We start from the raw sequence: 55,583 nt of genomic DNA, 5'->3' as shown, positions 1-55,583 counted from the left end.
CGTCACTGGAGGCTGATTTTTATAAGCAGCAACTGGGGGATGAATTTCAGCTGACAGCTTCATCGTTTGAGGAGCATGATGAGCAGGGTATCGAGAAGGTCTATTTCGATGCTGTGGTGGATGGCGAATGTGCGGCGGAGGATCTCTGGTGCAAGGCATCCTGGTTATCCTTTATCGAAGATGATGCATCACTGCGCTTTCGTTTCTCTTTTGGCATGGAGTGTCTGGAAGATGTGGCTGCCGATCCGAATCGCCAGCTATGGGGCGGAAAACTCTGTGATGTGATGTTCCCTGAATCTGCAGCCATCACAGAAAATGAGCCGATTGTATCACTGATGTCCGACATTGTTGGCGGCAAACCTGAGTTCGTTGAACGTATTGTATATTTCAATGCACCGAATGGCGGGGCCCAGATGCATCACGATGTGGAACGTGGTCATAATGGTGTGGTCTTTGCCCAGATTACAGGCTCCACCTTCTGGCTGGCGCTGGCCAAGCCGAAGTTGATGGATGAGCTGATCGATTTTGTTACTGATCCGGTCAATGGCGATGAGATTATCCGACTGCTGCCGGAAGCCAGCGACCGCATTGCTTTGGCGGAACTGTTATCTGACAAGGCAGTACTCTCAGCTTATATGGACGAATTCGATCACGAATTGGTGGAAGCGGTGATGGATCGCTCAGCTCTGTTTACGCATCACCTGATCAAGAAGGGATATGGCTATATCCTGCAGGCCGGTGATGTACTGCTCATGGGCCAGCGTGATCTGGACACCTGCGTATGGCATTCAGTGATCTGCCTCGGTGATGAACCGGGTGAAGCGCTCTCGTTTGCTGTGCGTGCTGAATCTTCGTAAATCAAATCCTCTGCGGTGATTTCTGGTCCGACTTTTCCTTATATATGATACTCATCATGGCTGGCTGAATCGGCATTCGGGTTATTCAGAGGCAGGCAGATGGTCAAGGTGGTTCCGTGATTGAGTTTACTTTCAGCATGGATGGAGCCGCCGTGTGATTTGATTGCACCTTCAACCATAGAGAGCCCGAGTCCGGTTCCTTCATCTTTGGTAGTAAAAAACGGATCAAAAATATGCTCCATTTCTGATTCATGAATACCACAGCCGCTATCTTCAACACAGAGATGGACAACGTGGCCATTGCAGCTATCACAGGCTTCAGATTGAGGACAGACCGAGCAACGGCGCTCTTCCAGAGTGACCTTGATGAGTTTATCCTCAGAGTTTCTGAGCGTATCAGTGGCATTGTTGATGAGATTTACGAAGCTCTGCTGCAGCTGTCCTGCATCACCAAACACAAACAGTTCCTCTTCGGGGAAGTTCGTTTGCACCTGAATCTCTTCCTCCATGCTAGATTGCAGACTTTTCAGCGTAGCTTTCAATAGCGTGGTGAATGGAATTTTTTGAATGTCATGCGTGCTATCCTGAGAGAAAGATAGTAGTTGCCTGATCAGGGTTGAGCCATCCATGCCCAACTGATGAATGTCATCCAGATGGCGTTGAACTGCATCTGAAGTGCTTTTCTTCTTTGCCAGATAGGCTTTTCCAATGATGCCTGAGAGAATGTTGTTGAAGTTGTGTGCCACTCCGCCAACAAGGGTTCCCAGCGCCTCCATTTTCTGGCTTTGACGAGCTGCTTTTTCCAGTTCAAGGCGTTCGGAAATATCCGAGAAAGTACCGATATAATATTGCAACTCATGTTGAGCATCCAGAATGGCACGAATGTGTAAGACTTCCGGATATATGCTGCCATCAGCCCGCCTGTTCCACAGCTCACCCTTCCATTCTCCATTGTGATTAAGCGCGTTCCACATCCGTTCATAGAAGGCTGAGTTTTGTATGCCGGACTGGAGCATGTTGGGGTTGCGGCCGACTGCCTGCTGAAAGGTATAACCTGTTGTAGCTTCAAAAGCCTTGTTTACATGCACCATGATGCAGTCAGCATCTGTGATAATCACACTTTCGCCTGCATTTTCGAGTGCAGCAGCAAGCATTTCAGTATGTGCGGCAGATACTTGCGCAGCCCGAATTATCGGCCTGATGACCCACCTCAGTGCAGGGTATGCTGCGATCAGCAGCAATAACAGACTGTCAGCGATAGCCAGCTGTATTTCTGAAAGTCGGGTCTCGATATGAAAATGGTTAAATATCAGCATGACGAGGATTTCTGCCGATAATACGATAAGTACCATTCTCACGATGAGGCTGATAATTCGTCGGGTGGTCAGAGTTTTACGGTGCATCTTATTTATATCGCATGATTCTCGCCGGGCATAAGTAAGTTTGTGAAATAATTGCTTTATATAGGAAAAGAACAAGGTGCCTCGTATTGAGGCGCCTTGTTAATTATTCAGGTTTGTTTAGGTGCACATCCATCTGCGGATAGGGGATGGATATGCCGTTGTCATCAAATGCAAGTTTGATTTTTTCGTTGAGGTCGAAGTAAACGCCCCAGTAATCGCCTGAATTGACCCACGGCCGCACATTGAAATTAACACTGGAGTCGGCCAGCTCGCCTACGGCAATCAGCGGCTTGGGCTCTTTCAGGATTCGCTCATCGGCATCAATGATGGCCTGCATGAGCTCCTTGGCTTTACGAATATCATCGTCATAGCCGATGCCGAATACCATATCGACGCGGCGGGTATCGCGGGCTGAGTTGTTGGTGATGGTGCCGCCGTAAATAGCCCCGTTGGGTACAATAATTTCACGATTATCACCTGTTTTCATGCGAGTGCTGAAAATACCAATCTCTTCTACGACGCCAGTTGCACCGCCTGCTTCAATAAAATGACCGACTTTGAAAGGGCGGAAGACAATCAGCAGTACACCTGATGCGAAGTTTTGCAATGAGCCCTGTAGAGCCAGACCCACTGCCAGACCTGCAGCACCGATCAGGGCGATGAATGAAGTGGTGTCCACACCGAGTTGATCAAGTGATGCGATGATGATGAATAACAGCAGCAAAGCATTGAGGATGGAGTGTACGAAGCTGACCAGCATGGTATCCATGCCCGCCTTGTTCAGCATCTTGTCAACGACGTTCAGCAGCATGCGTGCAATCCAGCGGCCGACAATAAAGATGGCCAGAGCCATGACAATATTGATACCCCAGGGTATAATATATACGTCGGTTAATTCCTGTATGTTCAATGATTCCATCGTGCCCTCCCAATGACTATTCAGCTTAGTTTAGTATGGAACAACCTTGCCATCAAATGCTATAAACTGTCCCGGGGAAAAATTACGCGCAGTGGCAATGACTGCGCACATTCCGCGTACGGATGTTTCGATATTGATCAGTCCGTTATTACCGGTCATATCTGTGGCGACCCAGCCAGGGTGAAGGGTGATGACATGCACACCATGCGGAGCCAGGTCCATGGCCATGGATTTGGATATAATCACCAGTCCTGCCTTGGCGGCGCGGTAGGCATAGGTGCCGCCGCTTGAATTGTCATCGGAAGAACCCATTTTTGAACTGAGGTTGGCGATAGTTCCTTTGGCAGTGATGACCCGGTCAGCCAGTTTCTGTACCACACGTAAAGGCCCCACACAGTCCACATTAAACACATCCAGCATGGCATCAGCAGTGATATTGCTGAGTGACTGGCCATCTTTGCCCGGGCCGTAGATGCCGGCGTTGTTAATCAGAAGATCAATAACTTCGGGCAGATCTCCAAGCGGATCCTGATCAAGGCCGACATCCCATTGCAGTAGATGCAGGTGCTCAGGTGCCAGATCAGCCAGGGCTCCCGGATTTGATCGATAGCAGGCCCATGCGTGGCAACCCTGCTCCAGATAGTGGTGCACAAAACCCAGGCCGATGCCTCGATTTGCTCCTGTGATCAATACGTTCATAAAACCTCCCATAGCTTGCAGGGCATTGCTGCTGTTACCATCGGCGCATATGGCACTGCTTACACGTGAATCTGACCACAGTATGTTGATGCTGCTCAAGGGCAGCAAGGTCGACCGTCTGTTATTGTGCGTATCACTGCTTGCTATCGTTATTTCATGGTTTGTGATTCAGTCCCGGATTGCTGCGGGTCCTGCTGTTGCCGAGATTTATCATGGGCAGGTATTGCTCGCCACTTATCCATTACCTCAACCCGGAGAGGCAGCACAGCGCCTCCATATTGAAGGAGAACTGGGAACGTCAGAGGTATTGTTGGATCAGGAGGGAGTTCGTATCGTGTCGTCGCCATGTACAACCCAGCATTGCGTACAGTCAGGTGTTCATCGACATGCAGGTGATATGATTGCCTGCGTACCGAATCGGATTCTGATCACTGTGCGCGGCAAATCGGCATCAACTTATGATGCCATTGTTGAATAAGATGCCTGAATCAATGATTCCCCGACCTTCATTGTCCGAACTTGAACGCAAAGGTCAGTGGCTGGCACTGTTGCTCCTGGCGATTGGACTGCATGTTTTTGAGGCGGCACTGCCAAGTCTCGGCCCATGGTTCAAACCCGGGCTGGCTAACCTGGTGACATTGCTGGTGCTGGTGCTGATGGGGCCGCGTGCTGCCATTGCGCTGGCCATCGGGCGAGTAGTAGTTGGCAGTTTTTTTATAGGCACTCTGTTTACGCCGACCTTTGTTGTTTCGATGGCCGGAGGCCTTGCTGCTGCAATGGTCATGATTATGGCCTGGCGTTGTATTCCGGGCATCAGTTTGATCGGTATAAGTCTACTCGCAGCTCTTGCTCATATGCTGGCTCAGTTTATAACTGTGGAGTCTTTATTTATTCAACAGAGCGCACTTTATTATGCACTACCACCATTATTGCTACTCTCCTGCATTACCGGCTGGATTAATGGGGCGCTGGCAAGGTATATTTCAGCCCGGCTGACAGATGAATTATAATATCAATACCGATCAGCGCCGTGTGGGCGCATCACTTTTCGCATCTATTGTTGCGCATCTGTTGCTCGTGCTGTTTGTCGGTCTGGTTGATGATGATAAACCCCTGCCGAAAAAGGACACACCACAGATTATGGATGTGGTACTTCTCGATGATGAGAAAACAAAACCTGAAAAAGCACCCGAAGATGCTAAAACCATGTCCAATCGCAGCGCTACAGGTGGCAGTAGTAAAGCACGGGACCGCATGACACGGCAGGCAAGAGCGCCGATGCCAAGCATGCAGCAGCGCAAGCCCAGACCAGTTGCCCCGCAGCAGCCGAAAACGCCTCCCGTACCCAATCAGCAGCAGCGCGCACGCTTGTTGGCCAAGCGCGGTACAACTGCAGATAATAGCCTGAGTAATAAGCGAGAGAAGAAAACCAGGCAGAAAGAGCCTGCAAAGAAGGCCAAACAGGTTCCGTTGGCTAACCTGATGCCATCAACTATGGCAATGTCCCGTTTGTCCCGCGATTTCCAGCGTGAGAAACGCTTGCAACAGAAGCTGTCCCGTGAAGCTGATATCCCGATTAATACACGCCAGGCCAAATATGCACCCTATGCACAGGCATTGGTACGGGCGCTGGAAGAGCAATGGCGACCCGGACAGGCTAATTATGAAGAGTTTGCCGAAGAGGCTCGTCGATCCCTGATTAAAATCTCGATTGATCGCAGTGGTGATCTGGCCGGTGTTGAAATTCTGCGACCAAGCCCGATACCGCAAATCAATAATAGTGCGCTTGAGGCTATTCACGCTGCAGCACCATTCAAGGTGCTGCCATCATCCTGGGGACTGGATAAAGTCAGTTTTTATCTGACCTTTGAGGTGGTAGAGGATCGATTTGTCTTCCGACCGATGTAAGGCTCTACTCAGTTGGTACGCTCTGCATGCCCGAAAACTGCCGTGGCGTGAAACAACTGACCCGTATCACATCTGGATCTCCGAGATCATGCTGCAGCAGACTCAGGTGAAAACCGTGCTGCCACGTTATCTGGGATGGTTTGAGGCTTTCCCGACAATTGAGGCGCTGGCTTCAGCATCTGCCGATGATGTGCTTAAAGCCTGGGAAGGGCTGGGTTATTATCGCCGTGCCCGCTTTATCCATCGCTCTGCACAGATGATTCAATCTGATTATGACGGCCGTTTTCCGAATGAGTTTGACGATATCATGAAGCTGTCCGGTATTGGTCGTTCTACCGCAGGAGCTATTTCATCTTTCTGTTTCAGCACGTTCACAGCGGTGCTGGATGGAAACGTGAAACGCGTGTTGAAACGCTGGTATGCGAAACCGGAAACCGGCGATAAAGAATTGTGGCTACTGGCCCAACAGGCTATTGAAACTGCAGACGATCCGGCGATCTGGAATCAGGCCATGATGGAGTTGGGTGCAACTGTATGTTCGGCGAAGTCTCCATCCTGTGAGCAGTGTCCGGTGCAGCATCACTGTGCTTCGGCCTTTCACGTAGATATTTCAAAGGAGATTCGTAAGCCGGTAGCTGTGCTTGATGTTCACTGGCGCATCCATCTTTTCATCTGTCCGGAGAAAGGGATATGGCTCAGTCAGCGGCCGGATTCAGGAATCTGGGCTGGATTGTGGACGCCGCCCATTACCGAACTTGAAGAGTGCCCTGAACAAGAACCGGCACATATCCACCAGTTAACACATCGACGCTTACATCTTTATCCCGATCAGTCTGAAACTGAACCGCGCGGAGATGGCCGATGGGTGCCGTCTATTGAAGGTTATGCCCTGCCTACGGGTATTCACCATTTATTGGAGAAAGTGATATGATCAGGTCTCTATTCTTAGCTGTAACCCTGTTGCTGCCGTTGGCAGCTCATGCGGCGAATCCCGGATCGGGCATGGTTGTGGCTGCACAGAAGAGTGCAGCAGAAGCCGGTGCTCAGATGTTAAAGCAGGGCGGTAATGCTTTTGATGCTGCTGCTGCGACGGCTCTGGCTCTGGGTGTGGCAGAGCCGGGTTCATCCGGTATCGGCGGTGGAGGTTTTTTCCTGCTCTATATCGCCAAAGAGGATCGCTATGTGATGCTCGATGCGCGTGAAATTTCACCGAGGCTGGCAGGCAACGGGGAAGTGTATGAAACAGCATCCAGCATTGACGGTCCACAGTCTGCTGGTGTTCCCGGCTTGGCAGCAGGCGTAGATCATCTGGTCACGCGGTACGGCAAACTGAACCGTTCAGTCATTACACAGCCTGCGATCGATCTGGCGAAGAATGGTTTTGTAGTGTCGCCACGACTGAAGGGCATGATCAAATGGCGAGGTAAGGCGTTCAATGATGTTGCACGCAATCAGTTCATGTCAGGCGAGACAATAAAACAGGGCGCACTTGCTGATACCCTGATCCGTTTCGCCAAAGGCGGGGCAGAAGATTTCTATCGCGGTGAGACAGCCGGACGACTTGTTGCTGATATGATACGGGATGGTGGTCTGATCCGTGCAGCCGACTTGGCCGATTATCGTGTTATTGAGCGCAAACCGGTTACCTTTGAGTACAATGCGTACAAGCTGATCTCTGCACCTCTGCCATCATCCGGTGGCATGACATTGGCGCATGTATTCGGTCAGTTGAAGAATGATGATCTCAAAGTTCTGAATCGGACTGATCGGGTTCATCTGCTGGTCGAAACGATGAAGCGCGCATACCGGGACCGCAATGAGCACATGGGCGATAGCGATTTCGTCGAGATTCCTGATCTGCTCAACGAGCATCGTTTAGCACGTTTGCGGGCTGGTATTCGTATGGATCGTGCTACGCCAAGCCGAGAGCTTGGCAACAGTTCCGATGCCATCGGGTCTGGCACCGATACGACCCATTTCTCAGTGATTGATTCCGAAGGCAATATGGTTTCGGCCACGCTATCAATCAACTACGCTTTTGGCTCCGCTTATGTCTCCCCATCCACAGGCATTCTGCTCAATGATGAGATGGATGATTTCGCCACTCGCCCCGGCAAAGCGAATGCCTATGGTCTGGTGCAGGGAGCGGCGAATGCCGTAGCGCCTGGCAAACGCATGCTCTCATCGATGACGCCAACATTCGTCATAGGCCCCGATCGCACTTTCATCGTAGGTACCCCCGGCGGTTCGCGCATTATCTCGATGGTGCTGCTCGCAAGCCTCGGTTTCATGCTTGATGAGTCAGCACCTGCCAATTGGGTGAATGACCCGCGCTTTCATCACCAGTTCCTGCCCGATGTGATCCAGCACGAACAGGAGGCTTTTAGCCCCGCAGTCAGCAAAGAACTGCAGGCGCGTGGGCATATTCTCAAACCGATGAATCGAAAGTACGGTAATATGCATGTCATTATATGGGATAGGATAGATAAACAGTTAACCGGCATTGCTGACCAGCGTGGTGAAGGAGCTGTCCTGGATGTTAAGTAAGGCAGAGTTGCGCTAACACCACATTCCAGGCTTTTGCCAAATTTACCCTGTTATAACCGCCACCACCGAGGGCAATGATACGTCCCTGAGCGAATTCATCTGCAAGGCGGCATAGCGATGCTGCAGCATGGGCGTGTGCCTTCGGAGTGAAGCACATGTCGGTAATCGGGTCGCCGGCAATCGAGTCGGCACCACATTGGAAGATAATGAATTCAGGTTTGAATGCGCGGATGAAGGCCTCGGCTTCGGGCCAGACTTTCATGAATTCCTCATCGTTTGCACCCGGACGCATTGGCAGGTTCAATTTGCTTCCCAGCGCTTCTCCAGTGCCGGTTTCATCGGCAAAACCGCTGCCGGGATAGAGATGGGCTCCATCTTCATGTATATCAACAGTGCACAGATCCGGATCGGACTCGAAAGCGTAAAAGACGCCATCTCCAAAATGTGCGTCGATATCCGCATAAGCGATGCGCCGGATACCGTATTCGCTGCGCAGTGTTTCAATAAGCACTCCAGCATCGTTGAACACGCAGAAACCGGCAGCCATATTGCGGCGTGCATGATGCAGGCCGGCGATCGGGATGAAACAACGAGGATGGGCGCCATTGATGGCCACTTCGGCAGCCGCCAGTACGCTGCCGACAACCGTGGCGGCAGCTTCATACACACCTTTGAACGCAGGGGTATCACCAAAATCCAGATAACCCTGACCTGATTCGGATTGGCTTATAACGCGTTCGACATATTCGGGTGTATGGAAGCGTTCAATGGCTCCACGTTCTGCCATAACCGGCGTGCTTATTTCTACTTGTTTATCCAGATTCCGGCTGATGGTCTCCTGCCAGAAAGCGTCCATTCTATCCGGGCCGAAGGGGTGTGCTTCAGCAAAACCGTAGCGGGCGAGTTCTGCACCAACATAGAGCTGAACAGGAGATTGTGAGTCAGACATATTGGCAGTATAGCGCAGTAGCCAACAGTTTCTTAAGGGGAAATATCAGGAAGCAGCAGTGGCGATGAATGCCCAGCCACCTATGAGAAGGGCAGAGCTGAAACAGAGAAATGCGACCCAGGCCATGGCGAAGACAATATTTTTCCTGCCTGCCTGATATGCTTTCCAGCCAAACCAGCTGGCAAAGCAGCCAATGGGAATTGAAAAGAGCAGAAAGATAGCCAGCATGATTTGCGCAAGCCTATAGGGCTGCCCGGCGTTGCCAAGAGCAATGGCAACCTTATGCTTGTCGTGTCCGGCAACGAGGTGTGATGCATGATCAGGAAGCTTCAGAAAATGTGGAAGACGGCTGCAGTCAGTACGAAAGAGCAGCGGGGACATGATGTGTCTCTGGCCGTTGCAGCTTTGATGGTTGAAGTGATGCGTATGGATGGACATCTGCATGAAGCTGAACGCAGCAGTATGATGGTTGCACTGGAAAAACGCTTTGACCTTTCCGAGACAGAAATTCATGCATTGATTGAACAGGCTTCTGCTGAGGTGGATAAAGCTCTGGACCTGCACCAGTTCACCTCGATTGTGGTCAAAGGTTTTTCCACTCAGGAACGAATCGTCATTCTGACTGAGCTATGGGCTGTCGCGATGGCTGATGGCATAGTGGATCCCTATGAAGAACAGATTATCCGTCGCATGGCTGATCTGTTGGGTATTCATCATACTCAGTTTATTGAAGCGAAACTCTCTGCCGAACTGCAGTTTTAGGGTTCAGGGTGTTTTGAGGCGTCAGAGTTTGTGCCTTGGCGGGGTCAGGGTAACCTGTATCGAACCGATTTCATTGGCATGGTCCTTAGGCGTAGGCCAGGTCGGATAAATCATGTCTGCAGGTAGACTCTGATATCTGGCAAAGCGTTCGATCATCTTCTGGGTATAACGGATGCGTTTGATTGTTTCAGCATCAATTGATTTGCCCGTCCACTTGGGTACCAGATCAAGTGTCCAGCCGGACCTGTTTTTCAGGTCGCGAAGTGCAGAACGCAGTCTGATCCTTTCGTTTAATGACAGGCGACCTTCTTCGCGCAAACGAATACGTGTGCCGATGATGGGGGCTTCTGTATTCACGGGCTTTGCTTTTGTGTCAGGGGCATCTGTTGTGTTGCCGGTAGCAGCCTGCTGTAAAGTCCGCTGCATTGACAGGCCCAGTCGATGCAAATCCAGCGGTTGCGTGTTCCAGTCGCCATGATTTTCGAAGTTGAGTGAGATGATATCGTTGCTCTGGCTTAATCGTTCCAGCAGTCCCTGAGTACTGAAACCTGTCCGCTCAATCATGGGGTCATCAGGAGAAACCCGGGTCTCTGTAACGGCACGCGCCAGTTTCAGTTTCACCAGGCTTGCATAACTATTACCCGCTTCGCCATCTTTGATATTCAGTTGTGCAGAAATCCGCCCCCGGACCAGTCGTGGCATGCCTGATGCAAACATCCAGTCGTGCAGAAAAAATGGCAGGCTGTTGTCAATGGATACTCTGCCCTTGAATCGCTGATTGTCAGATAAAACATACCAGTGTCCATTCAGGGAGGCCTTGCCCTGACCTACTCGCCCATCAGCGGTGATGCTTGCCCAGTGATCCGGTTTAATGCTGTTGATCTGGATATTCAGTTGTTCCATCCATGTTGCATCATTGTTACCAATGCTTACCCTGCCGTTTTCCCAGTTTAGCTGGCCAATTTCCCAGTTCGATGTACTTAGCTTCTTTTTCCACCAGCTGATGTGAGAGTGAGGAGTGTCTGCTTTGCGATCTGTTGCAGGCAGGTAGCCGGGCAGCGGTTTAAGTGCGGTGGTGTAGTGCCAGTCATTGGCATTGAACAAGTCTATCTGCTGGCTATCAAGCTCCATACCCACCGGTCCGAATCTTGTTTCAACCCGTTTTGCCGTCCACGTATCACCTGCATGGGAGATTTGTACATCAGCCGCAGAGGCTTTTCCGTGTGCCCGCCATAGCCCATCTGTGATTGAGACACTCAGATTTAAATCGCTTTCACCGGAGAGACCCATGGATCTGTTGCTATCACCCTGCAGGGGTATGAACGGACGCAGCAGGGCAAGATCGATATGATTTCCACGTAGTCTGAATTCTGACTTTTTGACAGCTCCATGTTTGTAGTGCGCCTGACCGTTCAAGCGCCACTCTGCAGGCTGTGTAGTATCCTGGTTGTTGACTGTCTCATCATGCTGTTGCATGGAGCGCAAGTTAAAGTTGATTTTATCCGACAGACTCCAGCTGCAATAGCCCTTAAGCTCGGGTAGCAGCAACTTGCCCTGACTCGTCGCCAGGCCAAGTGTCATATGACTAACGTCTATCTTGTCGGCGCTGATGTCCCAGTAGCCGGTATGTCGATTGCCGTGGCTTGAGTTGGCTGGCCGGACTGCATGCTGATGTGGTTGAAAGATCATCAGGGAATGATCTGTTGTGATACTTGCGGCATGCATTTTGCGGCTGCTGAAATTCAGCCATACATCTTTTAGATTGATCTCATCCCATGTCCAATCGTGGCGATTATTTTCCGTCTGATGCGAATCCGCATAACGCACCTTGCTTAGCTTGGCCTGCGCAGTGGAGAGGTTCCAGTTGTTATTTTTTTGTATCCATCGTAGGTCTGCATCAAGCAGGGCATGACTTAGTGTTTTTTCCGCGAACGAGGGCAGGCTTTTCGCCCATAATTGGACAGGCCAGTCTCTGGCTGCCACATCCAGTTTCCACTCGTTTTCAATCTGATTGCCGGACCAGTTGATCTCATGAGAAGGCGCTGTATTGGGTTCGTCCGACAGCTCTGCTTTACCCTGGATGCTTGTGCTGCCGTTATTGTTGATCGTCCAGTTCGTTCGCCCTGATAATAACCCATCAGTCTGCACCAGCCCCAGCGCATTGGTGAGAAGGATACTGTCAACATTGCGCCATTCAGCTTCTCCTTTAGCGCTCCATTTATTTTGCTTTTCCGGTTTGTCATGGTAAGACCACTGCCACTGTACGGGGGCACCAGCCAGTCGGGCACGGGCCGAAATGTTACGTACCGCTTTCTGAATTTTCAGGTCCATGGATAGACTATCCAGCTTGATTGGCGGTGTCAGTTTGTCTTTGAGATACAGTGTCAACGAAGCGTTGGATACAGTGAGTGATTGCGTGGCTTGCCAGATTCGCAGCAGTTTTTGATCATCTTTCCAGGCAGCTCTTTGCTCAGGGTTCCAGACTACGGCATCAAAACCGATGATTTCAACCTGGCCTATTTTCGGGTTTTCGCCCGTAAGAAGTTTCGGGTTAGCGTGGATAAACAGGTGTGCAATGGCAAGTGAATCACGTTGTCGCTCCAGTTGTACATTTTTCAGAATCAAACCATTCCTCAATAGATGATAGCGGACGCTGCCGATATTAATGCCAGCCTCTTCTCCCCATTGATGAATCAGGTTTTCGGCTTGCTCCTGAGCTCTGATCTGAATGGACAGATGCATGGCAACAGACAGCAGTGAAACAACTGCAATGGCAGCCAGATACCAGCGTGCACCCGGTGGAAATATCCCCACCGGATGGCGAAACAGGTGTGGACCTTTCAGATGAACCTCATCGAACAGAACACATTATACGCTAGGTCGCTGCAGCTGCTTGATCACGCTCTGATCTTCCAGTGTGGAGATATCCGAGGTGATTTCGCGGCCGGCAGCAATATCGCGCAGTAAGCGGCGCATAATTTTACCTGATCTGGTTTTAGGCAGGCTATCGGAAAAGCGGATTTCATCCGGTTTGGCTATTGCACCGATCTCTTTGCCGACGTGCGCACGCAATTCTGCAACCAACCCATCAGTCGCCTCGCATTTGAGTGTGACAAAGGCGCAGATTGCTTCACCCTTGATGTCATCCGGGCGACCAACGATGGCGGCTTCAGCAACCGATTCATGGGAAACCAGCGCTGATTCGATCTCCATCGTGCCGAGCCTGTGCCCCGAAACATTGAGTACGTCATCCACGCGGCCCATGATCCAGACATAGCCGTCTTCATCCTTGCGGGCACCGTCACCGGCAAAATAATACTGGCCATCAAACTTTCTCCAGTAGGTATCCACGAAACGCTGATCATCACCCCAAACTCCGCGCAGCATGGATGGCCACGGCTGACGAATAACCAGCAGGCCTCCGCCCTCGGTAATCTGTTTGCCTGCTTCATCGACAACAGCCACATCAATGCCGGGCAAGGGCATGGTAGCTGAGCCCGGCTTGGTCGGTGTGGCAAACGGCATGGGGGCAATCATATGGCCGCCGGTTTCAGTCTGCCACCAGGTATCAACAATCGGGCATCGTCCTTTTCCAATGACATTGTAATACCACATCCATGCTTCCGGATTGATAGGTTCACCAACGGTCCCGAGCACACGCAGGCGGGAGAGGTCATGTTTCTGCGGCCATTCATCCCCAGCCTTGATCAGGGCGCGGATAGCGGTGGGCGCGGTATAAAAGACTGTAACACCATGATCGGCACAGATTTTCCATAGTCTGCCCGGATCAGGAAAAGTGGGAACGCCTTCATACATCACTGTCGTGCCACCGCAGGCCAGAGGCCCGTAAATCGAATAGGTGTGGCCGGTGATCCATCCGACATCGGCGGTGCACCAGAACACATCGGAATCAGCCCTGAAGTCGAAGGACCAGCGCATGGTCAGGCGTGCCCATAACAGATAACCGGCTGTTGAGTGAAGGATGCCTTTGGGTTTTCCGGTGGAGCCGGATGTATAAAGAATAAACAGCGGATGTTCTGAATCCACCGCCAGTGGCGGGCATACATCTGATTGTACCTTGAGCGCTTCATGCCAGTCGATATCACGACCATTCGTCCAGCTGACTTCATTGCCTGCGTGACGAACTATGAGCACATGTTTAAGGCTGCGGCACTCTTCCTGCAGCGCTTCATCAACACTGGGTTTCAAGGCATGTGTACCACCACGGCGACCACCACCATCGGCAGTGATGATCAGTTTAGCCTCAGCATCCTGAATGCGATCACGCAGTGCCTGGGGAGAAAATGCACCGAAAACCACAGAGTGCACAGCGCCAATACGTGTGCAGGCCAGCATGGCAATGGCAGCTTCAGGAATCATCGGCATATAAATAACAACGCGGTCGCCGGCCTGTATGCCGAGCTCTTTCAGGGCATTGGCTGCCCGACAGACATCAGCAAGCAGGTTACGATAAGAGATACGGCGTACTTCACCGCCTTCCGCTTCCCAGATAATGGCCGTGCGCTCCCCCAGCCCGGCTTCGACATGGCGATCAATGCAGTTTTCAGAAAGGTTGAGCTTCCCACCCTCAAACCAGCTGAAAAAAGGGGCCTTGCTACGATCAAGTACACGGCCGAAAGGTTCATTCCAGTGTAAATGCTCACGCGCCAGTACCTTCCATGTTTCATCGAAATCTGTATCAAACTGTTCGCGTAAGGAATAATAATCATCCATAGATGCAATATGACCTTTGTGTCCCTGCGGGGGATCAAAGCTGCGATTTTCTTCCAATATACTGGTAATAGATTCAGACATGGCGGTTGCTCCTTTCAACTCATTTCTAGCAGGCCTGCGCGAGCGCGACAACAGGCTTCCGATTGTGTTGGAACAGGCTATCATAGCGCATGATGAAAATCAGCGTCGTCAAGACTAGCCTGTCGAGCGAGTTGCAGGCCAAAAAGCTTGCTGAAGCTTTGCTTGAGGCGCGGCTTGCAGCTTGTGTGCAGATTAGCGGCTCCGGCCTGTCTCTTTATCGCTGGCAGGATAAAGTAGAGCATGAGCAAGAGTGTTACATGAGTATCAAAACCAGCACAGAACTTTGTGATGAGGTCGTCAGCTGGTTGCATGAACATCATCCCTATGAAACACCTGAGATTGTCTGGAGTGTTTGTGAGGCTAGTCCCGATTATGCAAACTGGCTTGCGGATATGGTGAAGTAAGTAATGTGCTGGAGCTGCGACTTACAGCCGTTACGAAATAGAGCGTTACTAGTGGAGAGTTGAATGATTGAAGTTACATATGCAGGCGCGTTGCTGGCCGGGCTGCTGTCTTTTTTGTCGCCCTGTGTGTTGCCGCTGGTTCCGGCTTACCTGTCCTATATCTCCGGCGTATCGGTTAATGAACTTCGCCAGCATGATGCACAGGCAGGTTCCGCGCGCAGACATGCGCTGATTCAGTCGCTCTGGTTTATTGCCGGATTCAGTCTTGTATTTATTGCTCTTGGCGCATCCGCATCACTGCTTGGTCAGTGGATGCTCTCCAATATGGCAATACTGGCCAAGTTTGCAGGTATTGTGATTGTAATTTTCGGCTTACACTATGCTGGCATAATACGTATTCCGTTGCTGATGATGGAAGCGCGCTTTGATGCCGGTGGCGTTAATGCCAAACACGGCATTGGCGCTCTCGTGCTGGGCTCGGCATTTGCCTTTGGCTGGACTCCATGTATTGGACCCATCCTTGGTGCTATTCTCGCTGTTGCGGGTGCCCAGGCGGAAATGATGCGCGGCGTTGCGCTGCTCGGAGTTTACTCTCTTGGTCTTGCCATCCCGTTTTTGCTCGCGGCCCTTGCAACCGACTCATTCCTGCGTTGGTCTCAGCGTTTCAAACACCATTTTGACCTGGTGGAAAAGCTCTCCGGTATCCTGCTGATTATTGTCGGAGCAATGATTTTCCTCGGCAGTTTCAGCATTGTTTCAGGCTGGTTGATTGAATGGTTCCCGGCTCTGGCTGATATCGAAGGCTCATTCTCCCAGTGATACGACTTACAGATCGGGTTTGAGTGCGCTGGCTGAGAAAATGATTCTGATCATCAACACCGGCAGCTCCTCGATCAAGATGGCCCTCATTGACATGCCGTCGGAAAAGCTGTTGGCCGAAGGTATGGCCGAGCGTCTGGGTGAGGCGGGTGCATCAGTAAGCTGGACGGTTGCGGATACCACGCAGAGCTTTGATATCTCCGGCGCGGAACATCTTGCTGCCATGCAGCAGATGCTGGATAGCCTGTTCCTGAAAGTGAACAAACAGCAGATTACGGCTGTCGGGCACCGGGTCGTACATGGCGGTGAACGTTTTGTTGCTCCTGTCCGGCTCGATCACGCAGCCATGGCTGAGATTGAATCACTATCGCATCTCGCACCGCTGCATAATCCGTCGAATTTACTGGGTATTCGCGTTTTGATGGAGCATTTGCCAGCCATTCCCCATGTTGCTGTTTTTGATACAGCCTTCCATCATGCTATGCCGCCACATGCCAGTCTCTATGCCGTCCCTTACCATTGGTATAGTGAATATGGCGTGCGTCGTTACGGCTTTCACGGTACCAGCCACCACTATGTCGGACAACAGGCTGCCGGGTTGCTGGGGCGAGAGTTTGATGATTGCCGGTTGTTAACAGCTCATCTGGGTAATGGCTGTAGTGCCGCGGCGATAGCTGGCGGAGTCAGTGTGGATACCACAATGGGTATGACCCCGTTGGAGGGGCTGGTCATGGGTACCCGCAGCGGTGATGTTGATCCGGGGCTGCATGATTTTATAGCCAGACAGCGTGATGATTCACTGGCGACGATTACCGATGCTCTGAACCGGCAGTCGGGGCTGTTGGGAATATCCGGGTTGAGTAATGATATGCGTACCTTGCTGGAAGCGGCGGATGCCGGTCATGAGCGTGCCCGGCTTGCTGTAGACCTGTTCTGCTACCGGCTGGCAAAATCTTTGGCATCTCTGGCGGTAGCCCTTGGCCATATTGATGCGATTGTGTTTACCGGCGGCATCGGTGAACATGCAGAAGCTGTGCGTGCTAAAACGGTGCAGCAGTTGGCTTTTCTGGGAGCAGAACTGGATGGATTGAAAAATAGCCTGCATGGCAGCCAGTCGCACGGTTTTATCAGCGCTGACGATGCGAATGTCTCTGTTCTGGTTGTTGCCACCGATGAGGAAAAAATGATCGCCCGTTATGTCTGTGATGTTCTGGACTGAGGAATAGCTATCTATATGAGTCATACTTTTTTACTTGTTTCCACTGGTTCTGGGGCGGGCTTGACAACGGTCAGTCTGGGGCTGGTGCGGGCACTGGATCGTCTAGGTATTCGTGCGGCATTTTACAAGCCGGTGGCCCAGTTGCATGAAAGTGATCATGGTGCTGACCGCTCTACCCGGTTGATCGAGCACTGCACCGATATCGCCACACCTCAACCGATCAGTCTTGCGCGTGCGAAAGCACTTCTGGGATCAGGGCGGGAAGGTTTGCTGATGGAGGAGGTGATTGCGCTGTACAGGCAAAGTTCCCGTCATGCTGATGTGGTGATTGTCGAGGGGCTGGTCGCAGATAGTCATGCCGGTTATGCCACGCGTCTGAATACTGCGATTGCCAGAGCACTGGATGCCGAGGTGATTCTGGTTGGCAAACCTGAGGCCGGGCTGGAAGATGCCATTGATATTACAGCGAATGCATTCAGTAGTGAGAATGGCAGCGCATTGATAGGTCTGATTATTAATAAAATCGGTGCTCCGGATGATGAGTCCAATGTCAATCTGAAAGCTGACACTTTACAGACCCGGTTTAATCAACAAGAGGCAGAAGAGAAGGGGGGCGATCTGGCGCGCCAGATGGCTGGCAAGTCGTTTCATTATATTGGGGGTATTCCCTGGGATGCTTCTCTGAATGCGCCGCGCATGTGTGATATTGCTGATTATCTTGGTGCTACAATCCTGCATGAAGGCGGAATGAAGTTGCGCCGGGTTCAGCGTATGGAACTGTGTGCCAGGTCTCTGAAAAATACGCTTGCTGTATATCAGCCGCATACGCTGTTGATTTTTCCGGGTGATCGCGAAGATGTGTTTGTAGCAGCGTGCATGGCCGCCATGAACGGTGTGCGCATTGCCGGTATTCTGTTAACCGGCGGTTTGAGACCGAGTTTCGGGATGCTGAATTTGTGCGAGCAGGCGATTCAGACAGGCATCCCTTTATTGCTGGTGGAGAGCAGCTCTTTTCAGACCGCAGCCAAACTGGTGAATATGCCTGCGGAAGTCGCCGCAGATGATATTACCCTGATTGATCAGGCCATGGATCATGTTGCGAGCCATCTCGATACAGAGTGGTTAAAAGCACGTTGTGAAATTGATCGCAAACCGCGCCTCTCTCCGGCGGCGTTCCGGTACCAGCTTATTCAGCAGGCCAGCCAGGCAAGACGTTGTATTGTGCTTCCTGAAGGTGAGGAGCCCAGAACAATCATGGCCGCCTACCAGTGCCAGCAGCGCCAAATCGCTCAGTGCATGCTTCTGGGTAATCCGGACAGGATTAATCAGGTCGCTGCATCACTGGGTATTAAACTGGATGCCGGGGTGCGAATCATTGATCCGGTGAGCGTGCGCAGTCGTTACATCGAGCCGATGACAAACTTACGGCAGCATAAGGGACTGAACAGCCAGATGGCCGAGGATCAGCTACAGGACCGTGTTGTGCTGGGAACCATGATGCTGGCTATGAATGAAGTGGATGGCCTGGTTTCAGGTGCTTTGCATACGACTGCGAATACGGTGCGGCCTGCCTTCCAGTTGATAGGAACCAGTGAATCAGCCGAATTGGTTTCATCAATATTTTTCATGTGTCTGCCCGATCAGGTGGTGGTATATGGTGATTGCGCCATCAACCCGGACCCGAATGCCGAAGAACTCGCTGATATCGCAATTCAGAGTGCGGATTCAGCCGCCCGTTTCGGACTTGAACCGAGAGTGGCCATGCTCAGTTACAGTACCGGTGAATCGGGTGCAGGTCACGATGTCGACAAGGTGCGCCAGGCTACGCGTATCGTACGTCAGCGCAGACCTGACCTGCTCGTGGATGGGCCATTGCAATATGATGCTGCTGCGATTGTCTCCGTCGGCAAGAGCAAGGCACCGGAAAGTCTGGTCGCAGGTAACGCCAATGTTTTCGTCTTTCCCGATCTGAATACGGGCAACACCACTTACAAAGCGGTGCAGCGCAGTGCCCGGGTCGTAAGTGTCGGGCCAATGCTGCAGGGGCTGAAAAAGCCGGTGAATGATCTCTCTCGCGGTGCTTCTGTAGAAGATATTGTCTATACCATCGCATTAACTGCGATTCAGGCAGGCTGAAATGGCCCCTGTTTTTCTGCTAATAGTTGACCCTGATTCTATCTGGTGATTCAATAGCAGCATTATGCACGAATCCCCCCAACAGGCACTTGAATCGCGAATTGAACAACTGACAGAGCATCTGTCTGAAATTCGTCGTAATATGGAAAAGACGATCGCTGATAATCATCGTATGCGAGAGGTAGTGCGCATTGCGGAAAGCGAATTACGCAAGCGTCGAGACCAGGTGCAGAAGCTGGAAGGTGAGCTTGAAGGGCTGCAAAACAATAAACTTGAAGCCAGGGCGCGTGTCGAACATGCCATGGAAAAGCTGGATGATCTTATTTCTCAACAAGGCGAACCATCATGAGTAATCCGGTTGAAGTGACCCTGCTGGGTCGTTCTTTCACTATCCTTACAGATGAGAACCCTGATGATGTTCTGGCTGCAGCCGAGCTGGTACAGGAACATGTGGAAGAGTTGCGTCAAATGGGGACAACGGTTGCATCCGATCGATTGCTGATGCTGGTTTCCCTGAACCTTGCAGGCGAGTTGTTGAAGAGTAATCAGTCCAAAGTTGACGGCGTTGAAGGCTTGATCGCGGCTTTGGACGGTGTAGTATCACAAGCAGAAGGTTTAGCAAAAGCGCCCCTGCGTTGATCGAACGGCATCATGTTGCCTGAGCCGATACTTGTCGAATGGGAGCTTACCTACTTTGGCTGTGAGCGTCCCTTAAGCGGGATACCTGAAGCCGAGGTGCGGCACCCACCTCTTGTTAGAGGGTTCGACGACTTTTTGCCTTTACGCCAACGCGGGGGCGCCCTTTTTTCTGTGTCTATCAATTCAAACAAAAGGTTATCTCATGGATAAGGCGAATATTCGCGCCGCTGCAATCGAGCAGCGTAAATCTTTAAGTCCTGATCAGCGTGAATTGTTTTCGAACACTATTATTTCATCATTGTCGGATTATCTTTTACTACAGAATGACAGACCACAAAATCTGTTGATCTATCGATCCATGCGCTCGGAAGTGGCAACCGATACGCTGCTGAAAATGAACGATTATCGTCTTTTTGCGCCTGTTACCCATCATCATGAGCATATGCAGTGGCATGAGCTAACTGATGCAACCGGCTGGCAAACAGGCCTGTTCGGTATACTGGAGCCGAATGGTGGCCCATTATGGGATGGGGAGCAGGGCAGGACGACTCTGTTATGTCCTTTAACAGCATTTGACCGTCAGGGTAACCGCCTTGGCATGGGAAAGGGTTGCTTTGATTTCTGGCTGGCGGACCAGCGTAAACATATCCACCAGATCATCGGCCTGGCTTTTTCATGTCAGGAAGTTTCACACGTGCCTGCTGAAAGCCATGATATTCCAATGAATTGTATTATTACTGAAAAAGAGGTGATTCAATGTCCGAGAGGGTAAAGATACTGGTGATCGGAGATATAATCGGCAAAGCGGGGCGAAGGGCGTTGACCGAACACCTGCCTGCTTTGATTGATTTGCATCAGATCGATTTTGTAGTCGCCAACGGAGAGAATCTGGCGCACGGTTTTGGCCTGAATGAGCGTGTGGCAGAAGAGATGTTTGCACTCGGCGTACATGTTTTGACCAACGGCAATCATTGCTGGGATCAGCGAGAGTTTCTTGAATTGGTCGATGAAGATGATCGTTATGTGCGACCAATGAATTTCACCGAATATGCACCGGGTCGCGGCTGGACGGTTCAGGAAACGGGCATGGGTCACAAAATTGCCGTGATTAATCTGATTGGTCAGACATTTATGGGGCCGTGGGATTGCCCGTTTGCCGCTGTGGATCGGGCGATGGATGAGATCCCGGATGATGTGAGTGCAATTCTTGTCGATATGCATGCCGAGGCAACGAGTGAAAAGATGGGCATGGGCTGGCATATGGATGGTCGCGCATCTTTTGTTTACGGGACTCACACGCATATCCCCACCTGTGACGAAATTATCCATGCATCCGGAACAGCCTATCAATCTGATATCGGTATGACCGGCTCTTACCAGTCTATTATCGGCATGAAGGTAGAGGGTGCACTGTATCGCATGGTGCGGCGTCTGCCTCAGAGGTTTGAAGCAGTTGAGCGGGGTGGTTCTATTTTTGCGACCATGGTCAGCATCAATCCTGATACACGCATGGCGACTTCTATTGAGCGGATTCATATTCCACCTGCTCAGTGACTCAAATAACTGATTAAAGTGGTCGGCTTTTCAACCGATATGATACTGTCAGGTTTCATGGAGGGTTGTATGGCGCATTCAAGCATCTGGGAAACAGATGGTTTGTACAGGAAGTTTAGTGGTGACATCAGCGGATACGAGATTCTTCAATCCAATATTGAACTGCAGGGCGATGCCCGGTTTAAAAACATAGAATATGTTATTAATGATTTTACGGATGTTACATCCCATTCCGTTGAAGTTGTGCATACGGAAGCCTACGCATCAACAGATCAGATTGTCTCTCATACCAAGCACAGGCTTAAGATCGCCCTTGTTGTGCCTCAGGTTGAGATGCTTGCTTTAGCTGAAAATTATTGTGAACTGATGAAAGGGCAATTGTTTGAATGTGATATTTTCCGGAGCCTTGAGCAGGCCCGGTCCTGGCTTGAGCGTTAATAGTCGCAAATCACAATCCATATTTTTGACATAAAAAAGGGCTCAAAAGAGCCCCTTTATCGTTGGGTTGAAAAACCTTAGCGGATGGAGTCGACCTGGGTGGCTGAATCCGGTGTGTCGGCAAAAGTTTTCAGTTTTTGTGCGCGAGAAGGGTGACGCAGCTTGCGCAGCGCCTTGGCTTCAATCTGACGAATACGTTCACGTGTGACACCGAACTGTTTGCCAACCTCTTCCAGCGTATGGTCGGTGTTCATGCCAATGCCGAAACGCATGCGCAGTACTTTCTGCTCACGATCTGTCAGGTTTTCCAGTACATCAAGTGTTGCTTCTGCCAATGCTGCACTGACAGCAGAATCGAGTGGATTTTCGGCATTATCATCTTCAACAAAGTCACCGAGTTGTGAATCCTCATCATCACCGATTGGTGTTTCCAGCGATACAGGTTCTTTGGCGACTTCAAGAATTTGTAATACCTTCTCTACAGGCAGTTCCAGATGTTCTGCCAATTCCTCGGGTGTCGGTTCACGACCGATTTCCTGAGCAATCTGACGGGAAACGCGCATCATCTTGTTGATGGTTTCAATCATGTGAACAGGGATGCGAATCGTGCGTGCCTGATCTGCAATCGAGCGGGTAATGGCCTGGCGAATCCACCATGTAGCATAGGTGGAGAATTTATAACCACGGCGCCATTCGAATTTTTCAACGGCTTTCATCAGGCCGATATTTCCTTCCTGAATCAGATCAAGGAAACCAAGGCCGCGGTTGGTGTATTTCTTGGCAATGGAGATAACCAGACGCAGATTGGCTTCAATCATTTCGCGTTTGGCCTGACGCATTTTGGCTTCACCCATGGTCAGTTTACGCGCTACTTCCTTGAGCTCATCAACCTCCATCTCGGTTTCCTGCTCAACACGTTTCAGGCGGCGCTGGTTTTCCTTGATTTTGCCTGTTACAGGTTCAATCGCCTCAATCCAGACAGCATCCTTGTTCGCTTTCATGGTATCATCTACCCAGCGTTCGTCAGTTTCACGTGGCGGGAATGTTTCCAGGAACAGTTTACGTGGCATTTTTGCTTTTAGCGCATGGTCACGGATGGTGCGCTCAAAGCGGCGAACACGTTCTACTGCATTTTTAAAGCGTTGAACCAGTTGATCCAACTGGCGTGGCGCAAATGGAATGCTTACCAGTTCCATTAACATGGCATCGAGAACTTCGCGGCTTTTGAGTAGCAGCTTTGCATCGTCAGGCTTCTTGGCCAGTTTCTTTTTGATTTCAATAAAATCATCATGCAAGGTCTTGGCAGTAGCGAAATGGGTCAGCGCTTCTTCCAGCTGTTCTTCCTTGGTAATGATGGTTTCCATCATTGGTGTGCCATCAGGGGTGGCCGTACGGGCCTTGATAGCCTGGGAGAGTTGTTCGCCGTCCAGTTTTGGTGCAGCGTCTACAGGTTCATCATCTTCATCTTCACTGCGACTCATGCGATTTTCATATTCTTTAATCGCGGCGGCATTTACAACTTTTTCATCAACATCAATGATGTCGCGGAAGTTTGGTTCTTCGCCGGTTTCCAGCGCTTCATCACGGATTGAGATAATGCGCTCGCCGAGCAGCATGATTTCTCGGAATGTTGACGGGCAGAGACAGATCGCCTCGTGAACCTGCATACGACCTTCTTCAATCCGGCGGGCAATTTCGATTTCGCCTTCACGGGTCAGCAGTTCAACGGTACCCATTTCACGCAGATACATACGCACAGGGTCATCAATACGGACCACGGTGCCCAGTTGAGAGGTGTCGGCGCGCAGTGCGGAGTCTTCTTTGCGCAGACGATCCTTGCGCATGGCATAAGCACCGGTAGGGGCACGTTCAGGATCAACAACCTCAACACCCATTTCGGTGAATACGTTGATAATCTGCTCAACACGGTCAGCAGAAACCAGTTCACCAGGCAGATGTTTGTTGAGCTCATCATAGGTGATGTAGCCGGCCTGTTTGCCTTTGGCCATCAGCGTGCCAAGTTCGCGGATAGTAACTTTCTCAGGTGTTTTAGACATGCGGTTAAGCTCCCGTATCGTTCAACTGTTCAGTAAGTTTGCGTTGCTGGCCCTGCAGCTCTTTTAAACGCTGTTGCAGGCGCACCGATTCATTGAGATTCGGCCCGCGCTTCAAACGCAAACGAATATCATTGGATTCCATATCCAATAACAGACTTTCGTATTCAATATCCTGAACGGTTGCCTGATTCACCCAGCGAGAAATCAATGTTTGACTATCAGGGAACTCCTGAGTCAATTGTCTCGCGATGTCAGTATTATAATCTTTGGCATCCGCTATTATCGAAAAAGCGCGCAAGTATAACGAGACAATGCCCTCATTGCCAGTGAAAAAATTATGGGCGATCTCGGGAAGGTTTTTGAAGCGTTCAGGCTTTTGCATAAGTGCAGATATAAAGCGCTCCTCAACCGTGTTCAGCTCAAGCACAGGTCGAGGGGCTTCAGCTGTGGGTGTGGGCTGGCGGCGCTGTTGTTGAAGTGAAATACCTGTTGCCCTTTCCACTTCCTGTTGCCATGCCTGACGCAGGTATGTATCGGTCATTGTGGCCAGCATGGCGTCCGCTTTTTTGGCCATACGGGCACGCCCGTCAGCACCCTGACCTGCCAGATTCTTCAATCCCAGCAGCCAGGTTTCCAGTACCGGTTTGCCCTCATCACTTAAACGTTTCCGGAACGCGTCAGCGCCCTCAAGTTTGAGCAGGGAGTCCGGATCCTCGCCTTCTGGCAGATAGAGAAAACGCGGTGTCAGTTCGGCTTTCAGTAATGGCATCATTCTTTCCAGGGCTCGCCAGGCCGCCTGTCTGCCGGCACGGTCACCATCGAAGGAGAACACCGGCGAATCGCAGAGTCTGAAAATTTCACGAATCTGACGCTCGCCAATGGCCGTACCCAGAGGAGCAAGGCCAATCTTCAGATCGTGGGCAGCCAGTGCCAGTACATCCATATAACCTTCAACCACGACCAGTTGCCTGGCCTTGCGTATGCTGTCCCGGTGTTCGGAAAAGCCGTAGAGCAGTTCCGATTTATGAAACCATTTGGTTTCAGGTGAGTTTAAATACTTTGGCTCACCAACTCCGATTACGCGGCCACCAAAACCAACTACGCGACCACGCCGGTCACGAATGGTAAACATCAGGCGATTACGAAAACGGTCTCCATATCCCCGTTCACCCTTGAATAGCAGGCCAACGGCTTCAAGCTGGGCATTGGTACGTGCATCATCACCAAATACCTTGTTCATAAAGCCATAGCCATCAGGCGTATAACCAATGCCGTAATCACGGATGATAGCTGCGGGCAGTTCGCGCTGTTGCAGGTATTCAGCAGCTTTGCTGCCGCCGGGGCTGGCAAGTGCACGGCTCATGGCTTCAGATGCTCGTGCCAGCATGTCATAAGCCTTTTTCTGGCGCGCTTCATCACCGGGCTGAGTCTGAGTGTCTTTGGGTACTTCCATGCCGACTTTTTCAGCCAGATATTCCACCGCTTCCGGGAATGAATAGCCATCATGCTCCATAAGAAACTGGAAGGTTCCGCCACCTTTGCCGCAGCCAAAGCAGTAGTAGAGCTGTTTATCGGGTGATACTGAGAAAGAGGGAGATTTTTCGTGGTGAAACGGGCACAGGCCCATCATGTTGGAGCCGGATTTTTTCAGCTCGACATGGCGGGAGATTACCTCCACCAGATCGGCGCGCGAAAGCACCTCATCAAGGAATGCTGGAGGAAAATTAGCCATACACTAACTTGTAGTATTTAACCGGTTCAGATGCAAGTGGGCAGGATAATTTAACTCAGGCGTGATTTAACGATGCCGGAGAGTTTACCTATATCGGCACGCCCTTCGGCCTTGCCTTTAACGATGCCCATAACTTTACCCATGTCGCGCATGCTGGAGGCTCCGGTATCGGTAATGGCCTGATCAATAATGGCGATCAGTTCATCTTCAGAAAGGGGTTCAGGCATATAAGTCTGGAAGATTGCAGCTTCAGCCAACTCTTTCTCACTCAGGTCTTCACGACCGGCTTCAGTATACTGCCTGGCTGCATCCAGACGCTGTTTGATCAACTTGCCTGTTACGGCAAGTGCTTCGCTCTCTTCCAGCGCATGACCGAGTTCGATCTCTTTATCCTTGAGCGCAGCACGCAGCATACGAATCGAGGAGAGTTTCAGTTTGTCACCTGCTTTCATGGCAGCTTTCATATCATTGGTTAACTGTTGCAGCATTTATTACTCCATTTGGTAAAGCAGTCACTTTTTACCACGAAGGGCACGAAGAGAGGCAAACTTGTTGATGCGTAGATGAAGACGCATCAATCATGATATTGTCTGAATGTCTGTTCAGATTCTGATCTTCCTCAGCATGTAACTCGCGACCTCTGCGGTAAAATGTCTTTCAGGTTTGTAAACAAAAATGCCGGACACAAGGCCCGGCATTTTATCTTTTGTTACGCGAGGGCGAACTTAGTAGTCGCGGTTCTCACGCATACGTACACGGCGAAGGCGTTTCATCAAACGCTTGCGTGCGGCAGCTTCTTTACGTTTTTTGGCGATAGAAGGCTTTTCATAAGCTTCACGGCGACGGCATTCGGAAACGACACCACCTTTTTCTACCTGTTTGCGAAAGCGCTTCAGCGCAATTTCAAACGGCTCATCAGGGTTAACTTTAATTCCTGGCATGTAAAAACATCACCCCCTTGGATTGATCCAAAAAACTGTGGCCTACAGACTAACGTCGTTTGGCTCGCCCTTCCTGCCTTGCGGCGCTAGCTTCGCTTGCAACCTGTAAGGGTATAAAAAGGGCGGCGGATTATGGCAAGCAATGAGCACAAGTCAAATCAGAGCTTAGAGAAACAGGGTTCCTCTTCGTCTGCGCTGCTGCGTGCTGCATCTAAAGTCGGCGGATGGACGATGATTTCACGTATTCTCGGTTTTGTGCGTGATATTTTTCTGGCGCGTGTTCTTGGTGCAGGTCCAGTTGCCGACGCCTTTTTCGTGGCATTCAAACTGCCCAATTTTTTCCGTCGCATGTTTGCAGAAGGCACGCTTACCGTTGCACTCGTGCCGGTGTTGTCAGATCAGCGGCAGCAGGGGGAAGAGCAGGCGCATCGTTTCCTCAATGCCCTGGCTACACTACTGTTGATGGCGGTCACCGGTTTTACCGTGCTCGGTATTCTGGGCATGCCCTGGCTTTTATACCTGTTTGCACCGGGTTTTGCCGATGAGCCGGATCGCTGGACCATGTCGCTGGAACTGGCGCGCTGGATGTTTCCCTATCTTGCCCTGATTTCATTGGCTGCGATGTCCTGGGCAGTGCTCAACACATACAAACGTTTTGCTGTGCCTGCGGCCAGCCCGGCTCTGCTCAATGTGGCAATTATTTTTGCAGCTGTAGTGCTTGCCCCGTTTTTTGATAACCCAGCTCTGGCCCTGGCGATTGGTGTTGTGCTCGGTGGTTTGTTGCAGCTGCTTATCCAGTTTCCTGCCCTGAAACAGATCGGTTGGGTGCCCCGACTCAGTTTTAATTTCAGTCAGCCAGCCATTAGAGAAACATGGACCCTGTTTGTCCCTGCGGTGCTGGCGATCGGGGCCGTGCAGATCAATATTCTAGTCGGCACCATACTCTCCACACTGCTTGATACAGGTGCTGTCTCATATCTCTATTATTCAGATCGTATCGTGCAGTTGCCACTGGCCCTGTTCGGCATTGCTATGAGCACAGCGCTACTACCCACGCTTTCCGGCCACCTTGCCAGAGGAGATCAGGCTTCAGCCGGTGAAGATTTGCGCTCAGGCCTAGTCTGGCTGACCTGGATTACCATGCCAGCAGTGGTTGGTGCATTTTATCTGGCTGAGCCGATTGTGATGACCCTGTTTGAGCGCGGTGCCTTTACTCATGCCGATAGCATTGCCACAGCGGATACACTCAAAGCATATGCTGTCGGCCTGATTGCATTCTGCTGGGTGAAACTGCTGGCAAGCGCCTGTTATGCGGGTAAGGATGCAAAAGCGCCGATGCGTTATGCAGCTATCAGTGTGGCGGTGAATATTGTGCTGGCAGTCATTCTTATGCAGTTCTGGGCTTATGTGGGACTGGCGCTTGCTACTTCGCTTGCGGCTTTTGTGAATGTGGTCATGTTGTATACGCGCCTGACCAAAACCTACGGAGCTCTGTTTACCGCTAAAACGGCATGGCGTCTGGCCAGTGCATTGGCCGCCAGTGTGGTGATGGTGCTGGCGCTGGCAGGCTTTGAGATGCTCTTGGCTTTCCCTGATGATGGAGCTATGCAGTTTGTCTGGATAGCAGGCGCAATTTTCGGGGCTATCGCAGTGTTCTTTGTTTCTGCTTTAATATTGGGAGAGAGGGCTTTGTTATTACGCTTTTTGAGGAGAGGCAACCGTGCGGCGTGATGTGATTGTATTCGATATCGAGACTGTGGTGGATGCTGATGCGGCTCGTCGTCTGTTACGATTACCTGATCTGACCGATATCGAAGCCCGCGATGGGCTCAGTGATTATTTTCTGGAGAAAACGGAGGGGCGTAATGATTTCCCGCGTCAGCCATTTCATCAGGTTGTGGCAATCTCTTACGGCCACCTGATTCGCGAACCGGGTGAAGAGGGCTCGGAGCTACTGATGCGCAGACTGGCAACCGGTGGTGATAACAAGAGTTCCGAGCAGGAGTTGCTGGAAGGTTTCTTTCAGCTGATTGAAAAACGGGCGCCGCAACTGGTCAGTTTCAATGGTCGTGGTTTTGATGTGCCGGTATTGAAATATCGAGCTATGGCCTATGGCCTTTCCTGTCCACGCTGGTTCAGGGAAGGGGATAAATGGAACAACTACGATTCCCGCTATTCCGCTGATTATCATTGTGATTTGCTCGAAGTGCTGTCGGATTTCGGCGCATCGGCGCGCTGTTCCATGGATGAAGTGGCTGCCTCGTTCAATGTGCCGGGAAAACTGGAGACAGCAGGAGATAATGTACGCGAGATGTTCGAGGCCGGGCAAATTACTGCGATTCGTGACTACTGTGAAACCGATGTGTTGACGACGATGCTGATTTTTTTGCGGCATCAGCTGTTTGTCGGTGCATTAACTGAAGGTTCTTATGCTCGTGCAATACTTGGCCTGCGCAACTATCTGGAGGCGGAATCTGGATTCCGAAATCATCTCGCTGAATATCTGCAGGCCTGGGATCAGTTAGTTGGAGCCTGAACACCATACCTATCTGGCCAGAGCTGTTCGTATCTTTGAGCTGACCCGGCGTAAACGGTTTTCCAAGGCGGCTTTGAGCGAGTTGGTGGACGGTGATCCTGATCCGGCAGTACTGGAATTGATTATTGAACAGTATGGTATCAAACCGCCAAAGACCCAGTTCAGCAAAAAGATGATTGCTCTGGCTTATAAGCGGGCACTGCAGCGGGCCAGGGAATCCGGACTCGCTTGAGCGGGATGCTGACTGTTTATATCAGGGCATCATCAGTCAGCATCATGTATGGTTTATACTAGGGCCTGTTCAACTAATTTTATGGCGTCAATTCGGCCCTCGCGCCTTGATTGCCCTGATTCAGGCGTGTGCTTCTGATTCAGATGATAGCTACCTGTAACAGTTGTCATGAGCATTTCAGAGCCACGCCGAACAGTTCAGAACATTGAGCCGCAAAGAGTATCATCAAGGAAGATAGAAAAAGGCCCCGGTGAAGGGGCCTTTTTAGATTGGGTTAGTGTAAAGCCTATTGCTTTGTCGTTGTTGGCATATCAATTTGCCAGATATGAAAGCTGTGTGAGGCAACGGACTTCACCTGATGCCGGGCAATCATGTCACGTGTGACGGCACGATCAGAATGGAAATAGATGTGGCCGTTTTTACCCATGCGTGCAGCGCCATCACGGGCTGTATCATAGGTGATTTGTGTGAGGTTCCGTCCATCGGTACCGATAGCCCAGATATCCCATTGTGATTTACCCCGATGTTTCAGGTCGACATTGGCGCGGTTTGAAGTAAACAGGATCCATTTGCCATCGGCACTCCATGACGGTTGTACATCCACACTCCTTGCGTCGGTCATCTGGATCAGATCGGAGCCATCGATATTAATGCGAAACAGGTGAATGCTGCGGCCTGCCTGCATGGAGAATACGATACTCGTGCCATCCGGCGAGAGTGACGGGTTGATGCCTTCAGCCAGAACTTTCTCAGAACCATTTTTATGGAAGCGGACAATCTCGGAAGTGAAACCGGCAAATTCCCAGTTATTGAAATCATCACGTCTGGATTTTTTTACTTTCGTTTTTTTATAATTCAGTGGTTTCAGGCGCGCTGCAATGATTGATTCATCAGACAATACAATGGGTTGTGTGAGTGCGCCCTGCAGTGGCTGGATGCGGCGTTGCATGCCTTCACCATCTGAAATTTTTTCCCACAGACCCAGACCGCCAGCCCGATCAGAGAGATAATAGACCTGGTCATTATTCTTCCAGCCTATGGAATCCAGTGCGCGTGCATCGATAGAGACCAGATTGACCGGGTCACCATTTTCACTGAGGCGACGGGAAACCCATGCCTGCTTTCCTTTTTGAGAGACAGTAAGCAGATGTCTTGCATCAGGGGAGGGTTGCGGAAACATTTCACTCTCTTTGCTTTCCAGAGTCAGCAGTTGAGCCTTGTCGGCAGGCGCTGCCATTTTCGCAGCTCTGCCTGATTTGACATTGGCATCCAGCCATTCCAGCACATCTGCAGCCTGAGCTGCAGGCATGGCCAGTAAAAAAGCCAGTGTCAGCAAAGTTAAACGTGTCATTGTAAACTCCTCTCTCAAAAAGATGGCGCAGCCTGATCGGTAGATCATAAATATGGCGTGGATCGAAAATGAAAAAACCTTAATGGGCCAGAGGCGAATAAGGCCCCGCAAAAGCTGAGCCATACAAGCCGAAGCGATGCTTAAGCTTCGGCTTCGAGCAGTTCCTTAAGGTTGGCAAAGTCCATTTCCAGTTCACGTTGAGCGATATGACCGACCACAGGAGAAGCGACCTTGAAAAAGCGACCAACATCGATACTCAAAGTGCGATGAATAAGCGTGCTGTTTCCCTTGCTTTCGAACTTCATCGAAGTTGCAATCGGAAACGGACCGGTGGTGCTTTTCGCTTTCCAGAAACTTCCGTCCGCATTACGTTCGGTGACCATCCAGTCCTGTTCAATGACGCGGCCCAGGAACTTCTCTTTTACATGATAGATCGTACCGACTGCAGGCGCACCCTCGGTTCTTTTTTCAGATTGAAGCACGGATGTTTGCCACATCGGATCATTTTCATTGTCATCGACAAAGGCAATAACCTTTGAAACAGGGCAATTGATTTCCACACTGACTTCAAGCTTGCTCAAGGGCATGATCTTCTCCTCGCAATGTCTGCGTTGATCCGGAGGTCAGTCGCGCAATAGCTCGGTAATGCCGGTTTTTGAACGGGTCTGCTCATCCACCTTTTTCACGATCACAGCGCAGTACAGGTTCGGTCCACCGGACTTGCCCGGCATGGAACCGGAAACAACCACAGAATACGGCGGTACTTCACCATAATATATTTCGCCTGTTTCACGATCATAAATGCGGGTCGATTTACCAATATATACACCCATGGAGAGGACAGAGCCTTCACGAATGACACAGCCTTCAACGACTTCTGAACGCGCGCCGATAAAGCAGTTGTCTTCAATGATGGTCGGTGTGGCCTGCAGTGGTTCAAGCACGCCGCCGATACCTACGCCGCCGGAGAGGTGTACGTTTTTGCCGATCTGGGCGCATGAGCCAACAGTGGCCCAGGTGTCCACCATGGTGCCTTCATCAACATAAGCACCGATATTCACATAAGATGGCATCAGTACGGTTTTCGGCGCGATATATGCGCCTTTGCGCACAGTTGCATTCGGCACAACACGCATACCACCCTTGCGGAACATATCTTCGCCCCAGTTGGCGAATTTCTGCGGAACTTTATCGTAGTAGTTTGTGCCGCCACCATGGATAACCTGATTGTCGTGCAGCTTGAAATAGAGTAAAACACCTTTTTTCAGCCATTCCTGAGTGATCCAGTTGCCTTCAGCATCTTTTTCTGCGACTCGTACGCCACCATCATCCAGCAGCTGGATGGTATGTTCTACGGCATCGCGGGTTTCGCTCGTGGCTGAGCGCATGTCCCACTCAGCTCTGCTATCCCATGCACTTTCAATAACTTTCTGTAAATGATTCACGGATAAACTCCCTGTTCTTCTATGACAATAATTTAATAACGAGTCTACCGCTTCGGCCGCTGCAATCCAGCCCGAAGAGACTCTGGGTTCAGATTACAATTTCTTGCGGCCTTTCATGGCTGAGGAATTCCATGTTCGACATGGTCAGACCATAGGCTCCGGCCAAACCGAATACGGCGATATCACCGACATCCGCTGCTTCCACATAAACGTCATTGGCCAGTTTATCTGCACCTGTACACAGGGGACCGCCAAAATAGACTGACTCATTTCTGATCTCTTCCTGACTGTCGAACAGCTTTTCACGCTGTAGTCTGACCAGCGCCAGTGGATGGTTGATGGCAAGCGCAGCAGGTCTGCGAAAATGATTGATGCCACCGGCACAGATTACCTGCTTTTTGCCACGCGAGTCTTTGATGTCGAGGATTTCGGTGCAGAACCAGCCTGAATCTGCAGCCAGATAGCGCCCCAGCTCCAGAAAGAACGTGCGTCCCTGATAGCCGTATTCTTCAATCAGGTGCTGTAAGCCATCGGCATAAGCCTGCGGGTCAAAGTCGTGGCTGGTCTCCAGGTAATCAACACCGAAACCACCGCCGAAATCAATGGTATCGCAGATCACGCCATCAAAGTCAGCTTCAATCTGTTTGGCCATGCCGAATACCAACTGGCAGTTTTTCAGCAGATCATTGACGCAGAGCACACCCGATGCCGCATAAACATGCAGGCCGCGGAAGTTGAGCGAGTCCAGTGCCAGAATTTGCGGTAGCACATCTGCCAGTTTCTCTTCATCAACACCGAATTTTTTTGAGCCGCCGGAGAAGGTGGTCTGGGCCTCATGAATGTCAAAGTCGGCATTGATACGCAGCAGGATATCCTGTGTTTTGCCTGCAGCGGCAGCAATGGCATTCAGCCGATATGCTTCAGTCAAAGATTCAATATGTACGGTACGGATACCGTTTTCCACTGCCCAGCTCAGTTCTTCCGGCGATTTGCCGGGGCCGGTGTAAATCAGTCGGGATGCATCAAAGCCGGCAGCAACCGCTTTTTCAGCTTCACCAAGGCTGGCAATTTCAATGCCCCTGGCATCGGCTTTCAGTGCTGCGGCAAGAAATGCAGCATGCGGGTTGGCTTTCATGGCATAAAATACTTCCACGCCTGCAGGCATGATGTCTGTCAGGAGCTTGATTTTATTGCACATTTCACTGGTGTCATAGATATAACAGTTCAGCGTTTTACCGTCAGCGGCAAGTTCACGAAGTTTGTGTTGAACATTTTCAGGGGTCTGCATGATTAAACTCTCACTTGTTTCAGGCGGCGGGCAAGCTCGGCTGCAGCATCCGGCCCATCGACAAGGGCTGCGCGGACATATCCTGAGCCCGGGTTGATGCCCTGTGCATCCTCGGCTCCCAGATAGGAGCCTGGCAGGATGGTCACATTCTGTTGCTGATATGCAGCCAGAGAAAAGGCTTCATCATTGCTAACTGGCAGCCAGACAAAGAATGAACCGGCAGGGATATCACCACCATAAACATCAAAGAATGCTTCTAGACTCTGGCGGTAAACTTCCAGATGCGCTTGAACATGGGGTTCGTCCGACCAGGCGGCAGCGGCAACATGTTGTAAAGGCAGCGGTGTGGCAGGCCCGGTATAACTGCGCAATTTGCTGAATCGTTTGATCAGTTCGGCATCACCGGCAATCAGGCCTGAACGCATGCCGGGCAGGGCCGAACGTTTGGATAGCGAATTCATCACCAGACAACGGGAAAAACCTTCACGCCCCAGATTTTCTGCAACCTGCATCAGGCCGGCAGGTTTATCGGCCCAGTAGATCTCCGAATAACATTCATCGGAGACAACGTAGAAATCATGTTTGTCGGCTAAGGCCAGCAACTCTGCATAATAGGCCTCATCGGCAATCCAGCCGGTTGGATTGGAGGGCGAGCAGACGTAAACCAGTGCTGTATCAGCCCATACCTCATCCGGAACGTTGGACAGATCCGGCGCGAAACCTGTCTGGTGATTGCATGCCAGCAGATAAGGCTCAGCTCCTGCGGTATAGGCAGCACCAAGATAGATCTGGTACATCGGATTGGGCATCATCACATAGGCTTTGCGCCCTGACAGCTTTTCAGCATCGGGATTCACCAGTGCATGCGCGATGGCAAACAGCGCTTCGCGTGTACCATTGGCACTTAATACCTGCGTGCTTGGATTCACATCGCTTAATCCATAGCGACGAACCAGCCATGCAGCGATCGCAGTGCGCAATTCCATGCCACCAATTGTGGATGGATATTTGGAAAAACCGGCAAGCTGTTGCTGAAGTGTCGGGGCAACAAATGCGGGAAGCGGCAGGCGTGGCTCTCCGGCACCTGCATCAATATGGTCCAGTTCAGTATTGCCGTGAGAACCTGCAAACAGTGCCTTCAGGCGTTCAAACGGGTAAGCGCCGAGTCTGTCCAGTCGCGGCTGTTGTGATTTGTTGTTCACTTTATTTGGATAGATCAACGCCACGGGCAGTAATAATCTTGCTCCATGGACCAAGGTTACCTGTTGCATCGATCGCACGGATCCTGAACAGGAATGCTTTTTTGTCGGTTTTCAGGCTGATCAATTTAGTGGTTTCCGAGTTCACCATTTTAGCTTGCGGCAGGCGCTCATCAAAGCGGCGCCAGAAACCAGGGCACTGGCAGTAGGGGTCCATTTCGGTGCGGTCGATCTGATATCCGACACCTTCAGGGATACCCTGCAGTGTAAATCGCAATTCCAGCACATTACCGGCAACCTGATGATATAACTCATTCAGGGAAGGTTTGACAGATGAGCCGTTTGTCATCTGAGGAGCCTCTTTGCGGCCACAGCCGCTGAGCAGCAACGTCGCCGCCATCAACAGGATGAATCCATAATGTATTCGTTTAGTCATGCTGGCTCTCCAGTCTTGTATTCCATTCGGCAACCTGCTTGCGCACCTGATCAGGGGCTGTGCCACCGATGTGATTGCGTGCAGCAACACAGTTCTCTACAGAAAGGAGGCGCACCATATCTGCACTCAGTCGTGCGTCAATATTGCTGCAGGCAGACTCATCCATTTCATGCAGTTCGATGCCTGCTTTTATGCAATGGCCTACCGATTTGCCGACAATCTCATGCGCATCACGAAAAGGGACACCGGCTCGCACCAGCGCATCGGCAAGATCGGTTGCGGTTGCAAACCCGGAAGATGCAGCGGTGTGCATGACCTCGCTGTTCACACTCATGCCCGGCAACATGTCACCGAACACGCGCAGGCAACCTTCGAGATTATCGAAAGCATCGAAAATGGCGGTTTTGTCTTCCTGCATGTCTTTGTTATAAGCCAAAGGCAGCCCTTTCATGGTGGTGAGAATGGCAACCAGACCACCGATAATGCGCCCTGATTTTCCGCGCACCAGTTCCGGCATATCCGGATTTTTCTTTTGCGGCATGATGGATGAGCCGGTGCAGAAGGCATCGGGTAGATCAACAAAGTTGAACTGGGCGCTCATCCACTGGATCAGTTCTTCGGAGAAACGTGAAAGGTGCACAGCGCAGATAGATGCCGCAGCCATGAGTTCCATAATAAAATCACGATCTGATACGGAGTCGAGTGAGTTTCTGGTCGGTCCGTCAAAGCCGAGAGACTCTGCAGTTTTAAAGCGATCAATATTGAATGTGGTGCCAGCAAGTGCTGCCGAGCCCAGTGGGCACTGGTTCATACGGGTTCTTGCATCGGCAAAACGGCAGGCATCACGATCGAACATCTCCACATAAGCCAGCAGGTGATGGCCGAGTGTGACCGGCTGTGCTGTCTGCAAATGCGTGAAGCCGGGCATGATGGTGTCGGCATGTGTTCCGGCCAGAGTAAGCAGAACCGATTGCAGACGGCGGATGCGATGGATCATGGTGTCGGTACGACTGCGCAGATACAGGCGGGTATCAGTTGCAACCTGGTCATTACGTGAACGGGCTGTATGCAGGCGTTTACCCGCATCGCCGATTTTTTTGGTCAGCTGGGATTCGATATTCATGTGCACATCTTCCAGTGCAATGGTGAATTTGAATTCACCGCTCTCGATTTCACCGAGCACTTCATCCAGGCCACGCAGGATCGAGTTCAGGTCTTCCTGCGTAAGGATACCCTGCTCACAGAGCATACGGGCATGTGCCTTGGAGCCGGCGATATCTTCGGCATACATACGTGCATCCACATCGGTGGAGGCATTAAAGGCTTCTACAAATTCATCGGTGGGGGATTCAAAACGACCGCCCCAGGGTTTTTCAGACATATCGGCACCTGCTTACAAGATTTGGCAACTATAGCTTTGCTTGTCGGATAACGGAAATATAACCAGCCCTGAGTAAAGGAAACCCTGAAAAACTACGTCCATATAGTTTTTCAGCACGCAAAGGAAAAAGCGTGGTTTTGCCTTTGCTCACAAAATTAAGCATTTAGCATGCATGATTTTGGCAGGCCATCCGTGGCCTGCATGGATTCTCTGAGTTTCTCAGAGAATCCTTAATAATGCGGTGGCGGAACTTCTTCATCCGGTCTCGCCAGCCCTGAATTGCTACCCTGTTTAAGATGTTCATCCAGTCGTTTCATCGCCTTTTCCAGACGGTCAATCTGTTGCTGTTGACGGATGATCACATCATTGAGTTCATCAATAATGTGATCCTGATAGGAGATCTTGGTTTCCAGTTCGATAAGTCGCTTTTCCATAAGGCGGAGTCTACTTCACTGCAGCGCGTTCAGCGACAATCATAGCCATTGCAGGGGATGCTCCTGCAGAGCCGAGGCCTGTTCTTTCAGTGAAAGAATATGCTGTTCCCAGTAGTGCTGACTGTTGAACCAGGGGAATGCCGCTTTGAATGCGGGGTCATGCCAGCGTTTCGCCAGCCATGCGGCATAGTGCATCATGCGAAGGGTTCTCAGCGGCTCGATCAGTGACAGTTCGCGACAATCGAAATCGTGGAACTGGCTGTAGGCAGTAAGCAGGGTATCCAGCGAAGCATTCATCTGATGACGGTCACCCGAGAGAAACATCCACAGATCCTGAATGGCCGGTCCCATGCGGGCATCATCAAAGTCGACGATGTAAGGCGTACCATCTTTGCCTGCTGCACTATCCCAGAGAATATTGCCGGGATGGCCATCGCCATGCAGACGAATTTGTTCTGCATCCACATCTTCAAACCTGTCTTCAATGATGTTCAACAGATCTTCAGCCAGCTTTTCGTAGGCGGATTGCAAATCAGGCGGGATAAAATCGTTCTCCATCAGAAATTCATAAGCGTCATCACCGAAGCTGGCTACATCAAGTGTAGGGCGGTGTTTAAAGGCGGAGACTGCCCCCAGCGCATGAATGCGGCCTATATATCGGCCGAGTTGCTGCAGGTGGTCATCATTTTCCAGGTCCGGCGCACGGCCTGCTTTGACTGGAAAGAGTGACAGGCGGTGATCCTGATAACGGTGCAGGGTTTTACCATGCAGCGTTAAGGCTGGCACGGCGGGAATCTCCAGTGTAGCCAGTTCCTGTATAAATTGATGCTCTTCCAGAATTGATTCGTCCGACCAGCGGCCCGGACGATAGAATTTAGCCACCAGTGAAGGTTCATGTTCGATACCGACCAGATAAACACGATTTTCGTATGAATTCAGTGCCAGCTGATGGCCATCGCAATGGAAGCCCAGATTCTCCACGGCCTGAATCACCTGTTCAGGTCCAAGCTCATAAAATGATTCCTGTTTTGTCATGCGGCCAGACTAGCACAGTCAGTTTAAAAACCTTCAGAATGCATCTGCAGCCGGTGGAAAGTTTTGTGCGGTCAGTCACCGACGTCTGTAAAAACCTGCCGCATAGTTGACCTATGCAACGACCTGTCCTTACCTCAACCCTTTTCATCCGTGCGGGCCTTACCCTGATTATATGGATGCTGGCGCTGGCCACATTGACTGCCTGCTCGACGATGACCGTAAAAAAAGAACCGGAGCCGACCAAGCCGGCAGTAAAACAGAGTGCTAACGAGAAAAAACAGAAGTTCTTTGCTTTTATGAAGCCGCATATCGAAAGCGAGAATCAGCGTATCGCAATTCAGCGAGAGAAATTGCTCAGGTTGCAGAAGAAGCACTCTCTCAGCGGCAGCGATTTGAAATGGCTGCAGGCACTGGGCAATGAATACAAAATAAGCATCAAGCAGCAGCCAGACAAGGCTGAGTGGCAGAAACTTGTGAAACGTGTGGATGCCATTCCGCTGGAGATGGCACTGATTCAGGCTGCCAATGAGTCAGCCTGGGGCACATCCCGCTTTGCCCGCAAGGGCAACAACTACTTCGGGCAGTGGTGTTACACAAAAGGTTGCGGCCTTGTACCGAAACAGCGCGCTGCCGGAGCAACTCATGAAGTGCGCCGTTTTTCCGATGCACGTGAATCGGTCAATGCCTATATGCGCAATATCAATACCACGCGTGCTTATGCGGATTTCCGCAGCTTAAGACAAATCTCCAGAAACAAGGGCCATGATCTCAATGCTGAAAAGCTGGCTGTGGGATTGAAGTCCTATTCCGAACGCGGCATGGCATATGTGAAAATCATCCAGTCCATGATCCGCAGTAACAGGGAACTGATCGCCAGCAGCTAATAGAAGGTGACGGGAGTGCTGACCGAATAACTGATTTCGGCCTATCAGTCATTCAGACCTATAGAGATAGCTATCACATGAATTGCATATATGAATGCGTCTTGGGTCATCTTCTGACTCCCATCCGGCACTGCTAATATTCTCTGACTTGCAGCTCGGACAATGTAATCCTCCAAGTGAAATACTTCCATGCGCTTTGATAAATTCACCTATTGTTGGCAAGTCCTGCCAGACCATAAATGCTTCTCTTCTCATTGACCAAACCTTCAATTGAACCCCCATCCAATATGAATAAATCTGATTGTAGACCATGATTTAAAATTTGTCTGTCCTCCAAATGGGGGACAACAGACAGATGGTTTTACAGCCCATTAGTTTGCTGGCGAAAGAATGGCTGCTTGAGGTCAATTTCGGTTATTCAGTAGTTCTGACTGTGCTATATTTCATTTGCTTGATAAGCTTTATCTAGGCTTATGTTTCCTGGGAGGTTTTTTGATAAATTTCAGAGCTCTTTCTCGATTAGGCTGGAAGGCCTATTTTCAACAACAGCTTACGCTTGAAGAGTGGGAAAACACCAGGGTGGGTCGGGTTGTCTCTCAGGAGAGGGGCATGATTCATTTGCAGACCTCAGAGGGCAAAAGATCGATACATATTTCAAAAAGCATGCCTGTATTTGCAGTGGGTGACTGGATTGTTCTGGATTCAGCATACAGCTTTATTCGTCCGCTTGACCGGTTCTCACTGTTTTCCCGTAAAGCGGCTGGAACAAAGGTTTCAAGCCAGTTGATAGCATCCAATATCGATACTGTATTTATCGTTAACTCCATGAATCAAGATTTCAATCTTAACCGTATAGAGCGTTATCTGGCTCTGGCCAATGAGGCTGGAGTTGATCCGGTGATTGTATTAACGAAGTTGGATGTTTGTGAGAATCCAGATCAGCTCTTCGAGCAGATCAAAGGAATGGCTTCGTTTCTTGAAGTGATTGCAGTGAACTGCCTTGATGCGGAAAGTGCCAGTCAGCTTGATGCTCGGTGTGTAGAAGGGAAAACAGTTGCATTCTTGGGCTCGTCTGGAGTCGGCAAATCAACGCTAATTAATACACTGATGGGAGAGCACGTGCAGAATACAAAAGCCATCCGTGAAGATGATGCGAAAGGACGTCATACCACAACGTCAAGATCAATCCACATCCTTCCTTCAGGGGGCCTACTACTCGATACGCCGGGTATGCGGGCATTGCAACTGGCTAACTGCGAGCAGGGGATTGAGGAGACATTCAGTGAAATCAGCGAGCTTGCCAATCGTTGCAGGTTTAAAGATTGCCAGCATGAAAATGAGCCCGGTTGTGCTGTTCGTGCGGCAATCGAGGCAGGCAATATAGGAGAGCGACGACTTTCCAATTATATTAAGCTGATGAAAGAGCAGGAGCTGAATGCCGCCTCTCTAGCGGAGAAACGCTCTAAAGACAGAGAGTTCGGGCGACACATACATACCTATAAAAAATCGAAGTTGGGTAAAAAATAACTACGCTATATGCGCCGTAGTTTTTCTTTGAGTGGCCGAAAACAGCCAATGGACCGGATTAAACTCTATGCGCGCTCAAGAATGATGAAAGTGTAGGGGTGCTGGTTTTTCTCATCCGGAGTGTGTGATTCGCGATAGGTTTCTTGCCATGCGCTGCGGTCAAATTCTGGGAACCATGCATCACCTTCAAACTCGCTATCGATTTCGGTGATGTATAAACGCTCGGCATGATCGAACAGCAGTGCATAGATTTCTGCACCCCCCATCACCATGATCTCTTCAGCTTCGGGAACGGCTGCAATGGCCTCATCGAGCGAGTGGATCACTGTGCAGTCATCAATCTGCAAATCAGGCTGGCGGGTCAGAATCAGATTGGTACGACCGGGAAGAGGGCGTCCGATAGACTCATAAGTTTTACGGCCCATCAGGATGGGTTTGCCCATGGTCGATTTTTTGAACCAGGCCATGTCTGCAGGCAGGCGCCAGGGCAGCGCATTGTCGCGGCCTATCAGCCGGTTCTTATCCTGTCCCCAGATGAAGGAAATCATATCAGTCACTTACCTTTTGCAGTCGGTTTTTATCAGTGTGGTGGAATAGTGCCTCAAAGCCGTGCACCTGCAGTTGCGTATCTTCGAAATAGCTGAAGCTGCCATCATCATGGATATTCACATCCAACTCATAACGGACAGTTTTGAATGCCTTATCGAGGAATGGATTGGAGAGTATGCCTGCGATTTCCGATCCTGCATTGGCAGAGAGTGAAAATGCTTTGTCGTTTGCAGCAGCTGTACCGATAGCGTTGACAGTGACTACGCGCGGTACCATAAAGCAGCGCATGACCTGGTTGGCATAAGCATCCCACATCCAGTAGCCGAGTTCTTCATGAAACGGATCATCTTCATTCAGTGGCCATGCGGTGGTTGAGTAGCGCAGGCCATAAAGCTCCTGTATGCCATTTTTTACCGGTCCCATCGGTTCAAATACAATGCGTTCACGGTATAAAGATTCGACCGGCCCATCCTTACCGGGCGCAACATCAATACCCTGATCACCCTCCCATATTCCAGCCAGAGCTGCCAAAGGTCCCAAGTTTTCAATAATGTTATCTGATTCACTCATGGTTAAGTCCTCAATTAAATTGCAATCGGGGCGCGAATACCGGGATGGCATTCATAACCCTCCAGTTCGAAGTCATCATAGGTGAAGTCGAAGATGTTTTTTACATCCGTATTGATGGTCATAGTCGGCAGGGCAAACGTCTCACGTGCCAGTTGCGTTTCCACCTGTTCCATATGATTGGAGTAGAGGTGCGCATCGCCGAAGGTGTGTACGAAATCGCCGGGCTTAAGGTCGCATACCTGGGCGATCATCATGGTCAGCAGTGCATAGCTGGCGATATTGAACGGAACACCGAGAAAAATATCAGCACTGCGCTGATATAACTGGCAGGAGAGTTTGCCATCGGCAACATAGAACTGGAAAAAGGCATGGCAGGGGGCGAGCGCCATTTTGCCGTTGGCCACATTGGCCTGCGGGCTGATCGATTCATCGGGCAGATCGGAGGCATTCCAGGCCGACACAATCAGCCGGCGAGAATTGGGTTTGGATTTAATCTGCTCAATCAGTTCGGCAACCTGATCGATTGATTCACCATTCGGGGTGGGCCAGTTACGCCACTGATAACCGTACACCGGGCCGAGAGAGCCATCATCCGTCGCCCACTCATTCCAGATGGTGACGCCATTCTCCGTCAGGTATTTGGTATTGGTATCACCTTTCAGAAACCACAGTAGTTCATGGATGATTGATTTCAGATGCACTTTTTTTGTCGTCACCATCGGGAAACCTTCCGAGAGATCAAAACGCATCTGATAGCCGAATACAGATTTTGTACCCGTACCGGTGCGGTCACCCTTCTGGGTGCCGTTATCACGCACATGGCGCATTAAATCTAGATAGGCTTTCATGTTTCCCCTCGCAGGATGGTCGTAAGTTGGATAAAGTCGCGTCTGTCATGAATCATGGCAGAGAGTTAAGAGCCTGTTAACATAAAATCCCTGTGAATGGGCTTCAGGAGAGGTAAATCATGTATATGCGCTTGATGACTATTTTGATTGCAATGGGCTGTTTAACTTCGCCTGCATCGGCGGCTCCAATGACTGCCACGGATAAAATCGTCAAAACATTCATGGAACTGGATGCCAATGATTCCGAAGGTGTATCACGCAGTGAATACAGAGCCATGATTGAGCAGCGCATGAATCAGCGGTTCAGAGAGATGGATGCCAATCGCGATGGTGAAGTGACTGCAGATGAATATCGGGAATTCTGGCTAACTAAAAAAGCACAGTGGTATCGTCTGCAGCGCTAGTTTTGTTGTGTGACTGTCTAACGCGTCATACGAACCCGGATCACAACAGATCTTTTTCCGATCGTTGAATGGCGAGAGAGCAGGGCGCTGCCCAGCTTGTTTGCCTCATTTTGTGATGCTGCAATGGTGACTGTCTCATTCAGCGGCACAGTTAATTCCGTAGCTGCACCAGTAAGCTCCACGATGGCATTGTTACGAACATGCGGCACGGCATTGTAGCGCATATTGGCGGTATTGGACGGTGCTCTGTTCGGGTTTTGTGCAGTGCCAAGATCAATCAGCATCTCTTGTTGCCCGGAAACCTGAGCAGTTTTACGCTGCATCCATGGGGTAATGCGCACGCGCACCTGATCGAGTCCTACCGGCCATGCCTGCACCTTGAAGCCAGAGGTGATGGGTATCAGTTCCACACTATTCATTTTCACCAGCCCGTAACCCGAAAGCCATGCTCTGGTTTCGCGGCTCAGTGTTTGCAGGGTGCCGACTTCGATACTGCCCGGTTCATTTGCGCTGATGCGCAGCTGGAAGCTGCTGCGGTTATTCGATCTGTTGCCACTGTTATTCAGGCGAATGCGAGCCCAACCGCCGGATAGGGCCGGGGATAGCTGTGCCGATGACAGTTTTGCGCTCGTGCCACTGTCTGAACGGATATCTTCAATCTCAACCTGAGCCAGGAATTGCTGAACCGGCTGATCCATCTGTTTCAACAGTGCTTTGGCCTGTTTGATATGGGAGCTGTCATCTTCCAGTATAAGGATGCGGCGTGAGGTGATGACGGCCACCTTGCCATCGGCTGATAGCTGACTTTTTGCAGCATCTGCTGCCTCCTGCATAGGCAGGAAAAACACTTCAATGATTTCGGATGCCGCGAAAGCCGGCGCTGACAGGGACAGCCATACAATACATCCCGCAAGCAGCCTGATCATGCTGCAAACTCCGGGTGTTCTTCTATAAGCCCGGCAGGATCCTCGTGAATAATCACTTCGCAGTCAGGGTATTCTGCCATGATGCTGGCTTCCACTTCATCAGCGATGGCGTGTGCCTGCCTTAGATTCAGGTGATCATCCAGTTCAAGATGCAACTGAATGAATGTTGTTGTGCCGGACCTGCGTGTACGCAGATCGTGCAGGCCTCTTGCTTCAGGATGGGCGCGTACAATGGCCTTGATCTGGTCACGCTCTTCAACCGGCAGTTCGCGGTCCATCAACAGATCCAGTGACTCCTGTGCAATTTCCCATGCGCTGTAGAGAATATAGGCGGCGATAGCGATGGCGAACACAGGGTCGAAACCTTCCCAGCCATAAAAGGCGAGCAGCAGCGCTACAATGACTCCTGCATTAACCAGCAGGTCAGTTTTGTAGTGCAGGTGATCGGCTTTGATTGCAGTGGAGTCAGTTTTACTGATCACATGTTTCTGGAATATGAGCAGACCCATGGTGGCGACTATGGACAGCACCATGACCGCGATCGCGACCGGCATGGCTGCAATCGGCTGTGGATGCCATAGGTGTGAAATAGCTTCAAGAACCAGAAACAGCGAGGAGCCGGTGATGAATGTTGCCTGTCCAAGCCCTGCCAGAGCCTCTGCCTTGCCATGACCGAAACGATGCTCTTTATCCGCCGGAGCCAGTGCATGACGGACAGCCAGAAGATTGATGATAGAGGCTGCTGCATCGAGGCATGAGTCGATCAGGGTAGCCAGCAGACTGACAGAATCACTCATGAACCATGCTACTGCCTTGGTAACAATCAGTGTCAGGGCGACTGTTGTGGAAACGTAGGTCGCCAATTTCATCAGGCGTGCTTTTTCTTGCTGTGTAACGCTACTCATGTGCCCATTGTGCCGTAATTCTGAAGCGAATAAAGGTGTAATAATGGACTGCATTTGTTTAGGCATGACATTGCTTCGGATGCATACCATGATAAGCCCATGCGACAGCTGATATCACCGCACCAGAATGAGAGGCCGGCTGGCACTGAGATAAGCTTGATTGTACTGCATGCAATCAGCCTGCCACCCGGTGCGTTCGAGCTGGATCATATCTGTAAGCTGTTTATGGGGTCTCTGGATTGTGCTGCCCATCCGGATTTTGAGACGCTGCAGGGTTTACAGGTGTCGGCGCATTTTGTTGTCGACCGGAAAGGCCATATCACGCAGTTTGTTGCCTGCGACCAGCGGGCATGGCACGCAGGCCTGTCTGAGTGGCAGGGCCGTAGTGGTTGTAATGATTTTGCCATTGGTATTGAAATGATTGGTGATGAGCAGCGACCATTTACGCAGGCACAGTACCGTGAGACGGCGCGCTTGTGCCGGGTACTGATGCAGCGTTACCCATCCATTTCGAGCAATCAAATTGTTGGTCATCAGGATATTGCACCGGGACGGAAATGGGACCCCGGAAAGCAATGGCAGTGGAATAAATTCAAACGTTCATTACGCAGAATCAGGCGTCTGGATCTGGAGGTTTTATGACAAGTTGGCTGGAGCTCTTTCCATCGATGCATCAATTGCCGGTAACGCTGACCAAAGAGCTTACCGGTCTACAGACGATGAAGGTGCCGAAAGGGACTGTTCTGTTTCGGGATGGAGATGCCTGTCAGGGTTATGTGTTTGTGCTCGATGGTTCGGTACGCGTGCAGAAAATGGACCCTGAGGGGCGTGAGATTGTGCTGTATCGGGTTGAGGATGGGCAGACCTGTATGCTGACCACCTCCTGCCTGCTTGGAGATAAGGCCTATCCGGCCGAAGGTGTTGCTGAAATAGAAACTGAGTTGGCACTCATTCCAGCCCAGCGTTTTGATGAACTGCTTGCTGACAGTGCATTTCGCAAGTTTGCACTGGGCATGATATCCGAGCGTATCGCTGATTTGATGGCCTTGATAGAGGATGTTGCTTTCGGACGCATGGATGCACGTTTGATTCGACGACTGATGGAACTCGATGATGGTTCTCACAAGCTCAAATTGACGCATCAACAGCTTGCCACGGAACTTGGAACGGCGCGGGAAGTCATCAGTCGTATTCTGAAAGATTTTGAACGGCGTGGCCATGTGAGCCTGGGCCGGGGAGAAGTTACGCTGATCGATCTTGATGCACTTTGGCACATTGCCACTACGGATGTGTGACAATATCACGGTTTTGTCATGTTTATGGGTCTAGACTGCCGCTATTATAAGTAACAAGTGACCTGAGGAGGTTGATGATGAACGCAAATGTAGGAACGATTGATCGAGTATTCAGACTGGTGGCCGGTGCGGCAGCGATTGCTTTCGGATATATGGGTGGGCTTGAAGCACCATGGAACATGGTAGCGATTGCTGCCGGTAGTGTATTTGTACTGACAGCAGCGATTAAATTCTGCCCGCTCTATGCAATTGTCGGAGCGAGCACATGTAGTAAATGTAAAACATCCGAAGGCTGATCTTAATACAGCTTCATGCGAAAGGCGTCCTGCAAAGGGCGCTTTTTTTGCGATATGATCTATGTTGCATACTTGTCTAATAATATTATTGATTAATAATATTATTATCTATATACTCTGTCTGCTTGTTAAAGATGCTGTACTAGGAGGTCAGTGATGAAAGCAAATCTTGGTGAGATGGATAGGTTTTTCAGGCTTGCGTTTGGTGCGATCCTGATTGGAGTAGGCACTGTTTTTGGTCTTTTTGCCCCATGGTCATATGTGGTTGGCGGTGTATTGGTCGTAACAGCGTTATTGAGTTTTTGTCCGCTGTACCCGATGTTGGGTATCAATACGAGTGAGAAAGTCGCTTGATCTGAGCGAAAACTAAGCAGCAGCTCACTGTATTTATCGTGACAATATGAGATGTTTTACGGAGATGAGTGCTTCTGCGCTCAAATGACAGCACTCTATTCTTGAAAGGCGGCCATGGAGGGCCGCTTTTTTTTGTGCCGGCACCAGACTTAAGCTTTTATGCTACACTATTGTGGGATTTGATAGATCAGAGGGGGTGGGCATGTCACTGTTGGAAATTTCAATATTTTTTGCCGCTCTGGCAGTCCCGCTATCGATGATGCTTGCGCACGATTATCGCATTGCCCTCGAACAGGGTGTCGGGATTATGCATTTGCCGGCGTTCTTTAATCGTTACAGTACGCTGCTTGTGCTTACCAGCGTGTATGGCGGCATCTATTATGTGCTGCTTATGCTTTATACCGGCGGTTTCCTCGATAATAACCAGTCGGTAAACATTTATGACTGGGATGATTTTTTTGTTCCTACGGCATGTATCTCGACTTTGAGTATTCTGCTCTTCGGTTATCTTCTGCAGGCGGATAATGCCTTTTATCTGGATTCTCTGATCAATGATAAACACGAAACATCTGCAAGGCGGGGACTTGTTCTTCGCACATTTCGTTCGGTCAGCATCGGTCAGGTTGCACCGGGGGTGTTGTTCCCGCTTTCAGTCTGCCTGTGGGCACTGCACGGTGCATGGCTGTATAACATCTACAATATCGTTATGCGGGCGAGTAATCAGGACCTGATGCCGCGGCTGTTTTTCTCGGGTGCGGTTCGCATGATTGCCGTGCTGTTTATCTCTGTACTGGTTTATACCGTCTTTCAGGCCCTCTTCCAGCCTTATCGCGAGTCGGATGGCGATAATGCAAAGGCACTTGTGGTGAAGAAAAAAGGAGCTGCCTCCATGCTGGTGGCCGTGGCGCTTATGACTGGCTTCTTTCCTATTCAGGCAGTGGAAATCACCTGGCAGAAGATCAAAAGTTCACAATTGATGAGTGAGTTAATCTCACCTGCAGCAACGCTTTCCATTGGCCATGTGCAGGGCATGAATACATTTATGCGCGAACGTTTGTTTGAAGAGGGTGTGGTTGATATCCATCAGCTGGCGAAGCTGGGCAATCGCCGGGACCTGTTGCACTCCCGCATTGAGAATCTGGTCTCGGAAGAACAACTGGATGACTGGATTGATCAGGCCGACTTAATGCTGCATATACAGGATATCGAATTGTTGCGTCTGTTACGCAGTACAGGCTTGCGAACCCGCAGCCAACTTGATCTGTTGACCAAACCTGAGAGCGGCCAGCAGCTGGATCGTTTCCTGAAACAACTTGACGGTGAGAAAAGAATACAGGTTCAGCAGTTTATTCAGGCATACAGCCAGATTCCGCACTGAAATCGATGGCGGGATTTCAGCCTCCGCGCTGTTTTTTGCGTCGGGCTACCGTTTCGGTTTTAAGCTGGCCGCAGGCGGCTGAAATATCACGGCCGCGTGATTCACGGACTACAGCGATAATGCCTGCCTCCACCAATACAGAGCGGAATGCAGACACAGTTGTTTCATCAGGACATTCATATGCAGCCCCCGCATACGGGTTGAACGGTAGCAGGTTGACCGTACAGCCCAAGCCTGAAACCAGTTCACATAAACGCCCTGCGTCTTCAATGGAGTCATTTACACCGGCGAGCATGACATATTCGATTAATACACGTTTATTGCCACGCTGTTGTATATAATCAGACACTGCCTGCATCAGTTCAGCGATGGGATACTTCCGGTTAATCGGAATGACCCGATTGCGTACTTCATCTGTCGTGGCATTCAGCGACACTGCCAGATTACAAGGCAGGCTATCTTCCATCATACGGTAAATGGCAGGCACCAGTCCTGAAGTAGAGAGCGTCACTCGGTTGGGTGAGAAAGCCATGCCTTTGGGGTCGGTGGCGATACGCAGAAATTGGGCCACTGCATCATAATTGTGCAGGGGTTCACCCATACCCATCAACACCAGATTGCGTACATTGCGCTGACTGATCTGCTGACCAGCCATGACTTCAGCAACCATTTCCTCAGCACTCAGGTTTCGCGTAAGACCGGCGGTAGCGGTAAGACAAAAGGTGCAGCCGACAGCACAACCGACCTGAGTGGAGATACACTGGGTGAGGCGGCCGGGCCCCTGAATCAGAACCGTTTCCACCTCTTTACCATCTTTCATTTTTAGTAGTAATTTGCGTGTGCCATCGTCGGCCAGCTGTTCAGCGCTACACTCGGGTTGAAGTAGCGTTACATGTTGCCCCAGAAAGTCTGATAGCGCTGTTGGTAGTTCCTGAATGGCTGATAAGTCCGGATTATTGTAGCGAAAAACTGATGCGAGAATCTTCTCGGCATGCACAGCTTTAAAGCCTGCCTGCTGGCAGAGATCAATAAGCTGATGATGCTGTAAACCGAGTAATTCTGTTTTCATGCGGGATGATCAGATCCTATAAAAAAAGCGCATGTGTAGCTGACTACACATGCGCCTGGATAACGTGGTTTGATCAGAATCAGAGGCCGTATTTCGCCTTGTTCTGAGCAACTTCTTCAGATGATGGAGGTGTGTGATCTTTCACTTCAGCCAGATCAAACGACTCGCGATCAGAATCGCAGAGCTCATTGAGTTCGATATCGGAGATGAATACTTCCGGCACATCTTCTTCAGGATAAATCGCTTCCCAAGGGCATTCCGGCTCACATACCGCACAGTCGATGCACTCTTCAGGAGAGATGTAGAGCAGATTTGGCGTTTCCTCAGAGATCTCTTTTGGTTGGTAGAAACAGTCAACCGGACATACGGCTACACATGCAGTATCTACACAATCTTTACACAGCTGGGTGACAACAAATGCCATGAGTCTTTACCTCACATATCGAATTGGCGGCGCAGCCTAGCAAGCAGTTGCTGCAATGGCTACTGCCACGGGATTAAGGGTATTCATTCAAGCTGACCTGCTGAATACGTTCGTTCAGTCTGGCAAGCAGACTGGATGGGGTTTTGGCTTGTCTCCATTCGTATACGCTGACAAAGGCCATGACCTGCTGCACATAACGGCGGGTTTCATTGAACGGGATAGCTTCTACCCAGGCTTCAGCGGCATCAAATGAGCTGCGCTCCAGCCATTTGGATACCCTGTGCGGGCCGGCATTATATGCGGCAGCAGCCAATGCAAGGTTGCCGAAACGCTTCTTCTGCTGGGCAAGATAAGCCGAACCAAGTTTGATATTGGTGGCTGGAGAGAACAGATCGGGTCGCCTGCTTTTCATCTTCAGCTTTTTGGCAGTGGCTCGTGCGGTTTTTGGCATCAACTGCATCAGTCCGCGTGCCCCGACATAGGAGGTGGCCCTTTGATTGAAGGCGGATTCCTGGCGGATGATGCTCCATATTGCAGATGTGCTGAGGCCTGTTCGTTTCGATTCCCTCAATACGGATTTCTCATGGGCGAGAGGAAAACGACCTTCAAGTGCATCGAGTCGGTCAGCCTTGAATGCAGCGCGAATCACTTGATCATGCCAGTCCCATGATCTGGCGAGAACAGCGGCAGCTTCCCATCTGCTTTTTGGTGAGCTGCTCAGGGCAAAGTGCCATTCACGGCTGGCTTTATTGCTGTTACCCAGCTGTAGCCATTCATATGCACGGATAATTGCCGGTTTTTCTTTTATCGCAGCCTGCTCGGTTTTTGAAGCCTGAAAATCAGAGGATTCAATATTAAACGGCAGGCCCAGGCGCTCGGCACTTAAAAAACTGTAATAACCGCGTTGAGTTGCCAGCTGCATATACAAAGCACCGGATTCCTGAGTCTTTCCTGTGTTTTCAAGCGCACGGGCTTTCCAATAGAGCCAGTGACTTTGCTGTTGTTCATTTGCAGGCATGGCATCAATCACCCGGCTGGCTTTCTGCCACTGCTGATCAAGTATATGCAATCGAACCTGCCAGCTTCTGGTCTCTTCATTCTGCTCGCGAGCCGGCAGCTTTTGCAGCCAGTCTGCAGCTTCTTGCATATGCCGTTTGGCCGCACGCAGGGCGATACGTCTTTGTTGTGCGCTGTAAAATTCCGCTTCGATCTCTTTATTCGCTTTGCCCTTCAATGACTCCAGCGCATGCCAGGCCTTGAGTGGATCTTTTCGTGCCAGCCGGTTCAGTCCATCAGCCAGAATCAGTCGGGACGGCGTTGCCGTCATGGCACCTGGCCAGGCTGAAAGATGTTCTTCCGGCTGCTTTTGAACCTGTCGCCAATACGCCAACCATTGCTGTTCTGTCTTGGGTAGTCCTTTTGCCAGTTTTTTGGCTTTGCCCCACTTGCCCTTGTGTATGAATGTTTCTATGCGTGTCCATCGTTCTGCGACAGTAGGATGCCCCTGTTTTTTCCAATTCTGGTGCAAGCGGTAGGAAAAGTCGGAGACTTTTTTTCCATTCATCCAGCGTTGTGAAAATTGCAGCAGAGCAGTTTCCTTAGCGCCTATATGCCAGAGTGCAATCATGGAAATTTCCGGTACGCGCCTGATATCCGATGGCGATTTTTCAAGCAGTTCCGAGACTTTTACCCATTGGCCTCGTTTGGCCAGGTCTTTTATCCAGGCAATACGCAGATTGATTGATTCGGGTACATCGGCATGTTGCTCAAGCAGAGATGCAATGGCGGTATCGCTACCTTTTTTGAGGTCTTTGCGGGCCTGCCAGATATCGAGATACGGGGTGAGCGGATAACTACCCAGTTTGGCTTTCAGTTTATTGTACGATGCCATGTTGTTCTTATTCAGGGCTTTGCGTGCCTGTTCGAACCACTGTCGTTGCTGCTCGATGGATGAGGGTGAAGAAGCAGCCTGTGCCCAGGGCGCACATGCCAGCATCAAGATAATGATTAAACCTGTTAAGCGCATATAAGCCCTTCCTGAGTTTTATCCCTGAAGCCAGCTTAGACAGAAAACGCTCTGGTAGCCAGTCGTTTATAACCGGGTGTGACTTTGAGCGTCAACCGAACCGGAGATCAACCCTGATAAAAGGAAAACTCCTCGACGACTTTTCCACCTCTGAAATGCTCTTCAACAATACGATCAATAGCAGCCTCGTTCAGATTACAATACCAGACATTGTCCGGATGAACGACCATCACAGGGCCTTCCATACATACACCAAGGCAGCCTGCACGGTTAACGCGTACTGAGTCCGGGTCACCCACAATAAGGCCGGCCTGGGCGACCTTTTCTTTCAGGTAGTTCAGCAGGGGTAGATTCTCTCCACAACTTTTACCACAGCACATAATGGCATGGCGTTTGAATGGCATCATCATTGGTTTGGGCATCTTTAGTCCTTCCAGCTAATTCTTTCGTTCACCACGTCACCGATGATTACTATCGACGGCGAATGCGCAGTAATTTCACCGCGAGCAGCTTTTTCGAGTGTGCTGATTATGGTGTTTTCATCATCCAGTGTTGCAGCGTGAATGATGGCAAGTGATGTTTGTTGTGCAAGTCCTGCTTCAAGCAAACGGTTTGCGATCTGCGGCAGGTTTTTTGCCCCCATATAGAATACCAGCACAGGAAAGGCCTGAGTTAGAGCTTTCCAGTCCATGCGGCTCTTCTCACTGGCTTCATGACCGGTGAGGAAGGCCAGTGTCGCATTCACCGAACGATCAGTGACCGGGATGCCGGCCATGGCTGGGGCCGCCACGCCTGCTGTGATGCCGGGAATGACCCGGAACCGGATAGTGGCTGCAGCCAGAGCGCGCATCTCTTCGCCACCACGACCGAAAACAAACGGATCGCCGCCTTTCAGACGCACTACCCGTTTTCCTGCTTTGGCCAGATCAATCAATGTTTCGCAGATATCGTGTTGCTTTGCCGAAGGGCGGCCACCGCGTTTACCGGCCTCAATCAGATCACTGCCTACAGCAGCCATATTCAGTACATCTTCGGAGACCAGTGCATCGTAAACAATGACATCGCAATCGCCGATCAGTTTTGCAGCAGCCAGCGTCAGCAGGCACGCATCACCGGGCCCTGCTCCGACAAGGGCAACTTCACCTGCTTTGATGGGTGCATCAAGTTTCATGTATGCTCCCTGAACATGTTGGCAATCAGCCCGGCAAAACCTTCATGTTCGCTGAGCACCGGCGCGAGAGTCACGTCGGAATGAGAGGATTCGGCAATCATGCTGTGGATCCTAGCAAGACTGCACCCGTCAAACAGCAGCATCGGTTGCAGGGTTACTTGTTTGAGACCATCGGCGTGCCAGTGATTTAACACAGAGGTGACGGAAGGTTCAGAGTGCATGGAGGCCATGGCCACTTTGCTGCAAGACTTGTTGTTGCTGTGGATTGCGGCAGTCAGCGAGGTGAACCCACTAAAGCGGTAGAGAGCGAAGAGTACATTGATGCGTTTACTCTCCTGAGTCAGATGACCATATACCATTTTGACCAGCGCATTCGCATGTTCGTTTAACGATGGCAGCAGCGAACAGTTTGAAGCTTCTACCAACTTTGGAATATCTTCTGTGACATGGTTGCCTGCCCCGAGAAACAGTGGTAATACAGTTGCCCCGTTGGCTAGCCGTTCATTGGAGAGAAATGCTGCGCCTACCTCTTCGCCAAGCAGGCAGGATACTTCATCGGCAAGGTTGTTCACCTGTTTGGCATGGTTTGCATCGGATGAGCCATGGGCGAGCAGTATTTTCAAAACTCGATACCCTGTGTTGCCGGAATGTCGGACTCAAATGCGTGTTTAACCATACGCATTTCGGTGACGGTATCGGCAACCTCAATCACTTCGTCCGGGGCATCACGGCCGGTGAGAATCAGATGCATCCACTTTGGTTTCTCATCTCGAATGAAATCAGCGATCTCCGAACCTGCAATCCAGCCGTAGGATGCGCAGTAGTTGATCTCATCAAAGACGACCATATCGAACTCATGCGATAGAACTTTCTCTTTGCACAACTCCCATATCTCGCGGCTGGTTTTAATATCCTGCTCCGGATTTCTGGTGTCCCAGGTGAAACCATCACCGAGCGCATGCCACTCGATATTATCGAAAGCTTTTGCCGCTCTCTCTTCGCCGGTTTTCCACTTTCCCTTGATAAACTGGATGACGCATACCTTCATGCCCCAGCCGGCAGCTCGAAAGGTGACACCGAAAGCGGATGAAGATTTTCCTTTTCCTTCTCCGGTATTCACCAGCACAATACCCTGTCGTTTGTCGCGTGCTTTCAAATTCCATCTCCGTATTCCGGCATCAAAAGCTTACCCTGCCTGATTAACGGTGTATCAAACAAGCTTGCAAGTCTGTCGACATCAAGCATTTGGCCGGCTGGCCCGGCTTCTGCATGCCCCTGACCATCAATCAGAACGACCTGATCTGCAACAGCCATGGCCTGCTGCAGATCATGCAAAACAGTCACGATGGCGCGGCCTGCATTGGCCTGCTTTTTCATCATATTCAGACATTGCACTTGGTGTTTGATATCCAGGTGTGCTGTAGGCTCATCCAGTAACCAGATTGGTGCCGGACGCAGCATCAGAGCTGCCAACTCCACGCGCTGGCGCTCACCACTTGATAACTCTGCCAGTGGCCGGTTCAGCAGAGCCTCAATTTCCATCGCCTTAGTCGCTGGAATCAGATTCTCTTCTCCATCACTGGCAAGGTTCAGACGCTGTTTGACAGTCAGTCCGAATTCAGTGGGTGGCAATTCTCCTTGCCATGCAACCTTTGTGGCGATTTCCATTCTACTGTATTCACTCATAGCCGTGGCCTGCAGTTGCAGATCCCCATCTGCTGGAATCAGGCCGGCAAGTGCGAGCAGAAGGCTGGATTTTCCTGCGCCGTTGGGGCCAAGAATTACAGTGATCTCAGCTGAGCGGATATAAAGGTTGAGATTGTTGAATAACAGATCGTCACCGCGCTGCAGGCTGAGCCTGGATGCATGCATCAGGTTTTCCATTATGAACGCCTCAACAGCAGAAAGAGGAATACAGGCACACCGATCATGGCGGTCAAAACACCAACCGGTAGTTCGGAGGGCGCTACTATTGTACGGGCCACACTATCAGCCAACATCAACAGTATGCCACCACCTATAGCAGATGCAGGCAGTACAGCTCTGTGCAGGGAGCCAAACAGCAGACGCATCAGATGCGGGATCACAAGGCCGACAAAACCGATGGTGCCGGCTGCAGTGACAGCAATGGCAGTCACCGCAGATGCAAGCAGAAGCAAACGATTTCTCAATCGTTTCACTTCTATACCGAGCGCTTCGGCATGCCTCTCTCCGAGCAATAGAGCATCGAGTGAGCGGGATAAGAAGAATCCACATACCAGTGCTAGCCCCCAGGTTAACAGTAGCAGCGGAATGGGTAGATCAGAGTGGGATAAATCTCCCATCATCCAGGCAAAGGCCAGGCCAAGCTCCGATCTGGGAAGCAGGGCGAGTAACAGTGCCAGCAGGGCAGACCAGAACGCAGCAAGTACGACGCCTGCAAGTAACATGCGCCCGGAACCGAGATGGGCAAAGGCCATGACAATAGAAATGCCGATCCAGGCCCCGACAAATGCTCCGACAGACATGAGTAGTGCCGATTCCGGATAGATCATCAGAGCTGTGACCGCACCGACTGAAGCGGAGCCTGCTACACCTAGCACATAGGGCTCAGCCAGGGGGTTTCCGAGTAATACCTGAAACCAGGCTCCGGCCAGCGCCAGCAGGCCGCCGACAGTGAATGCAATGAACAGTCGGGGCCAGCGTAGCTCCCAGAGTATTACTGCATCCTGACCGTTGGCTGCGAACGGATTGATCCACTGCTCACCCAGACCCAGACAGAGCAGGGCGGCGACAATCAGCATTACAAGTACCATTGTCCATTTCACAGACTGGTTCACGGA

At 50.7% G+C, this 55,583-nt stretch carries 62 protein-coding genes and 1 other RNA gene (2 of these 63 cut by a window edge); 28 read left to right on the top strand and 35 right to left on the bottom strand.

The features are described from left to right. On the top strand, window positions 1–857 hold the 3' portion of the coding sequence (locus MMIC_RS03155; protein WP_072658939.1) for a hypothetical protein. It extends 262 nt beyond the left edge of the window; only the last 857 of its 1,119 coding nucleotides appear in the window; its start codon lies beyond the left edge, outside the window; it ends in the stop codon at window positions 855–857. Window positions 858–895: 38 nt separating this feature from the next. Here the strand turns inward: MMIC_RS03155 and MMIC_RS03150 are convergent, their stop codons facing one another. The 3 genes from MMIC_RS03150 to MMIC_RS03140 form a co-directional block, all read right to left on the bottom strand. After that, window positions 896–2,209 (bottom strand): two-component system sensor histidine kinase NtrB, encoded by a 1,314-nt coding sequence (locus tag MMIC_RS03150; RefSeq protein WP_227819325.1) that lies wholly within the window; start codon window positions 2,207–2,209, stop codon window positions 896–898. Between the two features lie 154 nt (window positions 2,210–2,363). Next, a complete protein-coding gene (locus MMIC_RS03145; RefSeq protein WP_072658935.1) occupies window positions 2,364–3,179 on the bottom strand; it encodes a mechanosensitive ion channel family protein in 816 nt (271 codons plus the stop codon). A gap of 30 nt (window positions 3,180–3,209) precedes the next feature. Continuing rightward, entirely contained in the window at window positions 3,210–3,878 is a 669-nt protein-coding gene (locus MMIC_RS03140) for an SDR family oxidoreductase (RefSeq protein WP_072658933.1), read from the bottom strand. Window positions 3,879–3,927: 49 nt separating this feature from the next. Here MMIC_RS03140 and MMIC_RS03135 point away from each other — a divergent pair, with 49 nt between their 5' ends. From MMIC_RS03135 to ggt, 5 genes are read left to right on the top strand one after another with little or no spacing between them, the layout of a single operon-like run. After that, the gene (locus MMIC_RS03135) at window positions 3,928–4,356 is read left to right on the top strand and encodes a NusG domain II-containing protein (protein ID WP_227819324.1); all 429 of its coding nucleotides are present in this window, start codon (window positions 3,928–3,930) and stop codon (window positions 4,354–4,356) included. Window position 4,357: 1 nt separating this feature from the next. Then, entirely contained in the window at window positions 4,358–4,888 is a 531-nt protein-coding gene (locus MMIC_RS03130; RefSeq protein ID WP_143144853.1) for a Gx transporter family protein, read from the top strand. After that, window positions 4,878–5,786 carry a TonB C-terminal domain-containing protein gene (locus MMIC_RS03125; protein ID WP_072658931.1) on the top strand — a complete coding sequence of 303 codons (909 nt, stop codon included), beginning with the start codon at window positions 4,878–4,880 and terminating at the stop codon, window positions 5,784–5,786. The genes MMIC_RS03130 and MMIC_RS03125 overlap by 11 nt, the downstream gene beginning before the upstream one ends. Continuing rightward, window positions 5,767–6,717 carry an A/G-specific adenine glycosylase gene (mutY, locus tag MMIC_RS03120; protein ID WP_072658929.1) on the top strand — a complete coding sequence of 317 codons (951 nt, stop codon included), beginning with the start codon at window positions 5,767–5,769 and terminating at the stop codon, window positions 6,715–6,717. Before MMIC_RS03125 ends, mutY begins: the two co-directional genes overlap by 20 nt. Further along, window positions 6,714–8,333, top strand: coding sequence for a gamma-glutamyltransferase (ggt, locus tag MMIC_RS03115; protein ID WP_072658927.1), 1,620 nt, complete (start codon window positions 6,714–6,716; stop codon window positions 8,331–8,333). The genes mutY and ggt overlap by 4 nt, the downstream gene beginning before the upstream one ends. Here the strand turns inward: ggt and MMIC_RS03110 are convergent. Continuing rightward, complete coding sequence (locus tag MMIC_RS03110) at window positions 8,326–9,282, bottom strand: acetoin utilization protein AcuC (protein ID WP_072658925.1); 957 nt, start codon at window positions 9,280–9,282, stop codon at window positions 8,326–8,328. The two genes, ggt and MMIC_RS03110, sit on opposite strands and share 8 nt — an antisense overlap. A 45-nt stretch (window positions 9,283–9,327) precedes the next feature. Continuing rightward, a complete protein-coding gene (locus MMIC_RS03105; RefSeq protein ID WP_083530410.1) occupies window positions 9,328–9,510 on the bottom strand; it encodes a hypothetical protein in 183 nt (60 codons plus the stop codon). An 87-nt stretch (window positions 9,511–9,597) separates the two neighbouring features. Here MMIC_RS03105 and MMIC_RS03100 point away from each other — a divergent pair, with 87 nt between their 5' ends. Beyond that, window positions 9,598–10,044: a tellurite resistance TerB family protein gene (locus tag MMIC_RS03100; RefSeq protein WP_072658923.1), complete on the top strand. Its 447-nt coding sequence runs from the start codon at window positions 9,598–9,600 to the stop codon at window positions 10,042–10,044. A gap of 21 nt (window positions 10,045–10,065) precedes the next feature. Here MMIC_RS03100 and MMIC_RS03095 read toward each other — a convergent pair whose 3' ends face one another. Further along, entirely contained in the window at window positions 10,066–12,858 is a 2,793-nt protein-coding gene (locus tag MMIC_RS03095) for a hypothetical protein (RefSeq protein ID WP_072658921.1), read from the bottom strand. Between the two features lie 54 nt (window positions 12,859–12,912). Further along, a complete protein-coding gene (gene acs, locus MMIC_RS03090) occupies window positions 12,913–14,859 on the bottom strand; it encodes an acetate--CoA ligase (RefSeq protein WP_072658919.1) in 1,947 nt (648 codons plus the stop codon). A 92-nt stretch (window positions 14,860–14,951) separates the two neighbouring features. Between acs and cutA the strand changes: the two genes are divergently transcribed. From cutA to MMIC_RS03040, 10 genes are all read left to right on the top strand, one after another. Continuing rightward, window positions 14,952–15,263: a divalent-cation tolerance protein CutA gene (gene cutA / locus MMIC_RS03085; RefSeq protein WP_227819323.1), complete on the top strand. Its 312-nt coding sequence runs from the start codon at window positions 14,952–14,954 to the stop codon at window positions 15,261–15,263. A gap of 63 nt (window positions 15,264–15,326) precedes the next feature. Next, the gene (locus tag MMIC_RS03080; protein ID WP_072658915.1) at window positions 15,327–16,082 is read left to right on the top strand and encodes a cytochrome c biogenesis CcdA family protein; all 756 of its coding nucleotides are present in this window, start codon (window positions 15,327–15,329) and stop codon (window positions 16,080–16,082) included. A gap of 40 nt (window positions 16,083–16,122) precedes the next feature. After that, entirely contained in the window at window positions 16,123–17,301 is a 1,179-nt protein-coding gene (locus MMIC_RS03075) for an acetate/propionate family kinase (protein WP_072658983.1), read from the top strand. 15 nt (window positions 17,302–17,316) lie between these two features. Beyond that, window positions 17,317–19,437 carry a phosphate acetyltransferase gene (gene pta / locus MMIC_RS03070; RefSeq protein WP_072658913.1) on the top strand — a complete coding sequence of 707 codons (2,121 nt, stop codon included), beginning with the start codon at window positions 17,317–17,319 and terminating at the stop codon, window positions 19,435–19,437. Window positions 19,438–19,501: 64 nt separating this feature from the next. Further along, window positions 19,502–19,786: a hypothetical protein gene (locus tag MMIC_RS03065; RefSeq protein WP_072658906.1), complete on the top strand. Its 285-nt coding sequence runs from the start codon at window positions 19,502–19,504 to the stop codon at window positions 19,784–19,786. Further along, window positions 19,783–20,076 (top strand): cell division protein ZapA, encoded by a 294-nt coding sequence (locus MMIC_RS03060; RefSeq protein WP_072658904.1) that lies wholly within the window; start codon window positions 19,783–19,785, stop codon window positions 20,074–20,076. Before MMIC_RS03065 ends, MMIC_RS03060 begins: the two co-directional genes overlap by 4 nt. Beyond that, window positions 20,062–20,238: non-coding RNA, 6S RNA (ssrS, locus tag MMIC_RS03055), on the top strand. Before MMIC_RS03060 ends, ssrS begins: the two co-directional genes overlap by 15 nt. A gap of 40 nt (window positions 20,239–20,278) precedes the next feature. After that, on the top strand, window positions 20,279–20,848 hold the full coding sequence (locus MMIC_RS03050; RefSeq protein ID WP_072658902.1) for a 5-formyltetrahydrofolate cyclo-ligase: 570 nt from the start codon (window positions 20,279–20,281) through the stop codon (window positions 20,846–20,848). Beyond that, the gene (locus MMIC_RS03045; protein WP_072658901.1) at window positions 20,833–21,630 is read left to right on the top strand and encodes a TIGR00282 family metallophosphoesterase; all 798 of its coding nucleotides are present in this window, start codon (window positions 20,833–20,835) and stop codon (window positions 21,628–21,630) included. The genes MMIC_RS03050 and MMIC_RS03045 overlap by 16 nt, the downstream gene beginning before the upstream one ends. Window positions 21,631–21,699: 69 nt before the next feature. Beyond that, entirely contained in the window at window positions 21,700–22,068 is a 369-nt protein-coding gene (locus tag MMIC_RS03040) for a hypothetical protein (RefSeq protein WP_072658899.1), read from the top strand. Window positions 22,069–22,145: 77 nt separating this feature from the next. Here the strand turns inward: MMIC_RS03040 and rpoD are convergent, their stop codons facing one another. The 4 genes from rpoD to rpsU all read right to left on the bottom strand — a co-directional run bounded on the left by rpoD (window position 22,146) and on the right by rpsU (window position 26,798). Beyond that, window positions 22,146–24,125 (bottom strand): RNA polymerase sigma factor RpoD, encoded by a 1,980-nt coding sequence (gene rpoD / locus MMIC_RS03035; RefSeq protein ID WP_072658897.1) that lies wholly within the window; start codon window positions 24,123–24,125, stop codon window positions 22,146–22,148. A 4-nt stretch (window positions 24,126–24,129) separates the two neighbouring features. Next, a complete protein-coding gene (dnaG, locus tag MMIC_RS03030; protein ID WP_072658896.1) occupies window positions 24,130–25,857 on the bottom strand; it encodes a DNA primase in 1,728 nt (575 codons plus the stop codon). Between the two features lie 50 nt (window positions 25,858–25,907). Further along, on the bottom strand, window positions 25,908–26,345 hold the full coding sequence (locus MMIC_RS03025; RefSeq protein WP_072658894.1) for a GatB/YqeY domain-containing protein: 438 nt from the start codon (window positions 26,343–26,345) through the stop codon (window positions 25,908–25,910). 237 nt (window positions 26,346–26,582) lie between these two features. Further along, window positions 26,583–26,798 (bottom strand): 30S ribosomal protein S21, encoded by a 216-nt coding sequence (gene rpsU, locus MMIC_RS03020; RefSeq protein WP_072658892.1) that lies wholly within the window; start codon window positions 26,796–26,798, stop codon window positions 26,583–26,585. 132 nt (window positions 26,799–26,930) lie between these two features. On the opposite strand from rpsU, the gene murJ reads away from it, so the two are divergent. The 3 genes from murJ to MMIC_RS03005 are packed head-to-tail and all read left to right on the top strand — an operon-like array spanning window position 26,931 to window position 29,566. Further along, the gene (murJ, locus tag MMIC_RS03015; protein WP_072658890.1) at window positions 26,931–28,529 is read left to right on the top strand and encodes a murein biosynthesis integral membrane protein MurJ; all 1,599 of its coding nucleotides are present in this window, start codon (window positions 26,931–26,933) and stop codon (window positions 28,527–28,529) included. Continuing rightward, on the top strand, window positions 28,519–29,334 hold the full coding sequence (locus tag MMIC_RS03010) for a 3'-5' exonuclease (protein WP_072658888.1): 816 nt from the start codon (window positions 28,519–28,521) through the stop codon (window positions 29,332–29,334). Before murJ ends, MMIC_RS03010 begins: the two co-directional genes overlap by 11 nt. Continuing rightward, on the top strand, window positions 29,324–29,566 hold the full coding sequence (locus tag MMIC_RS03005; protein ID WP_072658885.1) for a hypothetical protein: 243 nt from the start codon (window positions 29,324–29,326) through the stop codon (window positions 29,564–29,566). Before MMIC_RS03010 ends, MMIC_RS03005 begins: the two co-directional genes overlap by 11 nt. Before the next feature lie 286 nt (window positions 29,567–29,852). On the opposite strand, the gene MMIC_RS03000 is transcribed toward MMIC_RS03005, so the two are convergent. The 9 genes from MMIC_RS03000 to MMIC_RS02960 all read right to left on the bottom strand — a co-directional run bounded on the left by MMIC_RS03000 (window position 29,853) and on the right by MMIC_RS02960 (window position 38,135). Beyond that, entirely contained in the window at window positions 29,853–30,917 is a 1,065-nt protein-coding gene (locus MMIC_RS03000) for a PD40 domain-containing protein (protein WP_072658883.1), read from the bottom strand. A 140-nt stretch (window positions 30,918–31,057) separates the two neighbouring features. After that, on the bottom strand, window positions 31,058–31,504 hold the full coding sequence (locus MMIC_RS02995; RefSeq protein ID WP_072658881.1) for an SRPBCC family protein: 447 nt from the start codon (window positions 31,502–31,504) through the stop codon (window positions 31,058–31,060). A gap of 36 nt (window positions 31,505–31,540) precedes the next feature. Next, window positions 31,541–32,362 (bottom strand): 2,3,4,5-tetrahydropyridine-2,6-dicarboxylate N-succinyltransferase, encoded by an 822-nt coding sequence (gene dapD / locus MMIC_RS02990; RefSeq protein ID WP_072658879.1) that lies wholly within the window; start codon window positions 32,360–32,362, stop codon window positions 31,541–31,543. A gap of 88 nt (window positions 32,363–32,450) precedes the next feature. Next, the gene (locus MMIC_RS02985) at window positions 32,451–33,650 is read right to left on the bottom strand and encodes an alanine racemase (RefSeq protein ID WP_072658877.1); all 1,200 of its coding nucleotides are present in this window, start codon (window positions 33,648–33,650) and stop codon (window positions 32,451–32,453) included. 2 nt (window positions 33,651–33,652) lie between these two features. Further along, window positions 33,653–34,852, bottom strand: a complete 1,200-nt coding sequence (locus MMIC_RS02980; protein WP_072658982.1) for an aminotransferase class I/II-fold pyridoxal phosphate-dependent enzyme — start codon at window positions 34,850–34,852, stop codon at window positions 33,653–33,655. 1 nt (window position 34,853) lies between these two features. Next, window positions 34,854–35,285: a lipoprotein gene (locus tag MMIC_RS02975; protein ID WP_072658875.1), complete on the bottom strand. Its 432-nt coding sequence runs from the start codon at window positions 35,283–35,285 to the stop codon at window positions 34,854–34,856. Beyond that, window positions 35,278–36,666 (bottom strand): argininosuccinate lyase, encoded by a 1,389-nt coding sequence (argH, locus tag MMIC_RS02970; protein WP_072658873.1) that lies wholly within the window; start codon window positions 36,664–36,666, stop codon window positions 35,278–35,280. Before argH ends, MMIC_RS02975 begins: the two co-directional genes overlap by 8 nt. Window positions 36,667–36,896: 230 nt before the next feature. After that, window positions 36,897–37,100, bottom strand: coding sequence for a SlyX family protein (locus MMIC_RS02965; protein WP_072658871.1), 204 nt, complete (start codon window positions 37,098–37,100; stop codon window positions 36,897–36,899). Window positions 37,101–37,139: 39 nt separating this feature from the next. Further along, complete coding sequence (locus MMIC_RS02960; protein ID WP_072658870.1) at window positions 37,140–38,135, bottom strand: serine/threonine protein kinase; 996 nt, start codon at window positions 38,133–38,135, stop codon at window positions 37,140–37,142. A 113-nt stretch (window positions 38,136–38,248) separates the two neighbouring features. Here MMIC_RS02960 and MMIC_RS02955 point away from each other — a divergent pair, with 113 nt between their 5' ends. After that, window positions 38,249–39,019, top strand: a complete 771-nt coding sequence (locus MMIC_RS02955) for a glucosaminidase domain-containing protein (protein WP_072658868.1) — start codon at window positions 38,249–38,251, stop codon at window positions 39,017–39,019. 609 nt (window positions 39,020–39,628) lie between these two features. After that, entirely contained in the window at window positions 39,629–40,546 is a 918-nt protein-coding gene (gene rsgA / locus MMIC_RS02950; RefSeq protein ID WP_083530408.1) for a ribosome small subunit-dependent GTPase A, read from the top strand. A gap of 65 nt (window positions 40,547–40,611) precedes the next feature. Here rsgA and folA read toward each other — a convergent pair whose 3' ends face one another. The 3 genes from folA to MMIC_RS02935 are packed head-to-tail and all read right to left on the bottom strand — an operon-like array spanning window position 40,612 to window position 42,513. Further along, complete coding sequence (gene folA, locus MMIC_RS02945; protein WP_072658980.1) at window positions 40,612–41,094, bottom strand: type 3 dihydrofolate reductase; 483 nt, start codon at window positions 41,092–41,094, stop codon at window positions 40,612–40,614. Between the two features lies 1 nt (window position 41,095). Further along, complete coding sequence (locus MMIC_RS02940) at window positions 41,096–41,665, bottom strand: heme-binding beta-barrel domain-containing protein (protein WP_072658865.1); 570 nt, start codon at window positions 41,663–41,665, stop codon at window positions 41,096–41,098. Window positions 41,666–41,679: 14 nt separating this feature from the next. Further along, complete coding sequence (locus MMIC_RS02935) at window positions 41,680–42,513, bottom strand: thymidylate synthase (RefSeq protein WP_072658863.1); 834 nt, start codon at window positions 42,511–42,513, stop codon at window positions 41,680–41,682. Between the two features lie 134 nt (window positions 42,514–42,647). On the opposite strand from MMIC_RS02935, the gene MMIC_RS02930 reads away from it, so the two are divergent. Continuing rightward, complete coding sequence (locus MMIC_RS02930; RefSeq protein ID WP_227819321.1) at window positions 42,648–42,917, top strand: EF-hand domain-containing protein; 270 nt, start codon at window positions 42,648–42,650, stop codon at window positions 42,915–42,917. Window positions 42,918–42,934: 17 nt separating this feature from the next. Here the strand turns inward: MMIC_RS02930 and MMIC_RS02925 are convergent, their stop codons facing one another. Next, entirely contained in the window at window positions 42,935–43,843 is a 909-nt protein-coding gene (locus MMIC_RS02925; protein ID WP_072658859.1) for a hypothetical protein, read from the bottom strand. After that, window positions 43,840–44,748 (bottom strand): cation diffusion facilitator family transporter, encoded by a 909-nt coding sequence (locus tag MMIC_RS02920; protein WP_143144852.1) that lies wholly within the window; start codon window positions 44,746–44,748, stop codon window positions 43,840–43,842. The genes MMIC_RS02925 and MMIC_RS02920 overlap by 4 nt, the downstream gene beginning before the upstream one ends. Window positions 44,749–44,847: 99 nt before the next feature. Here MMIC_RS02920 and ampD point away from each other — a divergent pair, with 99 nt between their 5' ends. From ampD to MMIC_RS02895, 5 genes are all read left to right on the top strand, one after another. Then, window positions 44,848–45,390: a 1,6-anhydro-N-acetylmuramyl-L-alanine amidase AmpD gene (gene ampD, locus MMIC_RS02915; RefSeq protein ID WP_072658858.1), complete on the top strand. Its 543-nt coding sequence runs from the start codon at window positions 44,848–44,850 to the stop codon at window positions 45,388–45,390. Next, window positions 45,387–46,043, top strand: a complete 657-nt coding sequence (locus MMIC_RS02910) for a Crp/Fnr family transcriptional regulator (RefSeq protein ID WP_072658856.1) — start codon at window positions 45,387–45,389, stop codon at window positions 46,041–46,043. Before ampD ends, MMIC_RS02910 begins: the two co-directional genes overlap by 4 nt. A 77-nt stretch (window positions 46,044–46,120) precedes the next feature. After that, entirely contained in the window at window positions 46,121–46,339 is a 219-nt protein-coding gene (locus tag MMIC_RS02905; RefSeq protein WP_072658854.1) for a YgaP family membrane protein, read from the top strand. Between the two features lie 156 nt (window positions 46,340–46,495). Further along, window positions 46,496–46,693: a YgaP family membrane protein gene (locus MMIC_RS02900; RefSeq protein ID WP_072658852.1), complete on the top strand. Its 198-nt coding sequence runs from the start codon at window positions 46,496–46,498 to the stop codon at window positions 46,691–46,693. Between the two features lie 202 nt (window positions 46,694–46,895). After that, window positions 46,896–48,071 carry a helix-hairpin-helix domain-containing protein gene (locus MMIC_RS02895; protein WP_072658850.1) on the top strand — a complete coding sequence of 392 codons (1,176 nt, stop codon included), beginning with the start codon at window positions 46,896–46,898 and terminating at the stop codon, window positions 48,069–48,071. A 16-nt stretch (window positions 48,072–48,087) separates the two neighbouring features. On the opposite strand, the gene rlmN is transcribed toward MMIC_RS02895, so the two are convergent. The 10 genes from rlmN to MMIC_RS02845 all read right to left on the bottom strand — a co-directional run. Continuing rightward, window positions 48,088–49,140: a dual-specificity RNA methyltransferase RlmN gene (gene rlmN, locus MMIC_RS02890; RefSeq protein WP_072658849.1), complete on the bottom strand. Its 1,053-nt coding sequence runs from the start codon at window positions 49,138–49,140 to the stop codon at window positions 48,088–48,090. A gap of 79 nt (window positions 49,141–49,219) precedes the next feature. Next, window positions 49,220–49,564 carry a 4Fe-4S dicluster domain-containing protein gene (locus MMIC_RS02885; protein WP_072658847.1) on the bottom strand — a complete coding sequence of 115 codons (345 nt, stop codon included), beginning with the start codon at window positions 49,562–49,564 and terminating at the stop codon, window positions 49,220–49,222. Window positions 49,565–49,637: 73 nt separating this feature from the next. Continuing rightward, window positions 49,638–51,590, bottom strand: a complete 1,953-nt coding sequence (locus tag MMIC_RS02880; RefSeq protein ID WP_072658846.1) for a transglycosylase SLT domain-containing protein — start codon at window positions 51,588–51,590, stop codon at window positions 49,638–49,640. Between the two features lie 107 nt (window positions 51,591–51,697). Further along, on the bottom strand, window positions 51,698–52,012 hold the full coding sequence (locus tag MMIC_RS02875; RefSeq protein ID WP_072658844.1) for a (2Fe-2S) ferredoxin domain-containing protein: 315 nt from the start codon (window positions 52,010–52,012) through the stop codon (window positions 51,698–51,700). 2 nt (window positions 52,013–52,014) lie between these two features. Beyond that, window positions 52,015–52,761: a uroporphyrinogen-III C-methyltransferase gene (cobA, locus tag MMIC_RS02870; protein WP_072658842.1), complete on the bottom strand. Its 747-nt coding sequence runs from the start codon at window positions 52,759–52,761 to the stop codon at window positions 52,015–52,017. Beyond that, the gene (locus MMIC_RS02865) at window positions 52,758–53,384 is read right to left on the bottom strand and encodes a sirohydrochlorin chelatase (protein ID WP_072658840.1); all 627 of its coding nucleotides are present in this window, start codon (window positions 53,382–53,384) and stop codon (window positions 52,758–52,760) included. Before MMIC_RS02865 ends, cobA begins: the two co-directional genes overlap by 4 nt. Then, window positions 53,381–53,917 carry a cob(I)yrinic acid a,c-diamide adenosyltransferase gene (gene cobO, locus MMIC_RS02860; RefSeq protein WP_072658839.1) on the bottom strand — a complete coding sequence of 179 codons (537 nt, stop codon included), beginning with the start codon at window positions 53,915–53,917 and terminating at the stop codon, window positions 53,381–53,383. Before cobO ends, MMIC_RS02865 begins: the two co-directional genes overlap by 4 nt. Further along, window positions 53,914–54,645: an ABC transporter ATP-binding protein gene (locus tag MMIC_RS02855; RefSeq protein WP_072658838.1), complete on the bottom strand. Its 732-nt coding sequence runs from the start codon at window positions 54,643–54,645 to the stop codon at window positions 53,914–53,916. Before MMIC_RS02855 ends, cobO begins: the two co-directional genes overlap by 4 nt. Then, complete coding sequence (locus MMIC_RS02850) at window positions 54,645–55,556, bottom strand: FecCD family ABC transporter permease (RefSeq protein ID WP_072658976.1); 912 nt, start codon at window positions 55,554–55,556, stop codon at window positions 54,645–54,647. Before MMIC_RS02850 ends, MMIC_RS02855 begins: the two co-directional genes overlap by 1 nt. A gap of 20 nt (window positions 55,557–55,576) precedes the next feature. Continuing rightward, window positions 55,577–55,583, bottom strand: partial view of a helical backbone metal receptor gene (locus MMIC_RS02845; protein WP_083530407.1) — the 3' end only. 764 nt of this gene lie beyond the right edge of the window; only the last 7 of its 771 coding nucleotides appear in the window; its start codon lies off the right edge, out of view — the gene reads right to left on this strand; it ends in the stop codon at window positions 55,577–55,579.

The sequence above is a fragment of the Mariprofundus micogutta genome (genome assembly GCF_001895085.1).
Lineage (GTDB): Bacteria > Pseudomonadota > Zetaproteobacteria > Mariprofundales > Mariprofundaceae > Mariprofundus > Mariprofundus micogutta.
The sequence above is the reverse complement of the archived record's forward strand: the minus strand, read 5'-3'. Positions and strand labels throughout refer to the sequence as shown.

What these genes read in the sequence shown, in the direction of transcription:
- MMIC_RS02855 (WP_072658838.1), bottom strand. Translation starts at nt 54,645, where the DNA reads ATGGAAAACCTGATGCATGCATCCAGGCTCAGCCTGCAGCGCGGTGAC.
- MMIC_RS02935 (WP_072658863.1), bottom strand. Translation starts at nt 42,513, where the DNA reads ATGAAAGCCTATCTAGATTTAATGCGCCATGTGCGTGATAACGGCACC.
- MMIC_RS03050 (WP_072658902.1), top strand. Translation starts at nt 20,279, where the DNA reads ATGGATAAGGCGAATATTCGCGCCGCTGCAATCGAGCAGCGTAAATCT.
- MMIC_RS02940 (WP_072658865.1), bottom strand. Translation starts at nt 41,665, where the DNA reads ATGAGTGAATCAGATAACATTATTGAAAACTTGGGACCTTTGGCAGCT.
- MMIC_RS02895 (WP_072658850.1), top strand. Translation starts at nt 46,896, where the DNA reads ATGTCACTGTTGGAAATTTCAATATTTTTTGCCGCTCTGGCAGTCCCG.
- MMIC_RS03135 (WP_227819324.1), top strand. Translation starts at nt 3,928, where the DNA reads ATGGCACTGCTTACACGTGAATCTGACCACAGTATGTTGATGCTGCTC.
- dnaG (WP_072658896.1), bottom strand. Translation starts at nt 25,857, where the DNA reads ATGGCTAATTTTCCTCCAGCATTCCTTGATGAGGTGCTTTCGCGCGCC.
- MMIC_RS03060 (WP_072658904.1), top strand. Translation starts at nt 19,783, where the DNA reads ATGAGTAATCCGGTTGAAGTGACCCTGCTGGGTCGTTCTTTCACTATC.
- MMIC_RS03045 (WP_072658901.1), top strand. Translation starts at nt 20,833, where the DNA reads ATGTCCGAGAGGGTAAAGATACTGGTGATCGGAGATATAATCGGCAAA.
- MMIC_RS02900 (WP_072658852.1), top strand. Translation starts at nt 46,496, where the DNA reads ATGAAAGCAAATCTTGGTGAGATGGATAGGTTTTTCAGGCTTGCGTTT.
- pta (WP_072658913.1), top strand. Translation starts at nt 17,317, where the DNA reads ATGAGTCATACTTTTTTACTTGTTTCCACTGGTTCTGGGGCGGGCTTG.
- MMIC_RS03110 (WP_072658925.1), bottom strand. Translation starts at nt 9,282, where the DNA reads ATGTCTGACTCACAATCTCCTGTTCAGCTCTATGTTGGTGCAGAACTC.
- MMIC_RS02905 (WP_072658854.1), top strand. Translation starts at nt 46,121, where the DNA reads ATGAACGCAAATGTAGGAACGATTGATCGAGTATTCAGACTGGTGGCC.
- MMIC_RS03105 (WP_083530410.1), bottom strand. Translation starts at nt 9,510, where the DNA reads ATGCTGGCTATCTTTCTGCTCTTTTCAATTCCCATTGGCTGCTTTGCC.
- rlmN (WP_072658849.1), bottom strand. Translation starts at nt 49,140, where the DNA reads ATGAAAACAGAATTACTCGGTTTACAGCATCATCAGCTTATTGATCTC.
- rsgA (WP_083530408.1), top strand. Translation starts at nt 39,629, where the DNA reads ATGATTCATTTGCAGACCTCAGAGGGCAAAAGATCGATACATATTTCA.
- murJ (WP_072658890.1), top strand. Translation starts at nt 26,931, where the DNA reads ATGGCAAGCAATGAGCACAAGTCAAATCAGAGCTTAGAGAAACAGGGT.
- MMIC_RS03065 (WP_072658906.1), top strand. Translation starts at nt 19,502, where the DNA reads ATGCACGAATCCCCCCAACAGGCACTTGAATCGCGAATTGAACAACTG.
- MMIC_RS02880 (WP_072658846.1), bottom strand. Translation starts at nt 51,590, where the DNA reads ATGCGCTTAACAGGTTTAATCATTATCTTGATGCTGGCATGTGCGCCC.
- cobA (WP_072658842.1), bottom strand. Translation starts at nt 52,761, where the DNA reads ATGAAACTTGATGCACCCATCAAAGCAGGTGAAGTTGCCCTTGTCGGA.
- ampD (WP_072658858.1), top strand. Translation starts at nt 44,848, where the DNA reads ATGCGACAGCTGATATCACCGCACCAGAATGAGAGGCCGGCTGGCACT.
- MMIC_RS02995 (WP_072658881.1), bottom strand. Translation starts at nt 31,504, where the DNA reads ATGCCCTTGAGCAAGCTTGAAGTCAGTGTGGAAATCAATTGCCCTGTT.
- MMIC_RS02965 (WP_072658871.1), bottom strand. Translation starts at nt 37,100, where the DNA reads ATGGAAAAGCGACTTATCGAACTGGAAACCAAGATCTCCTATCAGGAT.
- MMIC_RS02955 (WP_072658868.1), top strand. Translation starts at nt 38,249, where the DNA reads ATGCAACGACCTGTCCTTACCTCAACCCTTTTCATCCGTGCGGGCCTT.
- cutA (WP_227819323.1), top strand. Translation starts at nt 14,952, where the DNA reads ATGAAAATCAGCGTCGTCAAGACTAGCCTGTCGAGCGAGTTGCAGGCC.
- MMIC_RS02925 (WP_072658859.1), bottom strand. Translation starts at nt 43,843, where the DNA reads ATGATCAGGCTGCTTGCGGGATGTATTGTATGGCTGTCCCTGTCAGCG.
- MMIC_RS03040 (WP_072658899.1), top strand. Translation starts at nt 21,700, where the DNA reads ATGGCGCATTCAAGCATCTGGGAAACAGATGGTTTGTACAGGAAGTTT.
- MMIC_RS02960 (WP_072658870.1), bottom strand. Translation starts at nt 38,135, where the DNA reads ATGACAAAACAGGAATCATTTTATGAGCTTGGACCTGAACAGGTGATT.
- MMIC_RS03125 (WP_072658931.1), top strand. Translation starts at nt 4,878, where the DNA reads ATGAATTATAATATCAATACCGATCAGCGCCGTGTGGGCGCATCACTT.
- MMIC_RS03140 (WP_072658933.1), bottom strand. Translation starts at nt 3,878, where the DNA reads ATGAACGTATTGATCACAGGAGCAAATCGAGGCATCGGCCTGGGTTTT.
- MMIC_RS03150 (WP_227819325.1), bottom strand. Translation starts at nt 2,209, where the DNA reads ATGGTACTTATCGTATTATCGGCAGAAATCCTCGTCATGCTGATATTT.
- MMIC_RS02875 (WP_072658844.1), bottom strand. Translation starts at nt 52,012, where the DNA reads ATGCCCAAACCAATGATGATGCCATTCAAACGCCATGCCATTATGTGC.
- MMIC_RS02930 (WP_227819321.1), top strand. Translation starts at nt 42,648, where the DNA reads ATGACTATTTTGATTGCAATGGGCTGTTTAACTTCGCCTGCATCGGCG.
- MMIC_RS02975 (WP_072658875.1), bottom strand. Translation starts at nt 35,285, where the DNA reads ATGACTAAACGAATACATTATGGATTCATCCTGTTGATGGCGGCGACG.
- MMIC_RS02850 (WP_072658976.1), bottom strand. Translation starts at nt 55,556, where the DNA reads ATGGTACTTGTAATGCTGATTGTCGCCGCCCTGCTCTGTCTGGGTCTG.
- rpoD (WP_072658897.1), bottom strand. Translation starts at nt 24,125, where the DNA reads ATGTCTAAAACACCTGAGAAAGTTACTATCCGCGAACTTGGCACGCTG.
- MMIC_RS02910 (WP_072658856.1), top strand. Translation starts at nt 45,387, where the DNA reads ATGACAAGTTGGCTGGAGCTCTTTCCATCGATGCATCAATTGCCGGTA.
- acs (WP_072658919.1), bottom strand. Translation starts at nt 14,859, where the DNA reads ATGTCTGAATCTATTACCAGTATATTGGAAGAAAATCGCAGCTTTGAT.
- MMIC_RS03080 (WP_072658915.1), top strand. Translation starts at nt 15,327, where the DNA reads ATGATTGAAGTTACATATGCAGGCGCGTTGCTGGCCGGGCTGCTGTCT.
- argH (WP_072658873.1), bottom strand. Translation starts at nt 36,666, where the DNA reads ATGTCTGAAAAACCCTGGGGCGGTCGTTTTGAATCCCCCACCGATGAA.
- rpsU (WP_072658892.1), bottom strand. Translation starts at nt 26,798, where the DNA reads ATGCCAGGAATTAAAGTTAACCCTGATGAGCCGTTTGAAATTGCGCTG.
- MMIC_RS02920 (WP_143144852.1), bottom strand. Translation starts at nt 44,748, where the DNA reads ATGAGTAGCGTTACACAGCAAGAAAAAGCACGCCTGATGAAATTGGCG.
- MMIC_RS03000 (WP_072658883.1), bottom strand. Translation starts at nt 30,917, where the DNA reads ATGACACGTTTAACTTTGCTGACACTGGCTTTTTTACTGGCCATGCCT.
- MMIC_RS03145 (WP_072658935.1), bottom strand. Translation starts at nt 3,179, where the DNA reads ATGGAATCATTGAACATACAGGAATTAACCGACGTATATATTATACCC.
- ggt (WP_072658927.1), top strand. Translation starts at nt 6,714, where the DNA reads ATGATCAGGTCTCTATTCTTAGCTGTAACCCTGTTGCTGCCGTTGGCA.
- MMIC_RS03130 (WP_143144853.1), top strand. Translation starts at nt 4,358, where the DNA reads ATGCCTGAATCAATGATTCCCCGACCTTCATTGTCCGAACTTGAACGC.
- MMIC_RS03100 (WP_072658923.1), top strand. Translation starts at nt 9,598, where the DNA reads ATGATCAGGAAGCTTCAGAAAATGTGGAAGACGGCTGCAGTCAGTACG.
- MMIC_RS03025 (WP_072658894.1), bottom strand. Translation starts at nt 26,345, where the DNA reads ATGCTGCAACAGTTAACCAATGATATGAAAGCTGCCATGAAAGCAGGT.
- folA (WP_072658980.1), bottom strand. Translation starts at nt 41,094, where the DNA reads ATGATTTCCTTCATCTGGGGACAGGATAAGAACCGGCTGATAGGCCGC.
- MMIC_RS03075 (WP_072658983.1), top strand. Translation starts at nt 16,123, where the DNA reads ATGATTCTGATCATCAACACCGGCAGCTCCTCGATCAAGATGGCCCTC.
- MMIC_RS02885 (WP_072658847.1), bottom strand. Translation starts at nt 49,564, where the DNA reads ATGGCATTTGTTGTCACCCAGCTGTGTAAAGATTGTGTAGATACTGCA.
- MMIC_RS02985 (WP_072658877.1), bottom strand. Translation starts at nt 33,650, where the DNA reads ATGCAGACCCCTGAAAATGTTCAACACAAACTTCGTGAACTTGCCGCT.